Origin of the sequence: Mucilaginibacter sp. 22184, assembly GCF_052045695.1 — a bacterium.
In the GTDB taxonomy this organism is placed as follows: Bacteria; Bacteroidota; Bacteroidia; order Sphingobacteriales; family Sphingobacteriaceae; genus Mucilaginibacter.
In genome coordinates this window covers 346029-403699 of record NZ_JBQEPI010000002.1, presented here as the reverse complement: position 1 = coordinate 403699, position 57671 = coordinate 346029, and the positions used below count along the sequence as shown (strand labels likewise).

38 protein-coding genes and 1 pseudogene (2 of these 39 cut by a window edge) are annotated in these 57671 nt (G+C 43.1%); 28 read left to right on the top strand and 11 right to left on the bottom strand.

Annotated elements, in window-relative coordinates; all coding sequences use genetic code 11:
- Nucleotides 1-677, bottom strand: partial view of an EamA family transporter gene (locus ACTJKG_RS06705; protein ID WP_172333107.1) — the 5' portion only. 253 nt of this gene lie to the left of the window's left edge; only the first 677 of its 930 coding nucleotides appear in the window; it begins with the start codon at nt 675-677; its stop codon lies beyond the left edge, outside the window.
- 101 nt (nt 678-778) lie between these two features.
- On the opposite strand from ACTJKG_RS06705, the gene ACTJKG_RS06700 reads away from it, so the two are divergent.
- Entirely contained in the window at nt 779-1402 is a 624-nt protein-coding gene (locus tag ACTJKG_RS06700) for a CGNR zinc finger domain-containing protein (RefSeq protein ID WP_172333108.1), read from the top strand.
- 243 nt (nt 1403-1645) lie between these two features.
- On the opposite strand, the gene ACTJKG_RS06695 is transcribed toward ACTJKG_RS06700, so the two are convergent.
- The 3 genes from ACTJKG_RS06695 to ACTJKG_RS06685 all read right to left on the bottom strand — a co-directional run bounded on the left by ACTJKG_RS06695 (nt 1646) and on the right by ACTJKG_RS06685 (nt 3319).
- Nucleotides 1646-2116 carry a DoxX family protein gene (locus tag ACTJKG_RS06695; RefSeq protein ID WP_440738722.1) on the bottom strand — a complete coding sequence of 157 codons (471 nt, stop codon included), beginning with the start codon at nt 2114-2116 and terminating at the stop codon, nt 1646-1648.
- Between the two features lie 65 nt (nt 2117-2181).
- Nucleotides 2182-2754 carry a Crp/Fnr family transcriptional regulator gene (locus ACTJKG_RS06690; protein ID WP_216650435.1) on the bottom strand — a complete coding sequence of 191 codons (573 nt, stop codon included), beginning with the start codon at nt 2752-2754 and terminating at the stop codon, nt 2182-2184.
- A gap of 52 nt (nt 2755-2806) precedes the next feature.
- Entirely contained in the window at nt 2807-3319 is a 513-nt protein-coding gene (locus tag ACTJKG_RS06685; RefSeq protein WP_440738721.1) for a hypothetical protein, read from the bottom strand.
- A 362-nt stretch (nt 3320-3681) separates the two neighbouring features.
- Between ACTJKG_RS06685 and ACTJKG_RS06680 the strand changes: the two genes are divergently transcribed.
- From ACTJKG_RS06680 to ACTJKG_RS06585, 20 genes are all read left to right on the top strand, one after another.
- Nucleotides 3682-5523, top strand: coding sequence for an alkaline phosphatase (locus ACTJKG_RS06680; RefSeq protein ID WP_440738720.1), 1842 nt, complete (start codon nt 3682-3684; stop codon nt 5521-5523).
- Between the two features lie 314 nt (nt 5524-5837).
- Nucleotides 5838-6398 carry an RNA polymerase sigma factor gene (locus ACTJKG_RS06675; protein ID WP_440738719.1) on the top strand — a complete coding sequence of 187 codons (561 nt, stop codon included), beginning with the start codon at nt 5838-5840 and terminating at the stop codon, nt 6396-6398.
- A 286-nt stretch (nt 6399-6684) separates the two neighbouring features.
- Nucleotides 6685-7869 (top strand): FecR family protein, encoded by a 1185-nt coding sequence (locus ACTJKG_RS06670; protein ID WP_440738718.1) that lies wholly within the window; start codon nt 6685-6687, stop codon nt 7867-7869.
- A gap of 321 nt (nt 7870-8190) precedes the next feature.
- Nucleotides 8191-11541: a SusC/RagA family TonB-linked outer membrane protein gene (locus ACTJKG_RS06665; protein ID WP_440738717.1), complete on the top strand. Its 3351-nt coding sequence runs from the start codon at nt 8191-8193 to the stop codon at nt 11539-11541.
- Nucleotides 11542-11558: 17 nt separating this feature from the next.
- On the top strand, nt 11559-13091 hold the full coding sequence (locus ACTJKG_RS06660; RefSeq protein WP_440738716.1) for a RagB/SusD family nutrient uptake outer membrane protein: 1533 nt from the start codon (nt 11559-11561) through the stop codon (nt 13089-13091).
- Nucleotides 13092-13151: 60 nt separating this feature from the next.
- A complete protein-coding gene (locus tag ACTJKG_RS06655) occupies nt 13152-15020 on the top strand; it encodes a glycoside hydrolase family 97 catalytic domain-containing protein (protein ID WP_440738715.1) in 1869 nt (622 codons plus the stop codon).
- Nucleotides 15021-15040: 20 nt separating this feature from the next.
- Entirely contained in the window at nt 15041-15841 is an 801-nt protein-coding gene (locus tag ACTJKG_RS06650; protein WP_440738714.1) for a DUF4350 domain-containing protein, read from the top strand.
- Nucleotides 15842-15882: 41 nt separating this feature from the next.
- Entirely contained in the window at nt 15883-16419 is a 537-nt protein-coding gene (locus ACTJKG_RS06645) for an RNA polymerase sigma factor (protein WP_440738713.1), read from the top strand.
- Nucleotides 16420-16533: 114 nt separating this feature from the next.
- On the top strand, nt 16534-17412 hold the full coding sequence (locus tag ACTJKG_RS06640) for a FecR family protein (RefSeq protein ID WP_440738712.1): 879 nt from the start codon (nt 16534-16536) through the stop codon (nt 17410-17412).
- A 137-nt stretch (nt 17413-17549) separates the two neighbouring features.
- The gene (locus tag ACTJKG_RS06635; RefSeq protein ID WP_440738711.1) at nt 17550-20954 is read left to right on the top strand and encodes a SusC/RagA family TonB-linked outer membrane protein; all 3405 of its coding nucleotides are present in this window, start codon (nt 17550-17552) and stop codon (nt 20952-20954) included.
- Nucleotides 20955-20965: 11 nt separating this feature from the next.
- On the top strand, nt 20966-22675 hold the full coding sequence (locus ACTJKG_RS06630) for a RagB/SusD family nutrient uptake outer membrane protein (protein ID WP_440738710.1): 1710 nt from the start codon (nt 20966-20968) through the stop codon (nt 22673-22675).
- Between the two features lie 95 nt (nt 22676-22770).
- Nucleotides 22771-24054 (top strand): PQQ-dependent sugar dehydrogenase, encoded by a 1284-nt coding sequence (locus ACTJKG_RS06625; RefSeq protein ID WP_172333119.1) that lies wholly within the window; start codon nt 22771-22773, stop codon nt 24052-24054.
- A gap of 8 nt (nt 24055-24062) precedes the next feature.
- Nucleotides 24063-24500 carry a c-type cytochrome gene (locus ACTJKG_RS06620; RefSeq protein WP_440738709.1) on the top strand — a complete coding sequence of 146 codons (438 nt, stop codon included), beginning with the start codon at nt 24063-24065 and terminating at the stop codon, nt 24498-24500.
- A gap of 35 nt (nt 24501-24535) precedes the next feature.
- The gene (locus tag ACTJKG_RS06615) at nt 24536-25753 is read left to right on the top strand and encodes a glycoside hydrolase family 88/105 protein (protein ID WP_440738708.1); all 1218 of its coding nucleotides are present in this window, start codon (nt 24536-24538) and stop codon (nt 25751-25753) included.
- A 2-nt stretch (nt 25754-25755) separates the two neighbouring features.
- The gene (locus ACTJKG_RS06610) at nt 25756-27363 is read left to right on the top strand and encodes a glycoside hydrolase family 28 protein (protein WP_172333122.1); all 1608 of its coding nucleotides are present in this window, start codon (nt 25756-25758) and stop codon (nt 27361-27363) included.
- Nucleotides 27364-27384: 21 nt separating this feature from the next.
- Nucleotides 27385-29442: a hypothetical protein gene (locus ACTJKG_RS06605; RefSeq protein ID WP_440738707.1), complete on the top strand. Its 2058-nt coding sequence runs from the start codon at nt 27385-27387 to the stop codon at nt 29440-29442.
- A 20-nt stretch (nt 29443-29462) separates the two neighbouring features.
- On the top strand, nt 29463-30305 hold the full coding sequence (locus tag ACTJKG_RS06600; protein ID WP_253952128.1) for an ATP-binding protein: 843 nt from the start codon (nt 29463-29465) through the stop codon (nt 30303-30305).
- A 1-nt stretch (nt 30306) separates the two neighbouring features.
- Nucleotides 30307-32886, top strand: coding sequence for a glycoside hydrolase family 95 protein (locus ACTJKG_RS06595; RefSeq protein WP_440738706.1), 2580 nt, complete (start codon nt 30307-30309; stop codon nt 32884-32886).
- A 4-nt stretch (nt 32887-32890) separates the two neighbouring features.
- The gene (locus tag ACTJKG_RS06590; RefSeq protein WP_440738705.1) at nt 32891-35035 is read left to right on the top strand and encodes a glycoside hydrolase family 31 protein; all 2145 of its coding nucleotides are present in this window, start codon (nt 32891-32893) and stop codon (nt 35033-35035) included.
- Nucleotides 35036-35145: 110 nt separating this feature from the next.
- On the top strand, nt 35146-37626 hold the full coding sequence (locus tag ACTJKG_RS06585; RefSeq protein WP_440738704.1) for a mechanosensitive ion channel family protein: 2481 nt from the start codon (nt 35146-35148) through the stop codon (nt 37624-37626).
- A 254-nt stretch (nt 37627-37880) separates the two neighbouring features.
- On the opposite strand, the gene ACTJKG_RS06580 is transcribed toward ACTJKG_RS06585, so the two are convergent.
- From ACTJKG_RS06580 to ACTJKG_RS06550, 7 genes and pseudogenes are all read right to left on the bottom strand, one after another.
- Nucleotides 37881-39932, bottom strand: coding sequence for a hypothetical protein (locus ACTJKG_RS06580; RefSeq protein ID WP_440738703.1), 2052 nt, complete (start codon nt 39930-39932; stop codon nt 37881-37883).
- Nucleotides 39933-39965: 33 nt separating this feature from the next.
- A complete protein-coding gene (locus tag ACTJKG_RS06575; RefSeq protein ID WP_440738702.1) occupies nt 39966-41429 on the bottom strand; it encodes a hypothetical protein in 1464 nt (487 codons plus the stop codon).
- 70 nt (nt 41430-41499) lie between these two features.
- On the bottom strand, nt 41500-43098 hold the full coding sequence (locus tag ACTJKG_RS06570) for a solute:sodium symporter family transporter (RefSeq protein WP_440738701.1): 1599 nt from the start codon (nt 43096-43098) through the stop codon (nt 41500-41502).
- A gap of 11 nt (nt 43099-43109) precedes the next feature.
- Nucleotides 43110-44120, bottom strand: coding sequence for a winged helix-turn-helix domain-containing protein (locus ACTJKG_RS06565; RefSeq protein ID WP_172333130.1), 1011 nt, complete (start codon nt 44118-44120; stop codon nt 43110-43112).
- Between the two features lie 407 nt (nt 44121-44527).
- Nucleotides 44528-46150 carry a RagB/SusD family nutrient uptake outer membrane protein gene (locus ACTJKG_RS06560; RefSeq protein ID WP_440738700.1) on the bottom strand — a complete coding sequence of 541 codons (1623 nt, stop codon included), beginning with the start codon at nt 46148-46150 and terminating at the stop codon, nt 44528-44530.
- Nucleotides 46151-46169: 19 nt separating this feature from the next.
- Nucleotides 46170-49073 (bottom strand): annotated as a pseudogene (locus ACTJKG_RS06555) (SusC/RagA family TonB-linked outer membrane protein); the annotation flags it as partial.
- A gap of 725 nt (nt 49074-49798) precedes the next feature.
- The gene (locus tag ACTJKG_RS06550) at nt 49799-50461 is read right to left on the bottom strand and encodes an adenylate/guanylate cyclase domain-containing protein (protein ID WP_172333133.1); all 663 of its coding nucleotides are present in this window, start codon (nt 50459-50461) and stop codon (nt 49799-49801) included.
- A 417-nt stretch (nt 50462-50878) separates the two neighbouring features.
- Here ACTJKG_RS06550 and ACTJKG_RS06545 point away from each other — a divergent pair, with 417 nt between their 5' ends.
- The 7 genes from ACTJKG_RS06545 to ACTJKG_RS06515 all read left to right on the top strand — a co-directional run.
- The gene (locus ACTJKG_RS06545; protein ID WP_440738699.1) at nt 50879-53158 is read left to right on the top strand and encodes a hypothetical protein; all 2280 of its coding nucleotides are present in this window, start codon (nt 50879-50881) and stop codon (nt 53156-53158) included.
- Between the two features lie 67 nt (nt 53159-53225).
- Nucleotides 53226-54167 carry an SPFH domain-containing protein gene (locus ACTJKG_RS06540; protein ID WP_440738698.1) on the top strand — a complete coding sequence of 314 codons (942 nt, stop codon included), beginning with the start codon at nt 53226-53228 and terminating at the stop codon, nt 54165-54167.
- A 12-nt stretch (nt 54168-54179) separates the two neighbouring features.
- The gene (locus tag ACTJKG_RS06535; RefSeq protein WP_440738697.1) at nt 54180-54428 is read left to right on the top strand and encodes a hypothetical protein; all 249 of its coding nucleotides are present in this window, start codon (nt 54180-54182) and stop codon (nt 54426-54428) included.
- 3 nt (nt 54429-54431) lie between these two features.
- Complete coding sequence (locus tag ACTJKG_RS06530; RefSeq protein WP_440738696.1) at nt 54432-55265, top strand: hypothetical protein; 834 nt, start codon at nt 54432-54434, stop codon at nt 55263-55265.
- A gap of 11 nt (nt 55266-55276) precedes the next feature.
- Nucleotides 55277-55846: a DUF6620 family protein gene (locus tag ACTJKG_RS06525; protein WP_440738695.1), complete on the top strand. Its 570-nt coding sequence runs from the start codon at nt 55277-55279 to the stop codon at nt 55844-55846.
- A gap of 407 nt (nt 55847-56253) precedes the next feature.
- Nucleotides 56254-56823 carry an RNA polymerase sigma factor gene (locus ACTJKG_RS06520; RefSeq protein WP_172333139.1) on the top strand — a complete coding sequence of 190 codons (570 nt, stop codon included), beginning with the start codon at nt 56254-56256 and terminating at the stop codon, nt 56821-56823.
- A gap of 208 nt (nt 56824-57031) precedes the next feature.
- Nucleotides 57032-57671: the 5' portion of a FecR family protein gene (locus ACTJKG_RS06515; RefSeq protein ID WP_440738694.1), read on the top strand. It continues 326 nt past the right edge of the window; 640 of the gene's 966 nt are visible here — the first part of the coding sequence; its start codon is at nt 57032-57034; its stop codon lies beyond the right edge, outside the window.

Sequence of the window (57671 nt, the reverse complement as noted above, 5' to 3'; positions counted from 1 at the left end):
GCGCTTAACGGAATCGTAGTGGGGGACAATGTAAACCACTCGCCCTTACCAAAAGCAACTAAGCCCGAAAAAAGACCGGCTGCCAGGAGCTGTACAGTGCTGTTAACCAGGTTGTCGCTTTTTGCAGGTAATTTGCGGTTGGCATACAATGCGCCGGTTACCCATGATACCGCGCTTAACAACGTTATAATAGTGCCGATTACCGGATGCCCCTGAACAAGTGTTGACCCGGCCGGTGCAAAATGAGCGAACAAGGCGATGCCGGCAAACCCGAGCAGCAGGCCGGTAATGATCCATTTACTGGAGAAATAAGCAGACCAGCGCTGGCGATCGAGCAGCACGAAGAAAAGGGGTTCGGTACCAACAATTACCGCGGCAAAGCCCGAATTGATATATTGTTCACCAACTACAACCAGTCCCGAACCACCGCTAAGCATCAGAATGCCGCTAATAATCAGAACTTTCAGATCCCGTTTCTCTGGCCAACCTATTTTCTTGATCATAACCCAGATGGTCAGGATCAGCCCAGCCGTCAGGTAGCGCAAGGCAGAAATGGTGAAGGGTTTAAAACCCTTTAACGCATAAACTATGGCGAGGTAAGTAGTGCCCCATATAAAATACACAGCAATGAATGCAAGCAGCAGTAATAATGGCGACGTTTTTTTTAAATTATTCATTTTTTAATTATTACTGGTAAAATATATTTTAATGGTGTTAATATATAAAACAAAACCGTCAATAATTGTTTTAACAGTGTGAATTTTATTAACTTTAACAGATGTACAGGATATCGACAGTAAATACAATGACATTGGATGGCGGCGTAGCCTGTCTGGATTTTGTAAATTCGGGTTACGACCGGGAGTATGGTGTAGTAACAGAAAGGTTAAACTCCTATGAGGATTTGATGATACTGATTGAGCGTTTGCAACTTTTTGATACAAATTACCTGGATACGTTGAAAAGCAAAGCGCGCCAATCGCCGGAGTTGGCTACAGAAGCATTGATGTTTGCCCGGAATATACGGCAAAAGTTATACTGCTTATTTTCCGGAATAGCGCCGCAAAATATCGCAGAAGCTGATCAGGGAATAATTACTGATCTCAATAGATTATTTGCGGAAGCACACCGGTTTGATGTTTTATCTGTAAATGGCAAAGATGTTGAGTTTTCTTTTCGGGCAGCCCCCGGCGATTTGATGGCTCCGGTATGGAGGCTGCTGTTGTCGGCCTATGATCTCCTAAAGAGTGGCGATTTACATAACCTGAAGCAATGCCAGCGCTGTGCCTGGCTATTTATGGATCAAACCAAAAATCACCGAAAAAAATGGTGTTCTATGGAATCCTGTGGTAATGCACAAAAAACAAAGCGCTATTATGCGCGGCAGAAAGTTAAGATTTGATAAAAAGTTTCTTTTCCGCAGATATACATGTAATGTTAATCAGTTAAAAAAATTGCAAACCCCATCGGGGTTAAAGCTTTGTAGAAGAAGCCAACCCCCAATTCAGTGCCGTAGGTACTGCTACATGTGTGTTGTTTGTTTTCTACAAAGCTTTTACTCCTACGAAGCAACTCTCCGCCAGTTCGAGCGTAGATGTTTGAACTTTGAGTATTTAAGTGGCGACAATAAATAGGCGAGGTGTTGTTATAGCCCCTGCTGGGCATTCAAATACCGGTGATCCACAGAAAACCTACCTCCCCCGCTTATCACCAGCGATATGGCCAGCCCGATCATCAGCAGATCGAACTCAAAGCCTTCAAAGCCTTTTGGGTTTGCGCCAAACCAATCCATAAAAAAGCCAGCCTGCCAGTGATGGGTAATAATAATGCCGATAAACAGCGGAATGATCAGGGCAGCAATAACACGCGTAGCCCAGCCGAGTATCAATAATATGGAGCCCGCAAACTCAATCAGGATCACCAGGAAGCCGATAAGCCAGGGCAGGTGTACAACGTTAGTAAAATATTGCATGGTATGTGTAAAACCAAAGCCGCCGAAAAGCCCCAGTAGCTTTTGGGCGCCATGGGGTAATAATATAAATCCTAAGGTAAGCCTGCTGATAGTAGCAGGCCAGTTGCCCGCGGTACTAAAAATTTTATTTCTGATATTTTCCATGAAACAAATTTCGGCAGCTCCGGAATGCTGTCTATGAAACTACATTCATAAATTGGGCCCTGCTTTTATAGCTTATTGCGGCGGATCCTGCTTAAAAACTGCGGCGTTATGCCCAGGTACGATGCTATCAGGTACTGCGGTATCCGTTGTTGCAGGGTAGGATAGCGTTGCAGGAAGATGTCATAACGCTGCTCTGCCGTATAGCTTATCGCTTCCATCACCCGTGATTGCGATGCCACAAATGCGTTCTGGAAAAGGATCCGGAAATATCTTTCCATAGCCGGTACGGCAATGAGCAGCTTATCCAGCGCGTGCTTATCTATTTGTAACACTTCGGTATCTTCCAGGGCCGATATATAAAGCGTTGACGGCTGCCCGGTTAAAAAGCTGTACAGATCGCCAACATACCAGTTTTCTACAGCCAGGAAGGCGATATGCTCGTTTCCCTGCTCGTCCAGGGTGTAAGCCTTCAGGCAGCCTTTCACAATAAAACTCTCATACCGGCATATTTCGCCCGCCCTGATCAAATATTCGTGTTTTTTGATGTGGATGGATCTAAAATTAGAAAGTACCAACCGGGCATCATCGGCAGAAAGATCGGCATGCTGATGGATATGTTTTAACAGGAGTTCGCTCATCAGATCAAAAATAATGATCTAAGATAAAATAAGCTGTTTGATATCCCCGAAATTACGATACGGCCGGCGGAAGTGTGGCACTTTTTTGCTTCCGCAGTTTAACAATCTGGTAAATAACCCCTGTAACATACAACAGAAACCAGATACCAAGCCACATTTTTACCGTGGGTGAATCAGGACCGCTGGCGATTGGCTGACTGATAGGCAAGCGGGTGAGGGTTTCGACAGTAGCTGGGATCATCGAAAAAAAGAGCGTTAACGATAGCAGAATGATCTGTATATAATCGGCCGCTTTGCCAAAAAAACGGATGGACCTGGCATAAACCGCAATGGGCAATATCACCAGGATAATAACCCCAAGCGCGTGCCCCGCAGAGGGATGCCCCGTTTTCATGATCGGGAACCCGGTAAGGCAGGTAATGATGGTTAAAATAACATATAAGCGACCAGCGCCATAGCCAGGGTTTATTTTTCCATGACGAAGTAAAGCGACAACAGCGGCAATAATGGCCAGCACACTGATAATAGTGTGGATGATCCCAAGTACAGAAAGGTGATTAGGCATAATAGTGATTTTTAAGGTTAACAGTTTGTATACTAAATATAAGTAATTAGCAGCTAAACAAAGCATCACTGATGGTAAGTTATTTAATACTTTTTAAAGTTTTAAAAGGGCTCAAAAACAGGTTGTAATTTGTTAAAACGCATTGAAATCAATATTTTTTGAACATTTTGTGGCTCTTTTAGTTCGTTTTTGTATAGAAAAGTGTTAAAATTTAAGGTTTAAAAAGTTTTGGAGCGGATAGGCGCTGCGAAAAAGATCAGGTTAACATTCAGTTTAATTTATGTTAACAAGATAACAGTTTCTTTGGCGCAAATTAAAACAGGGGCTATATTGCACCGCCGTTTTATATCAACAATATCCGCATGAATAATTTTACCAAAGCAGTTACCATTTTAGGAGTCTTAACAATTACCGGTATCAGTGCCGGTGCGCAAATCAAAACCTATACCGTTGCCGATGCGCATTCGCATAATGATTATAAAAATAATATCCCTTTTCTGAGGGCATATGAAAAAGGTTTTGGATCTATCGAGGCTGATGTTTATGCCGTTAACGGTCAGTTGATGGTGGCTCACGATAAAAAGGAGATCAGTGCCAAACGGTCGTTAAAAATTCTATACATCGATCCGCTGATCGAGAAATTTAGCCGTGACCCGGAACGGAAACTGCGTTTACTCATCGAGATCAAAGAAGATCATAAGGCCGTTTTGCCCTTAGTGATCAAAGAGTTAAAGCCGCTTGAAAAATATTTTTCCTATGAGGGGCATCCCGGTCGTTTATCCATCGTGATGACCGGTGCCGTACCGCCTGCAGCAGAAATGAATAACTATCCGGACTGGATCTCCTTTGATGTTGACCATATGGATGGCTTTAACGCGCAGCAATGGAAAAAGATAGGACTGGTGAGCTTCCCATTTGGTAAATATCTGAAATGGAACGGTAAGGGTGTACTGAACAAAGAGGAGATCAGCAGGGTGAAAGCAGGCATAGATAGTGTGCACAGAGCGGGCAAAATGATCCGTTTTTGGGAAACACCCGATACCAAAAGCAGCTGGCTTGCGCTGATCAGGTTGGGCGTTGATGTAATAGGTACTGATAAAATAGAAGAACTTGGTGATTTTCTGAATAAAAAACCGCGCAGCGAATATGTAGCACCGGCACCTTACCCGGTATACCATCCAACCTATAAATCAGATGGTTCACAGAAAAAGGTCAAAAACATTATTTTATGTATTGGTGATGGCATGGGCTTGTCACAAATATATTCAACCTACACGGCCAATCGTGGTGAGTTGAATATATTCCAGATGCAAAATATAGGGTTCTCGATAACTTACTCGGCTGATGCTTATATCACCGATTCGGCTGCTGGTGGTACCGCCTTTGCAACCGGACAAAAGACAGACGACCGTGCGGTAGGGGTTGATCCATCGGGTAAACCATTGAAATCCCTGGCTGTTTACAGCGCAGAGGCCGGTAAGAAAACTGCCGATATTGTTGCCTGTGAATTAACCGATGCCACACCGGCTGTTTTTTATGCTCATCAGTCGGAGCGCTCAAGCGCTGCCGCCATTGCTAATGATATGGTATCTACACCAATTGACATCTTATTGGGTTCGGGCTATAAGGATTTTACAGAAAAGGTGAATGGCGAAACTCCGCTGGATAAAATGAAGCAAAAAGGCTATACCATTATCCGCAATTTTGATGAGTTTTTAAGCTCACAAGCACCTAAAATAGTGGCCCTGGTTGATGATAGCGTAACCCGTCCAAAAATGGAAGGCCGGGGAAATTATTTGCCACAGGCCTTTAACAAAGTAACCAGCACATTTAAAAATAATCCACAGGGTTTTTTTATGATGGTTGAAGGCTCACAGATTGATCATGGCGGCCATAGCAATAACCTGAAACAAGTAATAACCGAGAACAGCGATTTTGATCGCGTAGTGGGTGATGCGCTGCGCTTTGCCGATGAAGATGGTGAAACGCTGGTAATTGTTACCGCCGATCATGAGACAGGTGGCTTAACCCTGTTGGATGGCAATATTAAAAGCGGATATGTGTGGGGCGATTTCAGTACCAATGACCATACGGGTACTCCGGTTCCGGTGTTTGCCTACGGTCCGCATGCCGGCGATTTTAGAGGTGTGTACCAGAATACCGATATTTTTAACAAAATATTAGCCCTCATCAAGGCCAAGTAAGCGTAAAAAAGACACTTTCCTGAACCAAGAACAAAAAATGCCTTAATGAATTACTTAAGGCGTTTTTTGCTCGTTTAGTGCCATTTGTTATTTACCTGTTCTTAGCTTTCCGGAAACGTTTGCGCATTTTTAGCTAAACTTCCTGTTCTTCTGTTCGCATTTATCTCTAATTTAGTTAACCAATTATAACCGCGAATAGCGCTTGATCATGACCTTTCCTGACTGCAAAAATAAGGCAGTCTAAACAAACTGGTTAAGCCCGGTTTTAGAGTTACAGTCGGTACGGTTAACCTAAAAAACTAAGATTGATATTTATGCCCGAAAAAGTTTCGATAACAGCATTTCAAAGTGGTGATATGGGAGCGTTCAATCACGTTTTTAACTTTTTTTACAAACGTGTATGTTTCTTTGCCGCCGGGATCGTTAATGAAAATTTCGTTGAAGATATTGTTCAGGATGCTTTTGTAAAATTATGGGAACGCCGGGGGAATTTTACCGACTTGAATGCGATAAAGGCCTTTTTATATTTAACTACCAAAAATAGCTGCATTAATTCCTACAGGCACCAAAAGGTGGTTGATAAATTTGAAAACGCATTAGTAGAAACTATTGAACAACCCAATATCATCCATCAACTCATTGAAGCGGAGGTACTGGAAGAGGTGCAGCGGGCCGTCGAACAATTGCCACCAGGCTATCGTAAGGTAATCTATCTCAGTTATTTTGAAGGACTAAGCAACCAGGAAACAGCCGATTACCTGCAGGTTTCTATCAATACCGTAAAAACTCAAAAAGTACGCAGCCTGCGTATTCTGCGCGAAATACTAAAACACTCGCCAACTGCTATAGCATTGTTGATACATAAAGTACTGTGAGTCAGTATGAAATATGGCGAGGTTTGAATAGGTATTCTCCTTACTTAATGGTATCCCGAATGCTTTATTTGTGGGTTTACACTATTTGCCCAATTTAATGTGTTTTTCATATTTAACTATCTTATTTTCAATTAGTTAAATTTATGTAAGCCGTAAAAAGTGTAAACCATGTAAACCCACTTTTGTCAAAAAATGATCACATTTCTTAGCCTGGACTCACGTTTAAATAATTTTTTTTGAAAAGCTGTCACCCGTTGCGTAGCCATAGGTGTTTGTATAGTAACCAATGGAAAAAACCGAACGCGATATTTATGTTGCCGGGCTTATCGGCAAATTGCTAAATGGTGATATTTCACCAGATGAGCATCTGTGGCTGGAAAATTGGATGGATGAAAGCGAAGATAACCGTGAACTGTTTAATAAGCTGACCGATCCTGATCACCTGGAGAAGCAACTGAAATATTGGAATACGATAGATAACAACGCGGCATGGCAAAAGCTACAAGGAAAGCTGGATGTAATAGAAACACCTCGGCGTTTTAAATACCTGTCGCTACTGAAATATGCAGCTGTAGTGTTATTGCTGCTTAGTGTTTCCTTTTTATTATACCGGGGAAATGAGTGGTCAGAGAAAAAGCAGGTTAATAAAATAGCACAAACCCCAATTAATCCCGGAAGCAATCATGCTATATTGATACTGGATAATGGTCAAAAAGTAACCCTTAAAAAACACCAAAATATATCGCTGAGCGAAAAAGATGGTACAGCCGTATCTAATCAAAATGATGTGCTTACCTACAAACAAAATGGCCGTGATGCTGATGCTGCGCAAACGCCTGCATTCAATACCATTATGGTTCCGAGGGGCGGAGAGTACCAGCTGATATTGGCCGATGGTTCAAAGGTTTGGATGAACTCGGCATCTACCCTGAAATATCCCACTACTTTCATTGGAAAAGAACGCAAAGTTTACTTAACCGGCGAGGCTTATTTTGAAGTTGCAAAAAATACTGCCATGCCATTTATTGTAAAAACAAATAAGGCCGATGTACAGGTTTTAGGTACACACTTTAACGTAATGGCTTATGACGATGAGCTTAATTGTAAAACTACCTTGTTAGAGGGATCTGTAAGGGTTCAATCATCATCTGGTGTTAATGTGATCAAGCCGGGGCAACAGGCAATCATAAATAACCAGGGCCAGCAAAAAATAACAAGCGATATCAATATAGAAGAGGAAATGGCCTGGAAAAATGGCTTCTTTATATTTAAAGATGCCGGTATCAAAGGGATTATGCAACAGGCTGCCCGGTGGTATGATCTGGATGTGGTTTACGAGGGCGATATCCCGGAAATTCAGTTTAGCGGCAAAATGTCGCGTAAGGTTGATTTTTATGGGTTTGTGAACATACTAAAGTACGCAGGCCTGCACTTCAATATCAAAGGAAAAACCGTAACCATAACTAAATAACAGATCGGTGTGTGAGAAGACAGATCTGTTTACGAGAGCATTTAACCAATTATTCAACTTAAATTAAGAACGATGAACGAACAAATACCTGCTACACCTTAAGAAATACAGGGCACAGTTACGCGGCCCGTTTCACACATTTTTAACGATGATAAAAACCGGAGAGTGCTGGAACACTCACCCGGTTATATCTGGGCAAACCAATTATTGCTGACCGCATAATTGAAAATTCGAGTCTAACCCAAACTGTACAAAAGTATGAAATTCATTTCTAAGTCCACGCCGGGCAAGTGGCCGGCTATAACTAAAATTTTATTGGTTATGAAACTGATTGCCATTATAATGATTGCCTTTTTTACCAGTGTAAGCGCAAGAAGTTTGAGCCAAACTGTAACGCTGCACGAAAAAAATGTAAGTATCAAAACCGTCCTGGAATCTATTGAAAAGCAAAGCGGCTATCAACTGATCTATGTAAACGTAAAACAGGATATATCGCGCATCCACATAAAAAATATCGATCTGGAACATGTAAAGGTGGAGGACGCCTTAAATACATGCTTTAAGGATCAGCCCATCACTTATAAGATCATCCAGGGCACCATTGTAATCAAGCAAAAAGAAGCCGAGGCTAAAACAGATATAAAGGTCAGCATTGATGTTCAGGGTAAGGTTGTTGATGATAAAGGACAACCCTTAATTGGTGTCAACATAAAAGTAAAAGGATCAGTAACTGGTACTATAACCGATGTGCAGGGGCACTATGCTATAAAAGTACCAGATGAGCAGGCGGTGCTGGTATTTTCCTATGTTAGTTTTGAAACAAGGGAAATAACGGTTGGCAGCCAAACAACCATCAATATTACTTTGAAAGATGCTACTAATAACCTGAACGAGGTTGTAGTAGTTGGATACGGAACCCAAAAGAAAGCTGATTTGACCGGCGCGGTGGCCACCGTTACAGGTACGGAGCTAAACAAAAGGGTAGCTACCGATCCAACCCAGCTCTTACAAGGTAAATTACCAGGCTTATCTGTTGTGCAGGGGTCTGGTGAGGCTGGTAATGAGGGTACAACCCTGCGGATAAGGGGTAACGGAACTTTTAGCGGTGCGGGTAATGCGCCATTTGTTATCATTGACGGTTTACCGGGAAGCCTAACCGCCCTTGATCCGCAAAATATTGAATCGGTAACGGTGTTGAAAGACGCGGCATCTGCATCTATCTACGGTACCCGTGCGGCCAACGGTGTGATATTGGTTACTACCAAACAAGGTAAAGAAGGTAAAGTGCAGCTTTCCTATGATTATAACCTGGGGATAACCCGCGCAACGGCTTTGCCCGAAAACCTGATCTATAATTCGGTGCAGTACATGACCTTATGGAATCAGGCCGCTACCAATTCAAACTACCCCAACAAATTTACCGATGCGCAGATAGCATTGTATCAAAATCCTTCAGACCCTAAATTGTATCCTAACTATAACTGGCTGGATGCTATTTTTCGAACCGTAAACGTACAAACACATCACATTGGCATAACCGGCGGCAGCAACGGCACAACCTTTAACGTGGGCTTAGGTTTTGTTGACCAGCCCGATGTCATGCTGGGATACTATTATAAAAAATACAATTTACAGGCTAACCTGAATTCTAAACTTAATAAATGGGCAACATTTGGATCAAATATTACTTTAAACTATAGCGAACGGGGGTATACCTCAAGAGGAAGTCAGGATCAATTCCTGTCGGCACTATCACAAACACCATTATACGGCCCCATTTTGCCTGATGGCAGCGGACGTTACACCAATTCGGTATTCCCAAGCGTACAAACCCCCAATAAAAACCCGATAGCAATTGCGCAGAACGCTATTAATAAGCAAAATGATTATTATGTACAAAGCAGTTTCTACCTCAATATACGCTTATTAAAAGGCCTGGAATGGCGTACCAACGCGGGTTTTAACTTTGATTTTAACAAAACCACCGATTTTAAACCTGTAATTAATCAGTACAATTGGTTTGCCAAGCCCACTGATGCCCCCGAGCGCACACTTGACGTAAACGGACAGGGTATCGATGTAACCGATAATAATACCTTTTACCCAATCACTTACACCCAGCTTACCTATAGCAAATCGATCAATAATTCACACAATTTCAAATTGCTGGCTGGTACCCAGGTAGAGTATAACAAATCACAAAATTTAGAAGGTATCCGCAACCTGCCTTTTGCTACCAACACGCTGCAGGAAATTGATGCCGGACCGGTTGCTTCGCAGCTAAACAACGGAACCAGCAATATTTACGCCCTGCACTCATACTATGGCCGGTTTAACTATGATTACCAGGAGAAATACCTGTTAGAGGCCAATGCCCGCTATGACGCCTCATCGCGTTTTCCAGCGAATAACAGGTGGGCATTTTTTCCGTCGGTGTCTGTAGGATGGGTGGCTACCAAAGAGAAATTCCTGACCAATGTGACCTGGTTAAGCAACCTGAAACTCCGGGCTTCTTTGGGTAACCTCGGTAATCAGAATATCGGCAATTATCCTTACCAGGAAACCTATAACTTTAAAAGCTATTACAATAACAAAACCAGCTATGCTTATCCATTTTCGGGCAGCACGGTTACCAGCGGCGTAGTTAATAACTCATTGACCAACCCCGCTATCAAATGGGAAACAACCCGTGTATTTGATCTGGGTACCGATATAGCAGTGTTTAACAATAAGCTGAGCTTTTCCTTCGATTGGTATAACAAGTTAACCTCTGGTATTCTCGAAAATGCCGCACCCCTTACCCCTTTATACTTCGGGTTGAGCGCACCGACCATCAATTATGGTAAAATGAAAAATACCGGTATTGAGGCTTCATTTCAATATAATGATCGATTTGGTAAGGTCGGTTTCACCTTTGGCGGAACTATACAAGCTAATAAAAACACGTTGGTATCATATGGTGCTCCTGCTATCAACACCGGTACCAATACCATTAACCAGGAAGGCCAACCTTATGGGAGTTTTTATATGCTAAAGTATGTGGGAATATTTCAATCGGCAGAAGAGATCGCCAACTCACCTAAGCAACAATACAATCCTCAACCGGGGTATATCAAATATGCCGACACCAATAACGATGGCAAGGTTGATGATAATGACCGTGTAATTGTACCAGGCGCTTATCCCAAATTTGATTATTCTTTTAACACTGGTGCCACCTGGAATAATTTTGATCTGACCGTTTTCTTTTATGGTTCATATGGTCAAAAGCTATATGTAAATGGGTGGGGTATACAACCATTTAACCAGGGTTCGCCGCCGCCAAGCGAGTGGCTGAATGCCTGGACACCCACTAACCACAGTACCACTATGCCTATGGTTTATGTATTGGGTCAGGGTAATATCAGCAGTAATGCCAATACAGCATCTACCTATTATTTAAAAGATGCTTCTTTCCTGCGATTAAAGAATGTTCAGTTAGGGTATAATCTGCCAAAGAATTTTGCTAACCGCCTGTTCATGTCAGGTTTACGCATCTATTTTGCCGGGGATAACCTGTTTACGTTCACCAAGTTCCCTGGACTTGATCCGGAGAGGGTGGCTTCCAACACACGATTTGTTACGCACCCGCAAAACCAGGTTTATTCTTTTGGGATAAAGGCTACATTTTAAACTTATTTATCAAAATAATGATGAAAACAGCAGTAAAATATTTGATGATCTTTTTGATGGCAACCCTATTATTTGCCTGTAAAAAGAACCTTTTAGATCAGAACCCTCCTGCAGACATAGGCAGCGGGGTATACTGGAAAACACAGAACGACGCCGATCTTGCGCTATCGGGTATTTATAGTTTTTTTATACAGGGCTTTAATTACACCTCTTCAACCAATACGGGTCAGGGTTTTGGAGCAGGTACACCTTACTGGGAAAGCCTGAGCGACAATGCCTATAGCGGCGCATACTCTAATATTGCTCAGGGGGCTATTACGCCAACCGTAGGTGGTTTGCAATCCGATGCCTATACCACATCGTACCGGGCTATACAGGCTTGTAATACTTTTCTGGATAATGTGCGGAAAATCAATCTGCCATCGCAAACGCTGTATCAATACATAGCCGAAGTACGGTTTGTGCGGGCTTACTGGTATTTTTTGCTTAACCAGTTATATGGCGATGTGGTACTGTCTACCCACCAGATAAACATTAACCCGGCAAATTCACAAATGGGCAGAACGCCTAAAGCTGTAGTGATTGATACCATACTCAGCGATCTAAACTTTGCCGCCAATAACCTGCCCAATACGGCTTATAGCGGCCATGCGGTTAAAGGTTCGGCTTTGGGTTATATTGTAAAGGTATACCTGGCGAATCGCCAATACCAGCAGGCTGCTACTGTTGCCAATGCGATCATAGCTGACGGGAAATTCAGCATTTATACCGGTGGTTATAAGGGTTTGTTCTTAAAATCAGGGCAAAATAACAATCCCGAGATCATGTTTTCGGGCAGATACCAGGTTCCTACTGCATTTAGCCCAGCTGATTATTTGTACACCTACAGCTCCAGTTTTCAGCCTTTGGGCTATCTGGTTGATGATTATGAGTGCACAGACGGCCTGCCTATTAGCACATCACCATTATATAAACCGGCAACACCATATGCCAATCGCGATCCACGGTTACTCGCTACCATATTAACTCCGGGTGTTTTGTACAAGGGAGGGATACCCTTTGTTCCTGCTGCCATAGGCGCTACGGCCGGATTCCTGAACAAAAAAGGTGTTGACTCAACACGGGCAACCGTTATCGGTACACAAAGCGACCAGGATTGGGTGTATCTTCGATATGCCGATGTTTTGCTGATGTATGCCGAAGCCAAAAATGAGGTTTCAGGTCCTGATGCCAGTGTTTATGCGGCTATTAATGCTGTTCGTACACGACCAGGTGTAAATATGCCTGCCATACCCTCCGGACTTTCACAGGCCGACATGCGTACCCGCATACGGCATGAACGGCGGATTGAACTGGCTTTGGAAGGTCAGCGGTATTTCGATCTGAAAAGATGGGGGCTCGACAGGGTAATCATACCAACCATCAAAGACCCCAACGCAGCCCAGCGCACATTCCCGCTGCGTGATACCATATGGCCGGTGCCGCAAACCGAGATAGATATAGCCAAAGCGGTGGGTAATACGGCATTTAAACAAACACCAGGCTATTAACCCAGATACAATTATCATCAGAAAACATCAATGACAACTAAACATCAATTTAAAATAGTTATGAGCCTGATAATCATGCTTATAACTTGCCCCTCTGTATTGTTTGCCCTGGGTAATGTTATTGTTTATAGTCCCGATAAGCAGGTGCGTTTAGAAGTATTTAATAAAGCAGGGGCTTTATCTTATAATATTCAATACAAAAACAAAGCGGTTATCAATGCTTCAGCTTTACATATCAGTGTTGATAAAAGCGTGCTCACTAACCATGCCACCATTACCGGAAACTCCACATACAGCATAAATGAAAGCTATCCATGGTATGGCGCACACTCCTTAGCTGTTAATCATTTTAATGGTGCAAAAATAAAGCTCCAGCATGGTAAGATCAGCTATCAGCTTGATGTTCGGGTATTTAATGATGCGGCTGCTTTTAGCTTTATTATACCGGGGAATAAAAATGATAAGCGTATCCCTGATGAAACTACAGAGTTTAATGTGCCTGCCGGTAGTACCATCTGGTATCATGATCTGAACGGTCATTATGAAGGGCAGCATACTAAAAAATCTATAGATTCGATAAGTGCCGGGCAATGGATAGCGCCGCCTGCTACTTTTAAACTGCCAGGTAATGCAGGTTATGCTTCTATTACCGAAGCTGATCTGAAAAACTATGCAGGTATGGCTTTGCAATCGGCAGGGCAAGGAAAACTGGTTTTACAACTGGCAGATCATCACCCGATCTCCCATCCTTATGAATTGAGGTATAGTAAAGACGATATAGCGCGGGTGTCCAAACCGGCGGCAATCAACGGTACCATTACTACGCCATGGCGTGTGGTTATGATAGGCTCAGATCTGAATACGCTGGTTAATTGTGATGCCGTACATAATTTGTGCCCGCCGCCTGATAAAAAATACTTTCCCGACGGAATCCTTACCTCATGGATAAAACCGGGGCGAGCCGTATGGCAATACCTGGATGGTGCAGGCGATAAAACTGTGAATAACATGAAAGAATATTCACGCCTGGCAGCCGAACTGGGTTTTGAACATAATATACTCGAAGGTTTTTGGGAAAAATGGAGCGATGATGAAATCAAAGATCTGACAAGCTATTCCAAACAAAAAGGAGTGGGCATATGGGTATGGATGCACTCTAAAGATCTGCGCGATGCCTCGGTAAGACAGGCAAAATTCAAGCGCTGTCATGATTTAGGTATCAGCGGATTAAAGATCGATTTCTTTGATAACGAAGCTAAAGAAGTGGTTGATCTGTACCAGGATATTTTGGTGGAGACCGCCCAACTGCATTTACTGGTTGATTTTCATGGTTCCAATAAACCAACAGGTCAACTGCGTACCTGGCCGAATGAGCTCACCCGCGAAGCAGTTAAAGGGATGGAATCAAGCCGCCTGGCCGACAGAGCAACACATAGTACTACCTTACCATTCACACGGTTTTTGGCGGGCCCTGCTGAATATACTCCCGTACACTTCGGCGAACGCCGCAAAAATACCACCTGGACAAATCAAATTGCCAGCGCTATTATTTTAAGTGCACCGGTATTAACCTATGCTGCAAGTCCGCAGCATTTGCTGGATAATCCCGGCGTGGATATTATAAAAAGTATCCCATCTGTATGGGACGAAACTATTGTTTTAAAGCCATCTGCAATAGGAGAACTGGCCGTATTTGCCCGCAGAAAAGGCAATACCTGGTTTTTAGCGGTTATGAATGGCACCCAGCCTAAAACTATTCAAATACCACTCAGCTTTTTGAAAAATTCTGCTAAATGCGCAAGCCTGACAGATGTTCCGGATAATGCAGGGGCATTAAAAATGGGGGATTCAGTGGCCAAACCTACCGATATGGTTTCACTGAACTTGGGTGTTGGCGGTGGCTATGTGGCCAGGTTTAATTTAAAATAATGGATAGAAACTAAAGAAACATGAGAAAGATTACTGCTTACGGTATTTTATGGATCATCGGCTTAATAATATCGCCGGTTTTAAAGGCACAGCAAAAAACGGTTACGCTTGATTATTATTTTAATAATGAATACCGGAAAAACAAGGCCGGCGAGCAGGAGCGGTATCATTATACCTGGGAAGATACCAAAAGCAGTGGTTTTTCTATATGGGGCGATGTTTTTAAGAAAAACGGGGCCACTTTGCAAAGCCTCGAGAATGAGCCGACCTCCAATAACCTAAAAGGCGCCGGTATTTATATCATTGTTGATCCGGATACAAAAAAGGAAACTGTTAACCCTCATTATATCGAAGACCGGCACATTAAGGCGATTGCCAATTGGGTTAAGCAGGGCGGTGTATTGGTGCTGATGGCCAATGACAGTGCGAATGCCGAGTTACCACATCTAAATGCCCTGGCTGCAAAATTCGGAATACATTTTAACGATGATCTGTATAAGCACGTGATCGGTACCCAGTTTGAGATGGGTGCCATCAATGTTCCGGCGAATGACCCAGTGTTTAAGACCACCAGAAAGGTTTATCTGAAGGATATTGCAACACTACAGTTATCGTCACCCGCAAAACCCCTGCTTATGGATGATGGGCATGTAATTGTGGGCACGTCGCGATACGGAAAAGGTATAGTGGCGGCCGTTGGCGATCCATGGCTTTATAATGAATATACCAATGGCAGGCTACCCGCTGCTATGGGGTTTGACAATGATAAGGCAGCGGATGATCTGAGTAAGTGGCTGCTGGCGCAAGTGACTGCAAAGTGAACAAAAAGGCATAAAGTAATCAATCATATCAGTGCTAAGCAATGGTTTCAGAAATTGAATTGATCATATTAATTAAGGAGGGTGATATCCGCGCCTTTAATGAGTTTTATAAGAGAAACTGGCGTGTATTGTATCAAACAGCTTATCGTTCTACATCCTCGCAGGAGGATGCCAAGGATCTGGTGCAAACCGTTTTTATCAATTTATGGAATTGCAGGCAAAACCTTAATCCTGATGTTTATACCCCTTCCTATCTTTTTAAGATCCTGAAAAATAATATCATCAATTTTTATAAGCAGGATTCGGCCAGGAGAAAGCGCCTGGAAAAACTGCTATATCTTGAAGAAGTTGATCAGTACACCAATGAGGATAATCTGATGGCCAAAGAGCTTTCGATAGTTATTGATGGCGAGATCAGGGAGTTGCCCCGAAAAATGCAGGAAGTATTCATTTTATCCCGCAGAGAGCATCTTTCCGTTATGGAAATTTCTGAAACCCTTAACATTACGCCCCGCACGGTAAAAAATCAACTCTCCAACGCTTTAAAGATACTGCGTACAAAGCTGGGTATGTTTTAGTTTCTGCCAATAAAAGTAAAATAAATCTGGTACCAGGCTGCTTTAGCCTTGTATATAGTATCAAAACCAAAAACTGTTTAAATAACAGTTCATAAACCTAAAAACAGATTCATCATGATGCTATGGCGAAGGCCTGAACCCAATGATAAAATTGGGGAAGAACATCTTCGGGACGAGGAAGCTATGCGTGCTGTGGAAAAAGAAATGCTCCATAATATCCATAAAGAAATTTTGGGGAGATGGCATTTTCTGAAAACTACAACGGCTAAATATACCATGGCGGCCTTTTTACTGCTGATGTGCTGTTCGGGACTTTTGTACAAAAAATTATCTGCCAATGGAGAAGCCAGCTGGGTAACAGTAGCCGCACCCAAAGGCAGCATCAAAAACATTCAGCTTCCTGATGGGTCAACGGTTTGGTTAAATTCCGGTTCTGTACTGAAATTTCCCGATCACTTTGGCAAAACCAGGGAAATAGAACTGCTTGACGGCGAGGCCTATTTTGATATAAAGCATGATGATCAATCTCCATTTACGGTTCATTATGGCCGTTTACATGCACGCGTATTGGGAACTGCATTTAATGTGAAATTCTATAAAAGTATTAGCGATGTACGCTTGTCTGTTACCCGCGGCAGGGTAGAAGTAGGCAAGCAATCATCAAGCTTTGGCGTGATCACCTTAGGTAAAGAGGTTATTTACGATCAAAAAGCAGGCACTCATCGGGTTAGATTAATTGATGCTGAAAAAGTGGCTGCCTGGACATCAAACGAGATCAACCTGTACACTATCCCGTTTGATGAACTGATAATGCGTTTGGAAAACATTTATAACGTGCAGATCAATTATGATCACAGCCGGATACATCATCTTACAACTACCATCCATTTTTCAAGAACTAATACTTTACAATATGTACTGGATATCATTAAAACCATTCATCATTTGGATTATGATATAAAAGGAAAGGAGGTTTATCTGAAGAAAATGTGAATCAGTAAGCCAAATAAGCCGATATCACCCGCTGAATGCCGGTAATATCGGCCAGAGTTAACATAATGAGTTATTGGCAGGTTCCAAGCTAATCCAATAATTCATCGCTAGTTTTTTTACCAAAAAACCACGTAAAGATGATAAAAAATCATACTAAATTATTTACTTTTTTCAGGAAGGTATTCATGCTGGTTATGATCAGCTCATTGGTGTTTAGCCAGCTATTGCATGCGAATGGCCTGATTGATCAGATAGCGGATCAGCCCGTTAAAATTGCATTCGGTAACGAGTCATTACAAAACTCCCTGGATAAGCTTGAAAAACAATCAAACATAAAGTTTTCTTATAACCCTGCCGATTTGAAAGGCTACAGTGTAACGCCGCGTAAATTTCAGAACGAACCATTGGGCAGGGTTTTAAATTATTTGTTTGCTAAAACCCATTTATCCTTCAAAGAAATCAATTCGGGAATTGTTATCTACGACAAATCTGAATCGTCAAAAGCTAACTTATTGATCGGTAAACCGGTGACGCTGGATATGAATAACGCATCCGTCGCCGAAATTACGGTTACCGGAAAAGTATCGGATTCGAATGGCCCCCTGCCCGGTGTTTCTGTAGGTGTTGAAGGCACCACAAAAGGCATTATTACCAATGCAAGTGGTAGCTTCACGCTTAAAGTGGAATCTGATGCAGTGCTTACCTTTACATCAATTGGTTATAAAAAGCAGCGGATTCCGGTTAACAATCAAACGGTTATCAATGTAGTGATGGTGTCTGACCTGAAATCATTGAATGATGTGATCGTAGTAGGTTATGGTGTTCAGAAAAAATCTGATGTAACCGGCTCTATCGTTTCTGTAAATGAGCAAGCACTTCGTGATATTCCGGCTTCCAATATAGGGCAGGCATTACAAGGACAGGCAGCAGGTGTTGATATCCAGAAAAGCGGCGGTAACAGTCATCCCGGCGCAACACCATCTATCCTGATCAGGGGAACCCGTTCCATAAATGCTTCGAACTCGCCATTAATCGTAGTTGATGGTATCCCTTTTAACGGCAGCCTCAATGATATCAACCCGGATGACATTGTTTCTTTAGAAGTATTAAAAGATGCGTCATCAACGGCCATCTACGGTTCAAGAGGTGCTAACGGCGTTCTGCTGGTTTCAACCCGCCGTGGAAAAAAAGGTGGGACAACTGTCAGCTATAGCGGTTATGCCGGCTTTAATAAGCCTTTAGGGAACTACAATATCATGAATGGGCCACAATTTGAGGATCTGAAAAAATGGGGCCTTATCAACGGAAACCCGGGTAAATACACCGGTATTGATGATCCTGCCTTTTTAACCGATGGCTCATTTGCTCCACAGGAAGTAGCCTCCATTAAAAGTGGCCGCAGTACCGATTGGCAAAAACTCATCTACAAAACAGGTTTCGTGACCGATCATCAAATAGGTGTTTCTGGAGGAACTGATCTGACTCAATACGCTATATCAGGAGGGTACTATAACGAAACCGGTATTTACTTTGGTCAGTCATTTGTTCGTTACTCGCTTAAATTGAGCGTCGACCAGCAACTGGGCAAAAATGTAAAGATTGGTTTAAGTGCTTTAAACACCTTGAGCTATACCAATGGCGAAAATGCCAACCCGCTTGGTCAGGCACTCAGGGCAAGCCCGCTTTCAACGCCATATGATGATGCTACCGGTAAACTGGTAGGTTTTACAGCAGGCAGTGCCAACCAGGTATGGAACCCATTGGCCAATTTTGTTCCCGGAGCAGTGGTTGAAACCCGCAAACGATTCGGAACGTTTACAACAGCCTATGCAGAAGTAAATTTAGCACCCGGTTTAAAATACCGGTTTAACGGCGGTGCCGAAGTAAGGCCCGATATATATGGTAATTATTATGCCAGTGCCACTACCAATAACCTGGGAGGAGCATCTACAGCAAATAACCAAAGCACTTACAGCTACAATTATACCCTTGAAAATATTTTAACTTACGACAGAACATTTGCGCAAAAACATCATATAAACTTTACCGGTTTATACAGTTTGCAGGAAAGCCAGTCGCAATCCAACTCGTTTAGTTATAACAATATCCTGTCTGATGGTATCCAATACTTTAACCCACAGTACGGTTCAAATTTAAACGGATCGGGTTCATATTCTAAGTGGGATATTATATCCTATATGGCCAGGGTAAACTATGGTTATGCCAATAAATACTTGCTTACCTTAACCATGCGTTCAGACGGATCGTCACGCCTGGCACCGGGTAATAAATATCATGTTTTTCCATCTGCCGCCGCGGCATGGAATGTTACCCAGGAATCCTTTCTGAAGGATTCAAAGGTATTAACAAATCTGAAACTGAGAGCAAGCTACGGTACCGTGGGTAATACGGCTATTAACCCTTACCAAACTTTGGGAGCCTTATCGTCGGTAAACTATAACTTTGGTTCAACCAATTTAACGGGTGCTTATCCCACCAGTGTACCTAATCCAAACCTTACATGGGAATATACATCTACTTTAAACCTGGGACTTGATTTCGGCTTCTTAGACGGACGGATCACAGGCGCGGTTGACGCTTATCATCAATACACCCGGTCATTACTATTACCACTATCATTACCACCAACATCAGGCATACCCAACAGCATTTTAACCAATGTTGGGCAAACACAAAATAAGGGTTTAGAGATCAGTCTAAGCTCTATTAATATAGCCGGTAACGGTCGCAATACTTTTAGCTGGACAACCAATTTCAATATCACTTTTAACCGCGGCAAAGTTACCAAGCTGGCAAGCGGCGTTACACAGGATATCACCAATGGGTTATTTGTCGGCCAACCCATCAATGCGATATTTGATTATAAAAAGATCGGTATATGGCAAAACACCAAAGCTGATTCGGCCTTGGCTAAAAGCCTGGGTTTAACTACTACAGGCACAGGCTCTGTTATCGGAACCATTAGGGTTGAGGATGTGAACAAGGACGGTAAGATCAACGCCAATGATAGGATCATATTAGGATCCGATCAGCCCAAATATACAGGTGGTTTTACCAACCGTATTGCTTACAAAGGTTTTGATTTTACTGTGGTTGGCGTTTACCGGGTGGGAGGGACAATAACTTCCAAAGTATTCCAAAGCGGCAGTTTTATCAATACTTTTCAGGGTAATTACAATAACATCAATGAAGATTACTGGACGCCCACCAACCATCAGAATTACTATCCTAAACCAAACTCAGCATCAACAAATACACCGTATTCTTCTTTGCTGAGTTATTTTGATGGTACGTTCTTAAAGATCCGGAGTCTTACTTTGGGATACTATATGCCAGAGTCGATAACCAAGCGAATTAAGGCCAGGTCATTAAGGATATATGCAACGGCACAAAATCCATTTATACTTTTCTCGCCTTACCGGAACGAATTCCATGGTCTTGACCCGGAAACAGCCGGGGCTTTAAATGTGGATACGCCGCCTACCAAGTCGTTTACATTCGGTCTTAACATGACACTTTAAATTGAAATAAGATGAAAAGGATATCTATATATTTATACACCTGTTTAGTTTTAGGTCTTTTAACCACAGCATGTAAAAAAGCACTGGTAGAAGACCCAAAATCAACACTTACTCCTGCCTTTTTTACCACCACACAAGGTTTTCAGGCAGGCCTTACGGCGGCCTATGCCGGTTTCAGGACTATTTTTGGGCCTGACAGTTATTTTGAAATGGTTGTACCCGGCACCGATGAATTTATTGCGGGTAACGACGGTAATAACGGCCTGGTAAAATACAACAGTAACTTTAACACGTCTGACGGTATTGTTGCCGGTATATGGAAAAATTGCTATACGTATATTAATACCTGTAACGGACTAATTGGTAATCCGCCATCGGGTCTTGATGCCACAACTACCGCAAGCCTCATTGGTGAAGCCAAATTTTTGCGGGCCAATTATTATTTTATATTGGTACAATCCTGGGGCGATGTAACCTTAAATAAAACATTTCAGGCTACACCAACAACCTCGGCCACAAGGTCGCCAATGGCTGATGTTTACACTTTTATTATCCAGGATCTTAAAGACGCTATTGCGGTTCTTCCGGCCAGTCCACTAGCCAATGGTGTGCTCCCGGGCAAGGCCACAAAAGCAGCGGCTATGCACGCATTGGCAAAAGTGTACCTGACCAGAGCAGGTTCATCAGCCAAACAAGCCGACGATTATAAAAATGCCTACACCACAGCGCTTGATCTGATCAATAATGTTGCTCCTGCAGGCGGCTTAAAGTTGCAGCAGGATTTTGCAAGTGTATATGCAGAAGGCAACGAGGCAAACAGCGAAGTATTGTGGTCGGTTCAACATACTCCAACATTGGCTTACAATGGCTCGCCTACCCAAAATAATAGCGGTCCGGATAATTTGCTTTGCCATTTATTTGCTCCAAAATATGAAGTGCAGCCAGGTATGCAGCGCAGCACACTTTATGGTCGCCCTTACATACGTGTAGTACCTACCCATTGGCTTACCGATACTGTGTTTAAAGAAAGGGTGAACGACAAGCGCTATAACAAAACGTTTCAAACAACCTGGTTATGCAATAACGCTGCTTCGGTGCCTAATTGGCCAAACCCACTGCCTGCAGGTGCACCGGCAGGAGCTCAGCCCGGTGCACCTAAGTTTACTGTAGGGGATACCGCTATATGGATGCCCGGTTATGAAATGACCGCAGCCCAGATTGCCAAATACCGTTACCAGGTTATTCCGCCAAGTAAATACAGTATAGCTTTATCACCGGCCATGTTCAAGTATTTTGATACCAAACGGCCAGATCAAAACTCGCCATCAAGCAGGCCTATCATTATATATCGCCTGGCAGAAACTTATTTGATAGCAGCGGAGGCTTTGGTAATGGATGGCAGGGCGACCGATGCCGTACAATATGTAAACGCCATACGGGAAAGGGCGGCTTACCCGTCGGCCAATCCCTCAGTAATGGATGTCACCGCCAGTCAGCTTACATTGGATTTTATCCTGGATGAGCGTTCGCGGGAGCTATGCGGCGAAATGATGCGCTGGACAGATTTAGTGCGAACCGGCAAACTTTTGGAGCGGGTAAAGCTGCATAATACTGATGGAAAGAATAATATCAAACCTTTTCAGGTATTACGCCCGATTCCACAAGCTCAGATCGATGCAACTATCACTGGTACGCCGTATACACAAAATCCAGGGTGGTAAAAGTGGCGATAATATAAAACAATCCGGCCATTAATAATCAGTTGGTTACAGATGTTAAGCTATCGAGCGTAAACAAAAAAGAACTATAATTATATATGAAAAACAAATTTAACAAATACCTGGTGTTGATGGCCGGGTTTGCGGTAAGTGTATCGTTATACGCGTTAAAGCCAGGCTCAGAAGTGGTACCCGATGCAGATAATGCGGGATTGAAACTGCCGGATGGTTTTGGTGCCTTAAAAGTAGCCGAAACAGGTGCCAAAGCAAGGCACCTGGTAGTTACGCCACAGGGCGATATTTATGTAAAGCTGGCCAGACCCAACAAAGAAGGTAAAGGCATTTTAGTATTACATGAAGCCTCAAATGGCAAGGCTGAACTTAAATCGAGCTTTGGAACTTATGGTGGTACGGAGGTGGCGTTAAAAGGAGGCTATCTGTATGCCTCATCAAACACCGAAGTTTTTAAGTATAAAGTGAATGACAAAAATGAGGTGATCAACCCCGATCAGCCCGAGAAAATAGTTACCGGTTTAAAGGCTGGCCGTCAGCATGAAACCAAATCATTTGCACTGGATAATGATGGCAATATCTATGTGAATATAGGCGCCTGGTTTAACTCCTGTCAGGAGAAAGACAGGGGCCTGCATTCGCCGGGCATACCGGGTTGTCCTATACTGGATTCCATGGGTGGTGTTTGGCAGTTCAGGACTGATAAATTAAACCAAAGCTATGGTGAAGGTGTACGCTATGCTACCGGGCTAAGAAATATGGTGGGTATGGAATGGAACCAGCAGGATAACCAGCTTTTCGTAATGCAACACGGTCGCGATAATCTGAACAGCTCATGGCCTGAACTGTATACCACTAAACAATCGGCAGAATTACCAGCAGAGTGTTTATATGCACTAAAAAAGGGCGACAACGCTGGGTGGCCTTTTATGTATTACGACCAGATTCAGCATAAAAAGATAGAAGCTCCTGAGTACGGCGGCGATGGTAAAAAAGAAGCTGATGCTAAATATATAGACCCGGCAGTTGCTTATCCAGGCCACATGGCGCCAAATGGTTTGCTTTTTTATACCGGTAACCAGTTTCCTACAAAATATAAAAACGGGGCTTTTATAGCATTCCATGGTTCATGGAACCGTGCTCCGGAGCCGCAAGCTGGCTACTTTGTAGTTTTTCAGCCATTTAAAGACGGCAAACCTGCGGGCGATTGGGAGGTATTTGCTGATGGTTTTTCCGGTTCACCTGAAAAGACTGCTGCCGGTCGTGCCGATCATCGCCCATGCGGCCTGGCCCAGGGTGCCGATGGTTCCCTGTATGTTACCGACGATTCAAAAGGAACCATTTATCGTATCATCTACACTAAAAAATAATGGTTACAATGAAAAAACCTATTCTGGTCATCGCTTGCCTTTTTTGTTGCGCTCCGTTATTGGCCCAGATTAAAACCAAAGCAAAACCAAAACCTGCCGCGAGGCTAGCTGCGGTTGATGGTAAAGGCATATACGAAAAATATTGTTTAACCTGCCATCAGGGGGATGGCGGTGGCGTGCCGAATATGAATCCCCCGCTGATTAAAACATCCTATGTCCTGGGCTATAAAACCCGGCTGATCAAGGTAGTGCTCAATGGTTTTTCAGAAAATGTGAATATCGATGGTGAATCGTACTCCAACGTGATGCCCTCGCATGATTTTTTGAAAGACCAAGAAATCGCCGCTGTGTTAACCTACGTCAGGAAAAATTTTACCAATAAGGCGGGGCCAATTACTATGGCACAGGTAAAAGCGGTAAGGGCAACCAATAAAAAGAAAATATAGTTTAAAACAGATACCTAACAGTTAAATAATAAAATATGAAACGATTTTTATATCTGTTGCTGATACTTTGCTCTACCAATGTATTTGGACAAAGCGGCAATACCGAAGAAATAATCAGAAAAGTTGCAGATAATGTGATCCAGAATACCTCTTTTAAATTTATCAATACCAATACCAAAGAAAAATACGACTCTACCAAAGGGCTGGCTTCGTCACCGGATGTTAAAGCTGACAGCAAGTATAACAAATGGATGTACGTAAATGGCGTGTTGACCATTGGTATGGTACAAATGTCAGATGTGTTGGGTGATAAAAAATATGTTGATTACTCCCAACGCAACTTTGCCTTCATTTTTGATAATTTGGGTTATTTTGAAACTTTACGTAAAGCCAAGGCACCCAAGGTGGAGTATGGTGCAGTTTTTAGTATTAATAATTTGGACGCTTGCGGAGCCATGTCGGCTGGGTTATTTGATGTGGATGCCTTGGCAAACAGAAAAGATTACAAAGCTTATTTAAGCAGATCAGCAGATTATATTCTCAACAAACAAATGCGTCTGCCCGACGGCACGCTTTCGCGCCCCAATCCACGGAATATGACCCTTTGGGCCGATGATATGTTTATGAGCATCCCTTTTCTGGCACGCATGGGCAAACAAACCGGCGACACTAAATATTTCGATGACGCGATAAAACAGGTGGAAAATTTCAACAAATACCTGTACGATGCTAATACAGGTCTTTTCTTCCATAACTACTACTCAGATGATCAAACAAACGGCGTTGGCCATTGGGGCCGCAGCAATGGCTGGATAGCTATGGCGACTACCGAGTTAATTAATAATCTGCCCGCTAATCATCCAAAACGCGCCGAATTAATCAAATTACTGTTGAGACAAATAGTAGGTTACGCCCGCTACCAGGATCAAACCGGTTTGTGGCACCAGTTGCTGGATAAACCCGACTCTTACCTGGAAACTTCAGTTACAGCCATGTTTACCTATGCCGTGGCCCGAGCTGTGAATCAGGGTTGGATCAATGATCAATATATTTCTATAGCACGTGAGGGCTGGAAGGGCTTGTTAACCAAAGTTACAGCTGACGGTCAATTACAGGATGTCTGCATAGGTACCAATATGGATACGGCTATTAAGTTTTATTATACCCGTCCAACCGAGCTCAATGACACACATGGAATTGGCGCATTTTTACTGGCAGGTACTGAGATGCTTAAAGTGGAAAGGAAAAAATAAATATGTACAGATCGATCAGGCTCCTGCTGGTTATGCTCACTATCGTAATCAGTAGTTTAAATTCATTTGCTGCCGATGTGGATATTACGGCCTATGGTGCGGTGGGCAATGGTACCACGCTTAATACCGATGCTATTCAAAAAGCTATTGATGCCTGTTATAAAAGCGGTGGTGGTAAAGTTATTGTTCCGGCCGGTACATTTTTAACCGGTACCATCGCGCTGAATGATAATATCACACTCCAACTAAAAAAAGGGGCCATTATACTCGGCAGTACGGATGTTAACGATTATAAAAACCTTGACCCTTTTGTGGATGGCCTGGGCATAAGCGTGGGCTGGGCATTGGTGGTTGCTGTTGATAAAAAGAACATAGCTATAGAGGGCGAAGGTATTATTGACGGACAGGGATCAAAGTTAAAAGCACAGCAGATACAAACCGATACCCGCCCGGAATCACAACGCTGGGGCCGACGCCCGTTTTTGTTACGGGTGGTGCGGTGTCAGCATGTTTCGGTAACAGGTGTTACGCTCAATTATTCAGCTGCCTGGACATCGCACTACTTTCAATGTAAACAGGTGAATATCAAAAACGTAAAGATTGTGAGCAGGGGAGTAGCACATAACGATGGTATGGATATAGATGGCTGTCAGGATGTAACCATTAAGGGTTGTGACGTAAATAGTGGTGATGATGCCCTTTGTTTTAAAACCACATCAAGCAAAATGGCTTGCAGGAATATTGTGATATCCGGCCTGCGCTTAAAAAGTGGCCAGGGAGCTATCAAGATCGGCACCGAATCCATGGCAGCGTTTGAAAATATCAAAATATCGCAATGCTATATTTATGATACTACCAATGGTGGTATTAAACTGCTTTCGGTTGATGGAGCCCGGATCAATCATATCGATATCAGTGATATTACTATGGTAGAGGTAAAAACGCCTATGCTCATTCGCTTAGGTGCTAGGCTTAGCGTGTTCCGGAAGGATCAGGACATACAGCAACCGATCGGGGCATTGGAAAACGTAACCATCAGAAATGTAAAGGCCAAAGCGGCCGATAACGCGCAACTCATGCCACCGTCCGGTATCCTGATAACAGGCATCCCTGATCATCCCATCAAAAATCTGACTTTGGAAAACATCGAGATCAACCTGGCCGGCGACGGTACTGCCGAAAATGCCCGGCAGGTGGTACCTGAGGCAATTGATACATATCCGGAAGTAAAAACCTTTGGCCCGCTGGTACCGGCTTATGGCATTTGGGCCAGGCATGTGGATGGCTTAAAGCTTAGAAATGTAAAGCTTACGCTGAGTCATAATGACCTTCGCCCGGCTTTCATTGGCGATGATGGTAAAAACATTGAGATAATTAACTGGACGATTCCTGAAACTACCGGTGCGCAAGCTATTATCAGATTGGAGAATGTAGCCGGAGCTCGTATAAACAATAATACTGGAAGCGGTTCAGCTAATGTATTTGTACGAGTGGAAGGCAATGCAAGCCGCGATATACATGTTCTGGAAAACAAACTATCCGGGATATCAAAAAAAGTGGAACTGTCTGCTGATGTGAAAGCTAATGCAGCTATTTCGGATCACGATTAATAAATAATTAATGTGCCTAATATGAAGGTAAATACATACAAAATACTTTTAGGTTTCTTGAGCTTGCTGCTCCCTGCTTTAGTTTCTGCCCAGCAAACTGTTTTACCCATGCAAACAGATCGCTGGGCTATCCAGGCAGACGGCAGTATTAAATGGACGGTCAATAATCGTCTTCCGCATACAGATCATATCGAAATGTCGGGCGAAAAAGTGTCCGTTTGGGTGTTGTATGGTATTGACAGCGCAGGTAGATCATCTATTTCCCGCACGGTAGTATTTCCTACATTCAGGATGTTGCCCGATGGTACACGTACTCATATTGATTACACCTTTGGTGATAATGAGTTACCCCGTTTTCTGATCAATAACCGGCAACTGAAAACTGATCTGGCTACAGGCAAAAAATCGGGCGATCTGACCTATAATATCAAAAGCATCAGTCATAAAGGCATTATGCGTATAGCCGCCACTTCGGGCAATCCGGCATTGGTAAAAATTGACCGCAGTATTTTTCCTTCTGTAGATAAACCTATGGTGGTGGAAAAATTTGTGTTCACCAACATCACCGATAAGCCGGTGAATATTATTATGGAGTACATGCGACGTGAGGAAAGAACCGACAGCGCCAAGAGCAAGGTACGGCCGCACACAGTGATCATGGGGACGGTCGATCATGGCAGCAGGATGGTACAGCCCGGTGCAAATACTAGCTTCTCGGTTTATTACCTGGCCACAGATTTTCCCGCTCAGCCAATTACAATTAATCCTGATGCAGAAGAGAAGGCTCGTGAAAAACGAATAAATACCATTTTAACGCCCTTGCAGTTACAAACACCGGATACTTTATTGAATACCGCATTCGCATTTGCCAAGATCCGTGGAACAGAGAGTATTTACAAAACCAAGGTAGGTTATTTGCACGGTCCGGGTGGGCTGGCTTATTATGCCGCTATCTGGGCCAATGATCAGGCCGAATATATTAGTCCTTTCTTCGCGTTTTCGGGTGATAGCATCGGTAACCTTTCGGCCATGAACTGTTATCGTTTATTTGCTAAATATATGAATCCTGAGTACAAACCCATTCCCAGCTCTATAGTAGCTGAGGGCGACGCGGTATGGAAAGGCGCTGGTGACCGTGGCGATCAGGCCATGATCGCTTATGGAGCTTCGCGCTATGCTTTAGCTTGCGGTCAGCCTGATTCTGCCAAAAAACTATGGCCGTTGATTACCTGGTGCCTGGAATACAGCCACAGGAAACTGAATGATCAGGGGGTGGTTAACTCCGATCATGATGAGCTGGAAGGTCGCTTCCCGGCGGGTAAAGCCAATCTGTCGACAAACAGTTTGTATTATGACGCGCTGATATCCGCGGTCTATCTGGGCAAGCAATTGCATCAACCCAAATCACAAACCGACGAGTACCTGAAACAAGCCGCCGAGCTTAAAGGCAATATCGAAAAATATTTTGGGGCGAACATAGACGGTTTCGATACTTATAAATATTACGAAACCAATGATGTGCTGCGCGCCTGGATCTGTCTGCCGCTTACCATGGGCATTTTTGACAGGAGCGAAGGAACCATCAATGCCCTGTTCTCGCCCAAATTATGGACAGCCGATGGTTTATCCACTCAAGCCGGTAAAGAAACCTTCTGGGATCGGTCGACCTTATATGCGCTTCGTGGTGTATTACAGGCCGGCAAAACCGAAAAGGCTATGGATTATCTCCGTTATTACTCACGCAGGCGGCTCTTGGGCGAACATGTGCCTTACCCGGTAGAAGCATATCCCGAGGGTAATCAAAGACACCTATCGGCCGAGAGTGGTCTCTATTGCCGTATTTACACTGAGGGTTTGTTTGGCATGCGGCCAACGGGCTTTACTACCTTTAATTGCACTCCAAGATTGCCAATTGGATGGAATAAAATGACAATAAATAATATACATTCTTTCGGCCATATATTCGATCTTACCATATCCAGACAAAGCAAGGATAAACTGCTAATTACTGTTACAGAAGGGAGTAAAGTAATAAAATATAAAATAAATGATGGCGGTACACAAGCTGTTCAATTATAACTACCAATAATTTAAAACCTATGAATCCATTTTTTAAATATATGATGGTTGTTGTAGCTACCATCACTATACACCATACGTTTGCTCAAACTCACCAGCTGGAAAAGCTTTGGGAAACCGATACGGTGGTAAGGGTGCCCGAATCTGTTTTGCCCGATCTGAAAAAAGGTATTCTGTACGTATCCGAGATCGACGGAAACCCCAATGCAGTGGATGGTAAGGGCGGTGTGGCTAAAATTGGTTTGGATGGCAAGATCATCGATCTGGATTTCACTATGGGTTTAAACGCGCCGAAAGGATTGGGAAGGTTTGGCAATGTACTGTATGTGGCCGATCTGTCGGAAGTAGTAGTTATCGACATCAACACAGGTAAGGTAAAAAACAAGATCGCTATCGACAGCGCTAAAGCCTTAAATGACATTACAGTTAATGATAAAGGAATAGTTTATGTATCCGACAGTAAAACCAAAAAGATCCACCGGATTGAAAAAGGAAAAGTAAGCACCTTTTTAACAAACATAGGGGGCGTAAATGGTCTTAAAGCTGTAGGCCCTGATCTTTATATCCTCGGGGGGCAAAAATTTATAAAATCGGACAATAAAGGGAATTTAACATCTATTACTACACTTAGTTGTGGTGGCGATGGACTGGAGGCTGTTGGTAATGGTGATTTCTTGATCACGTGCTGGTCGGGCCATATATTTTATGTAACTGCCGATGGTAAAATTGAAGCCTTGTTGGATATGCAGGATAAAAAGATAAATACTGCCGATCTGGCTTATGATCAGGTAAAACACATTCTGTATGTGCCTACATTCTGGGGCAAAAAAGTGATCGCTTACAAATTAATAACTACCAAATAATATGGGGTTTACTAAAATTCAGTTTCTTAAAAGCTGCCTGATCCTGGCGGGCATAGCGGGGGCAAGCCTGGTTTCTGCCCAAACACGCAGTAATGATGCGTATTTAAAATTATGGTATAACAAACCTGCAGCCGCCTGGGAAGAGGCGCTGCCTTTGGGCAATGCCACAACGGGGGCCATGGTTTTTGGCGGTGTAACTCATGAACGTTACCAATTGAACGATCATAACTTATGGTCGGGTTTTCCGGAACCAGGAAATAATCATCAGGGACCTGAATACTTGCCTCAGGTACGCAAAGCTGTATTTGATGGTGACTTTGAAAAGGCCGCCGACCTGTGGAAAAAGCATTTGCAGGGCCCGTATACAGCCCGTTACCTGCCACTGGGCGATCTGCTGCTGGATTTTAACTTGAAGGATAGCACGCATTACTATCGAGATCTGGATTTGAATAATGCCGTTGCAAGCGTGAAATATGAAGCAAATGGAGTTCATTATACCCGCGAAACGTTTATTAGTTACCCGGATAAGGTAATGATGATCTATATCACTGCCGATAAAAAAGGTGCGATCAATTTTACAGCCGGTCTGCAAAGCAAGCTGCATTTTACGGTAGCGAATGAGGGCAACAGTAAGCTGATATTAAATGGCAAGGCCCCGAGCTATGTGGCTAATCGCGATTACGAATCCCGGCAGGTGATCTATGATGAACCCAAAGGCGAAGGCATGAATTTTCAAATCGGCCTGAAAATCAGGAATACCGGAGGGAGCATAACGGCTTTGAATAATACTTTACAAGTTAGCGCAGCTGATGAAGTGTTGATTTATCTAACCGAAGCCACCAGTTTTAATGGCTTTAATAAATCGTCCGGACTGCAGGGTAAGGATCCTGCTGTTGAAGCCAACGCTGGTTTGCTTGCTGCATCTCAAAAAACGTATGAACAATTGAAACAACGGCATGTAAGCGATTATCAGCGTTTGTTTAAACGGGTTGAATTTAATTTAGGCGTCGACGCTGTAATGATAAAACAGCCAACAGATGAGCGGTTGAAAAATTTCAAGGTAGCCAATCCTGATAAGCAACTACAAACATTGTATTATCAATTTGGCCGATATTTGCTGATTTCCAGCTCAAGACCGGGTAGCGCCCCAGCCAATCTACAGGGCATCTGGAACGATCAGGTATCACCACCATGGGGTAGTAATTATACCACCAACATTAATACCGAGATGAATTACTGGCTGGCCGAAAATACCAATCTATCAGAATGTCATCAGCCATTGTTTGATTTTCTGAAAGAACTTACCGTAAATGGGGCCATTACCGCTAAGGAAAGTTATGACATCAACGAAGGCTGGGTTGAACATCACAACAGCGATATATGGGCCAAAACATCCACTGTGGGTGGTTATGATCATGACCCCAAGAGTTCGGTGAAATGGTCGGCCTGGCCAATGGGTGGAGCCTGGATGAGCCTGCACCTTTATGATCACTATCTTTTTACCGGTGATAAGGCCTTTCTAAGTAAAACCGCTTATCCCATTATGAAAGGTGCCGCGCAATTTATGTTGCATTGGCTCGTAAGTGATCCCAAAACAGGCTATCTGGTAACCAATCCTTCCACATCTCCCGAAAATACCATCAAAATTAATGGTAAGGAGTATTTGGTAAGCATGGCCTCTACTATGGATATGTCTATCATTCGTGAATTATTCCAGGATTGTATCAGCAGTGCACAAATATTGGGTACTGATAAGGCTTTCGCAGCTCAGGTAAAAGCCGCTTATGATAAGTTATATCCTTTTCATATAGGAAAACACGGGCAATTACAGGAATGGTTCCAAGACTGGGATGACCCCGCGGATACACACAGACATATATCGCACCTGTTTAGCTTGTTCCCCGGCCGGCAAATCTCGGTATTTAATACGCCACAACTGGCCGCTGCCGCCAAACAATCTATGATATACCGCGGAGATGTAAGCACAGGCTGGTCAATGGCCTGGAAAGTGAACTGGTGGTCGCGTATGCACGATGGAAATCACGCCTACAAGATATTAGGCGCAGCATTTAACTATATGGATCCGGTGCAGAAGAAAGAACAGATGAGCGGAGGAGGTACTTATCCTAATTTGTTCGATGCACATCCACCTTTTCAGATCGATGGGAACTTTGGCGGCACGGCCGGTATGACCGAAATGCTGCTACAAAGCCAGAACGGCGAAATAGAACTCTTGCCGGCACTGCCGGATGCCTGGGCCGATGGCAGCATTAAAGGCATCAAAGCCCGTGGCAATTTTGAAATAGCTATCAACTGGAAAAAAGGTAAACTGACTAAAGCATTACTCAAATCAAACCTTGGCGGAAATTGCCGGTTACGCACACCTGTTCCCGTAAAGGTGATTGAAGTAAGCAGCAAGCGTGCTGTTGGTACTAATAAAAATATATTGAACATTCCACCTACTAAACCAATATACCAAAAAGTTGACGACGCTAAGCTGGCGGATATCAGCTTTAATAAAGGTTATGTAATTGATTTTGCCACCGAAAAAGGCAAAAGCTACACCATTATACCTCAATAATAAGATGAAGATTTTGAAGCGTTTTTTACTGTTTTGCCTGGTTTTCATATCCACAGAGATACTTAAGGCACAATCCATCACCTGGACAGAAGTTGAGCCAGGAATATGGAAAGGCGTCATCGGCAAGCCCGAAGAGTTTAACCTGTTGAAAGTGGCAGGAGCGCAGCCATATCATGCAGGTTTGCAGCAAATGCCTAAGGCAATATTTCCGTTGGCACAGAGCGAAATCACTGGCCGTGTTCAGGATGGTAAAACCTATCTTCGCTTCCCTTTGGAAAAAAAGGAGCAGATATTTGGCTTTGGCTTAAACTTTCAAACCGTATTTCAACGTGGTAAAGTGCTTACGCTGCATGTAGATAATTATGCAGGTAAGGATAATGGTCGTACGCATGGGCCTACGCCCTTTTATGTATCATCTAACGGGTATGGCATATTTATCAATTCGGCCAGGTATATCAATGTGTATGCCGGTACAGCTGTAAGAAGAGATAGTAAAATAGATCCTGAAGTAAAAGACAGGAATCTGGATAAAACATGGAGCTCACACCCTTACTCAGACGGCGTGGAAATGCTGATACCAGCGGCAGGGGTAGAGATATATGTATTTGCTGGCCCGACAACTTTAGATGCTATACGGCGCTATAATTTATTGAATGGCGGCGGTTGCCTGCCACCGCGCTGGGGGCTTGGCTTTACCCAGCGAATGCAGCGTTTAACCGATGCCCATGGTATTGCAGCCGAAGCACAGGCTTTCGAAGAAAAAGGTTATCCATTAGATTTTATTGGTCTTGAACCCGGCTGGCAAAGTAAATCGTACCCTTGCACTTTTGAGTGGGACAAAACCCGCTTCCCCGATCCTAAAACCCTGGTGCAGGATATGCTGAAAAAGAATATCAGGCTCAATTTATGGACAAACCCCTACGTATCGCCCGCGGCTCCCGTTTATAAAGATATTTTACCTTACAGCGGTTCGCACACTGTTTGGAACGGTATCGTACCCGATATCAGCATGCCCGAAGCACGGAAGATATTTTTTGGCGAATTGGAAAAAGGTAAGATAGATATCGGCATCAGTGGCTATAAAATGGATGAGGTTGATGGGGGAGATAATTATTTATGGCCCGATGTGGCTGTTTTCCCCTCGGGACATGATGCCGAGCAAATGCGCCAAACCTATGGCTTAATGATGCAGCGCTACACCGCCGAAATTTATCACCAGCGTAACCAGCGCACATTTGGATTGGTTCGTGCCTCAAATGGCGGCGGTTCATCATTCCCTTACGTGATCTATAACGATTACTATGATCACCGCGACTTTATAACTGCTTTAGTGAATAGCGGCTTTGCCGGGGTTTTATGGACACCGGAAGTACGCTCATCTAAAACAGGCGAAGAGTGGTTGCGCAGGTTCCAATCCAATGTATTTTCGCCCATGGCCATGATCAATGCCTGGGCCAGTGGCACCAAACCATGGTCGTTTCCTGAAGTTGCCGAGCAGGTAAAGATAATGGCTAACCTGCGTATGCAAATGATGCCTTACTGGTACAGTGCGTTTGCCAAATATCATTTTGAGGGCATTCCGCCTTTCAGGGCCATGTACCTGGAAGAAGGTTTTACCACTGATGTTAAAGCAGAGAATAAAAAACAAAGCCTGGAAGAAAATCCATACGAAGAGGCCGTGACCAAGGAGGTTAAAGACCAGTATATGGCTGGCGAGTATTTACTGGTAGCCCCAATGTTTGCCGGGCAAATCAGCAGAAAAGTAATATTACCCAAAGGCAAATGGTACGATTTCTATACCGGGAAATATGCCGGGGATGGAGAAGTGATCAATGTTGAACCTGGCTTGGATAAGATCCCGGTTTATGTTAAAGATGGTGGTGTAATACCCATGATGCCGGTAATGCTGCACGCCCCCAAATCGGGGCAGAAGGTTGATATTGAAGTAAGATACTATGGTGATAAACCCGGTAATTATTCTTTATACGATGATGACGGCGAAACCTTTGATTATGAAAAAGGCAACTATAGCTTCAGGAAAATCGCAGTGCAAAAAGTAAACGGGAAAATAAAAGGCTCCATTACACCTGCAGCAAAAGGCAAACCGGATAATGTTGGTAAAGTAATTTTCAAAGCGATGACGATGTAATATTTATATAACAACGGGTAACTTATTTCTTCGGGTAAAAAAAGAAGTTTTTACATTTACTGTATGGTATATTAATGCCATTAAGCGGATACTAACGTAAAAACATCTTTATGAAGAACTTGCAGCACCGGGTACTTTTATCCTATTTGCTATTATTATCCTGCATGGTGGCAGCTGCGCAGGATAATACGCACCTTAAATCAAAAAAAGTACAGCCCGATTCGGTGAAAAAATCACAGGATGCGCCCGGTAAAAATAAAGGGGGCCGTGTGTCAAGTTTGTTTGCCGACTCTGCCAAGCTTACCAGCAGCGATTACCAGGAGCACATCGAAAATACGTATATGGTTCTCAATAATATAGAGAACAAGGGTGAATTGGGCCTGCAGATCAATACCATCACGATGAAATTGAAAGATGCCGACTCTATACTATTTGTACTGAAAGATAATGTGCTTAATAACAGCGGGGCACTAAATCTGCGAAACCTACAGGTATTCCGCACCCTGATTCAGAACATCCAAACAGATCTTAAGGAACACCGAACAATACTGGATAGCACCGATAATAAACTAACTGCTCTTAAGGGTAGCTTGAAAGTTTTGAGGAATGATACGGTATTGAGGCAGTTGATCCGTGATTCGGTAATTCGTAAGCAATTCGCGGCGCAGTTAAAAGATCTGCGTGGCGTATGGCTGAGCAGTACCGGAACGCTGAAAAAAAGCCTGGGGATCATAAATCGCTTGCAAACGCATACCTCGTCAAGTATGATCACTACGGTGCAGTTGCTGGATAAGGTAAATAATCTGCTTACGACATCTTCGATCCGCATTTTTGGTAAAGAATATAATTATCTGTGGGAAAAGGATACCATCAGCTTAACTGCAAATGCCCGTTCATCATTTGGTAAAGCCTATCAGGGCGAAAAGAAAGCGCTGAATTATTATTTCAAAGACACCGGCAATAAGCGGTTATTCCTATTGCTCATCGGCACATTATTCTTTGTGTGGATCTATCGTAACATCCGCATACTGAAAAAAAGGAATGCTGTAGAAAGTGTTAGTCAGATGAATTTTATCTATCTCCCTTCCGGGTATATTGTTTCGGCATTTGTGGTCATGTTCACCATTGCGCCCTTGTTCGATCTCCATGCACCTTCAACCTACATCGAGTCTATGCAGTTTTTCCTGATGATCATCCTTACGGTGATCTGCTGGAAAAAATGGCCCCGCGAATTATTCAGGTACTGGATAGTGATGGTGGTACTTTATCTCTGTTTCTCGTTTACCCACCACCTGTCCGATCCCGGATTCTGGCAACGGTTCCTGTTGATATTACTCAACGTGTTTTCCTTCATTTTTGGTTTGCTCTTTCTTTCAAAAATGCGGCAACATCTGCATTTGAAAGGTTTTTTACGTTTTGTGATCATCCTGCATAATGTGATGAATGTGCTGGCCGTCATCTTCAATATATGGGGAAGGGTTTCGCTGGCACAAATATTAGGCAATACGGCTATATTTTCCTTTATGCAGGCCATAGGACTGGCTGTGTTTAGTCAGATCTGTGTAGAGGCTATATTGCTGCAGATTGTAGCCAGTCGGGTTAAAAGAGGCCATACAGGTGCTTTTGAATATGAGCATGTGCTAAAAAGCTTCCGCCGGCTTATTCTTTTCCTGGTGGTTGTTTTGTGGCTCATAGTATTTACCACTAATTTGAATATCTATACTTCGTTATTAGGTGGCCTGACCGATTTTCTGAAAGCAAGCCGTAGTATAGGCAATGCTTCCTTTACTATCGGTGGAATACTGCTCTTTTTCTTCATCATTTGGGTTGCGCACTTGCTGCAGCGTTATGTGGGCTATTTTTTAGGCGATACGGATACAGAGGAGGATATCAATGACAAAGGGCAACGTTCCAGGTTGTTGGTTACCAAGCTTATTTTACTTTGCCTGGGATATTTACTGGCCGTGGCTGCTTCGGGTGTACCGGTTGATAAGATAACCATTGTTATTGGCGCATTGGGTGTAGGTATAGGCTTGGGCTTACAGAATATCGTCAATAATTTTGTATCCGGTATTGTGCTGATCTTTGACCGACCGCTTCAAATAGGGGATGTGGTGGAAATAGGCGACCGTGCCGGAAAAGTGAGAGAAATAGGGCTACGTTCCAGTACGCTATTAACATCAGAAGGGGCAGAAGTGATCATTCCCAATGGTGATATACTTTCGCAAAAGATTGTAAACTGGACACTCTCCAATAGCCAGCGACGCATTGAAATGGATATCGCTGTTGGCGGCAGTACCGATATGGAAGTAGTTTCATCAGCTATCAAAAAAGCGATATTGGTTTCAAAATACGTTTATCAAAGTCGTGAGCCACAGATCTTATTTATCAAAGTAAATGATGATGGATTTGATGTAAAGGCATTCTTTTGGATCAGCGACATGTCCAAATCAGGTGAAGCAAAAAGTGAGATACTGCTTTTTCTGCATGAAAAACTGAATGCAGAAAATATGGTCATTAAACCGGAGAAGAAAGAAATATACGTCTTTCTAAATGAAAAACCAGATTCCAAAGACACCGATACGAAATAGGAATAACAGGACTTGAAATCAAAAGAGGCTGTATCATTAATCATGATCAGCCTCTTTTTTATTTATACAGCCTTAGATTGGACAGGTTGGCTCAATTAACAAAAAGTGGGTTTACATGGGTTTACACTTTTTGGGGTTGATATTGAGTTATTTTATTGATAATCAATTAATTATAAATTTTTACGTCAAAAAAGTGTAAACCCACTTTTTGTATAAAAATCGTCGGCTAAAGATCAATTCATATGTGCACGAAATTAGTCCAGCTTAAATGTTAACGGAGTTTTTCCTGTCCATGTTTTTTGGATGGTTTTGCCTCCGGTTGGTGTAACTGTTACTCTTTCACCGGCGCCCTGCCGTGTTACTGCAATATCAAATGAACGGCCAAAGGCTTTAACATTTTTTAAGTTCATAAAATTCCAACCATTTGGCAATCGGGTACTTAGCGTAAAGGAACGGAACCCCGTGGGCCTGATGCCAAACAATCCTTCAGTAAATATGCGGCAATATAAACCACTCTCTGCCGAAAGATGCCTTTGGTTGCCTTCAGGGTAAGCTTCAACAGGGTAGGGCACATGTTCGCCTAAAAGTCGGCGACGTGAATAGTAGCGCAAAAAAGTCATGGCTTGCTCTGTTGCCCCGGCCTGTAGTACGCCACGAAGCGCGTATAAGGTAGAGCGATCCCAAAAGGTAGTTTGCCCGGCTTGCGTAGCCAAACCATCGGCCCTCCATAATTGGGGCGAAAACAGCGCGTCGATAGTGCTTTTACTCCGGTCATATATACCCATGGTGAGCGGTATGCAGATCCAGGCGCGCAGCACATCGTTGGTTTCGTAATATTTGTAAGTATGAAATCCGGCTATATCGGCACCAAAATATTTTTCGATATTAACTTTAAGCTGAGCTGCTTGCCGCGTATACTGTTCGGTTTGTTGTTGAGGCAATTGTAATTGACGGCTAAGCAATGCTGCCGATACCAGTGCGTCATAATACAAGCAATTGGTAGACAGGTTGGCTTTACCCGATGGGAACCTGCCCTCCAACTCATCACTTTTTGATTCCACAACACCCTGATCATTGATATGCCTGCGACTATACTCCAGGCACCAGGAGATGAGCGGCCATAGCACTTTCGCCGAATCGGCACTGCCATAGGTAAGCGCATATCTTGATGCGCCGTAGGCTATCATGGCCTGATCTCCGCGATCACCGGCGCCTTTCCAAACCGTATCACCCTCGGCTACGATGGAACTTGGAAGGGCATTATAATCCGGATTCATATATTTAGCGAACATCCGGTAAGCATTCATGGCAGAAAGGTTCCCTAGCCTGTCGCCAGATATAGCAAAATAGGGATTGATATATTCGGCCTGGTCATTGGCCCAGATGGCAGCATAATAGGATAAGCCCCCCGGCCCATGCATGTACCCGCCCTTTGTTTTAAAAATGCTTTCCGTAGCCCTGATCTTGGCAAAAGCAAACATGGCATTCAGGATACTGTCTGGTGTTTGTAACTGTAATGGCGCCTCAATTTCAGCTATCCGGTTTTGACGTGCCTTTTCTTCCAATTGAGGGTCAACAGATGGGAGAGATGAGGGATGATCAGTAGCACGGTAACAAACGGAAAACGTGTATGCTTGCCCGGGTTGCAATACCCTGCTACCGTCATTTACCGACTGCATGATCACCGTATGAGGCGATCCTTTGCTTCTCAGGGTATCGGTAGTTACCTCTCGTTTTAAATGCTCTACAGATATCGTTACCGCTTTATTACTGATGTTGGTGAATGTATACTTTTCTATAGCGAGCGGTTTATCTACGGATGGAAAAAGTGCACGTTCTATTTTAACCGAATTGGGATTGCCAAACAGCTCCTCCATACGCATAATGCCCTGTTGAGTAATGCTTTTGGTAAACACACTAACATCCCCCTCCGATGTAGCAGGTCGCAATAGTTTGCCGTCTATATACATCCTCGGTAAGGCATTATCGTCAAATGTATAAGCGATATGGCTGCGGGTATCATCAGGCAGCATACGAAAAGTAGGGAAAACCACTGTACGGGTAAGATGGCTGATTTTGGATGCATCTACCTTATAGGCAACCCATAAGGATACCTTCTCGCCAGACATTTCTATATGATCGGCATGGGGCAGGCGGTCTTTGATGTTCCAGGTGATGCTGCCATCTGTTTGTAAACGCCATCTGTCATCTTGTTGAGGTAAAGCTAATTTTTGGGCATAGGATAAGGAGCATTGCACAAGAAATGCTGATGCGGTGAGCAGGAGTTTATGAAAGTAAGATTTCATTAAATGTTTTGTATGGTACGATGGATGCTTTTATTATTTCACGCTGACTTTTACCTGATTCCCAGGTTTAACCATCACTTCTGCAAAGGATATGACCTTCCCCTGCGAATCCTTTTCTTGTTTGATGGTTAACGGTTTACCGCCAGCATAAGCCTGATGATACCTGCCGTAAAACATAGCTTTCCATTTCAGCGGCTGTTTCCCGCGGTTGATTAATGAGGATTGACGAGTATCAAGATGAGTCACATCTACTAAAGTATTCAGTAATGGCAGGTTACGGATTGCCGCGTTACCGTTATCGGTTGTTTTAAAAATAGTACTGATGCTATGCTGGCGTACATCGGGCGCAATACCCATTAAGCCCTGAACAATGCCTTCTATCACACCAAAAGAAACCTCCGGATACTCCCTTCTTGCCGTACTTTCGTCAGATAGGTACAGGATATAATCCCTTGCTTTGTTCCATGAACCTTTGTTATAAAATATCAGCGGTAAGTACGAAGTATTCTCTACGTTCCATGTTTTGGAACTAAGGTGGGCTAATGTTTGAGTTACACGGCTGTGATCTTTCAGTGCATCAAACCAAAGCAAAAAGGTTTCGCCTTCATCTTTTCCAAAACGGTTGTCATTACTGTAATAAGTATAGTATAATTTATCTTTTTCGTCCCACCAATGGGCCTCCAGTTGTTGGCGGTATTTCTCGGCTTTCAGGCTGTATAAGGCTGCTTCTTTTGGTTTGCCTTTTTCTGCTAATATGGCCGAGTAGGTGAGTAACCCCCTATACAAGGCAGCGATCAGATCGGCACCGGTTTTTAAGTTGGCAATTCCTTCTGAGTAAGAAGGTAAGCCTCGGCAGCGATGAAATGAGTCGCTTTCATTAAAAGGCACCGGGGCATTGGGATGGGCCGGTCGGTTTAACATAGAGTCGGCCGACAGCACCCAGGCATTTATATAATCGTTTACCGTCTTTTCCTGGAAATGTACAAACGCGGGGTTGTTGATATAATATTTGTCGCCCGTCCATAAATAAAGTCGCCAGCTGGCACATAACACGTCAAAATTGGCGGGCAGGTTATACCAAAATTCGCGGTCATTCCTGTAATCCTCCGGAGCAGGTTTCCCCGCTTTATTGATCTCCCAGTAGGAACACCAGTTTTTTGACGCCGATATATTGCTTGCGAACAAGGTGAACATATTTCGGTTTTGCTCTTTTAAACCCAATATCTCGGCGCCGATACTTTGGTGCGATACATCGCGCATACAAAACGCGTCGCGGGGAGGTAGTGCCGATTCGTACCATGGCCCTACAGGATCATTCACATGACCTTTATAGTGCAAAGCCATGTTTTTGGCCCATACAAAGGCCTGCTCTACTTTTTTATCCGAGGAGGAAAAAGTTACACCATTATCCTGGGCCGTAGCAGCTGAAAAAGAAATGGTGCCAAGTATCACTGCAGGAGCAAATGTCCGGCGTGCTAAAGAAATAATTATACGCATATTTAATCAAATATTCTGGTCTATTCTGGTCTATTTTATAAAAATAATTATTTTTATTTATTGTCCAAACTTATTTTGCAAGTATCAGCGGAGAAAACAAAATAAACATCAGGATCATGAGAAGTAACAGGATGCCATTATAAACGTGCCGGTTCTTCCATGGAGTCATATTTACCACAGTATTAAGCTTTTGCTGATAGGGTACAGGCATCGGATAGATCTTGCCGATAAGCAGCATGAGTCCGCAGGTTATCAGAAATAAAATGGCTAAAATGTGCAGGAAATGAAGGTGCGTATCGAATACCAACTGGGTAAGGCCATAAGTTACTATAAAAAACACCAAACCCACTTTAGCCGCAATAGCTGGTACTCGCTTAGTCACAAAACCCATAAACATAATGGTGAAAATGGGCACGTTAAAAAATCCGTTCACAATTTGTACATAGGTATAAAAGCCATTTTTAACAAAAATGATAAATGGCGCGATGAGCATAGCGGTTAAGCAAATGATGATCTCAAACCTTTTTGCTGTTATGATCAGGTCTTTCTCGGCAGTTTGCCCGGAACGTTTTTCCTTCCAGGGCTTATAAATGTTGAGTACAAACAACGTGCTCGAACTGTTGAGCCCCGCGTTAAATGTAGTAAGCGCTGCGCCAAAGATGATAGCGGCGATATAACCGGCTATAAAAGGCGGCGATACTAAACTATCCAGCTTTGGAAATACTTCGGCTGTGTTATCTAAATGGGTAAAAATATGTACGGCGATTAAGCCTGGAATATTTAAGAGCAATGGCGATATCAGCTTACCCAGGCAGGCTACCGCTATTCCTTTTTGGCAATTTTTAAGGTCTTTTGAAGCCAAAACCTGCTGAACAATATATTGCTCGGTGCCCCAATAATATAAGTTCACCAATAACATACCGGTAAACAGGGTACCAAAGGGGATAGGATCTGAGGCCGAACCTATACTATTCAGATGCTCCCGATGCGTGTTCAACAGGATATGCAAACCCTGCATAATACTGCCTTGCCCAAGGTACCTGAGCCCGAAAAATGGCAGTAAAAGTCCCCCTGCAAAAATACCGAGGCCAAGCAGGGTATCCGAAATCGAGATAGCTTTTAACCCTCCCAGCAGTGCGTAAAGGCAGCCAACAGTACCCATTACCCAGATGAGTACCCAGATGGTTGTCCAGTAATCGGTATGCCAGATCTCTGAAAAATGAAACAGCCCGTTAAAGGCAACCGCCCCGCTGTACAGTACTGACGGTAACAGGTTAATAATGTAGCTGATCAAAAAAATAAAGGAAACCAGTTTTCCCATACCCTGGCCATATCTGGCTGTGAGATAATCGGGTGTGGTGGATATTCCCAGTTTAAGATACATAGGCATCAAAAACTCCGAAACCAGCAGCATGGCCAGTACGGAGGTTATGCCCCAGGCCATTACCGACATGTTGTGGGTGTAGGTCAATTCGTTTTCGCCTATAATGGTGGCCGTGTTGATATTGGTAAATAGCAAGCCGCCGCCTACCAGTAAAAAGCTCAAACTGCGGTCGGCCAGGAATAAACCATTCAGGGTGTTGAGTTTGCTTTTTCTTGATTTATACCAGGATACCAAACCCACGATGCCGGTAAAAAAAAGAAAGCTGATAAAAATAACCCAATTCACCTTTGTATGATTTAAAGCGTATTCCGTTCAAACAGGAGCATCGGTACCGTTAAACTGATTTTTTCTTTATTCAGTATAGCTTGCCCGGCCAGTTTACCCATGTTCGAAAAATCGGCAGAGAAAGTAGTGATCCCGATGATCTCTTTAGCCGGCTCATCGTTGTGCGAAAGTATGCCCAGGTCTTTGCCCGGGATCAGTTTCTGACTGTTACAATCGCGCATGATCTGCCATAGCGCAAAGTTGTCGAGGGTAAAATAAACTTTTCCCTTTTCAACGGTGCCTGGCGTGTATTCGTTGATGATGCGGCCCTTGATATTAAAATCTTTCAGGAATTTTTTGAACGATTTAACGATCTCTTTAGGGTCTAACGAACCGGGCGAGTGATAAAATATCATTTCATCAAACCGGCTTATTTTAGGCGCTAATTGGGAGAATATTTTATAAGAAGATTGGCCGAATTCCTGGGTTATATGGTTAAAATCGCCTTCCAGTGGTTCATACCGGTCAAACATCAGGAGTTTATTACGCGGGATAGCCTCCAGTAGTTCTTTGGTTTTGGAATGGGGGATAGGCGCAATCACGTACATGCCATACTTTCCTTTGATCTGGGTAAGGATGGTTTCAAATATCTCGATATCACCGTGATGGAAATATGGATTTAAACGGATGTTTTGCCCCAATTCATGACGGAAATTGCGATAGAATTGCTCTTCAAAAGTATCCAGGTTATACATGAGGAGGGCCACATTTAAGGTTTGCTCCGTATTGCCGTTGCCTACAAAATACCCCAGCCTGTTTTTTGATTCAACTATACCCCTGCTGATCAGATCTTTATAACCTTTGATGATCGTTTCCCTCGAAAACCCCAATTCTTTGATCAACCTGTTTACCGATGGGAGCATTTCATCTTGCCCGATCACTTTTTCGTTAATGGCGTTGATGATTCCCTGCACAAAACGATCATGTTTGGAATAAGATGGTATATCTGTCAGTTTTTTTATCTCTTGAAAAATTCTATCCATTTTCACTTGTAGATTTTAGACAAAGTAAGAAAAAAGGCAGCAAGCAGTTGCCCGTTTTCTTTATTAATTTGATTGCTTAGGTTTAAGTTTAGCTCATCTGAAAACTTTTTAAACCTTTAATTTTAACACTTTTTTAGTCAAAAACTCGATAAAGACGCTTCTATTTTGGTAATTTAAGTAAGTTTCAATGCCACTTTAACACTTTTTAATACGTTTTTGAGGGGTTTTGAAAACTTTAAAAAGTATGAAGTACTTGACATTTAAAACGCTGGTTTTAGTCCTGTTTTGGACTTAACTAAACAGCCCGCTTCTCTTGTTAAAGGAGAACCGGGCTGCCTGATTCATAAAACATACGAGATATTTGCCCGTGTTACAACTGAAGTCGTATGATAGATTATTACATTAAATCAATAGCCGGGGTTTTGCTTCAGGCTTTTATTCAGGTCAATCTCCGTTTGCGGAATTGGCCACAGATAATTTTTGGCAGCGTCAAACACGCGGGGCGTCCCCACTTTTATGGTTGTTCCCGGGGTTAAGGTAACCGTGCCGGTTGTTTGGTTAACCGTACCCAGTAAACTTCCGGTCACCTGTCCATTCATCACCTGCTGACCGATCTGCCAGCGTTGTATATCAAACCAGCGAAGACCTTCTACAGCCAGTTCTACTCTTCTTTCCCTGCGCAACAGGGTGCGAAGGCTTGCCTGATCGTTGTACTTTGACTGATCAACCACTGGCATATTTACGCCTGTTCTTGTCCGTACCGCGTTGATGTCATCATAAACCGAGGCATCTATTTTATTACTCTCGATTTTAGCTTCTGCATCCATGAGTTTTATTTCCGCGTAACGTATCAGGATCACGTCCATACCTACCTGGTCCATATTTGGGAAATCGGCAATTACCGGCGTGTATTTGCGCAGGCCATAAGCCGAAGGGCTGCAGTTGTTATCGCCCCAATGATCTAAAGTTTTCGGACTGCTCGAAATAGGATCATAGTAAAAGCCATAAGGCAATTTGCTACTGTATTGCGCGCCCGGATAAAAAACAGTTGCGCTAAGCCGTGGATCCCGGTTTTGATAAGGCTGTGCCGGGTTGTAACCCGATGCCGGATCGTCAATAGTTTTACCATTGCTTGTTTCATAGGCATCAACCAAACTTTGGGTAGGGGCAATGGAATTATAACCACCCAATGAGTTGATGGTCATGTTTCGGGCCCATCCAAAATTATTGTCGCTGGCTTTAAACTGCACATCCAGTATTACCTCCTGGTTATCTGCAAAAGGCTGACGGAACAGATTGACATAGCTTGGGTATATGCTATAGGTAAAAGGAGCGGTCATCAGTTGCTGGCAGTCGGCTATACATTGTGTGTACATTTGGTTAAACAGCTCAATCCTTGCTTTTAAAGCGATGGCGGCACCACGGGTAACGCGCCCAACATCCGAACCAGAGTAGCTAACAGGCAGGTCGGGAGCTATCGCGGTAAGCTCTTTTAATATAAATGTCACCACATCAGCTTTTGGTGTTTGTGTTACTTTATTGGCTTCATCAGTTGTCAGGTTATGCTCAACCAGTGGTACAGCTCCATACAATTGACTTAACGTAAAATACTCATAGGCTCTCAAAAAACGGGCTTCGGCTATTGTTCTGGCTTTGAGTGTGGCATCCATACTGGCACCGCCTACATTATCTAAAAACCAGTTGCAGGTTTGTATACAGCTGTAATTCCATTTGGTATACCCGGGATTGGTTGGTGTGGCAATACCGGCTGATAGGGCCAGCCAATTTTCCCATGGAAACTGGTCAAAGGTATTATCGGAATTGTTATCGGCAAAAACTCCGTAATAGCCATTATTACCGCCACCCCATTTTGAATAGCAGCCGTTGAGGGCTGCCAGTACGTCGCCAGATGATTTCCAGAGCACGGTATTGGTATACGAATCTAAAGGAGCCCTGTCGAGGAAATCTTTTTTACAGCCCGATGATGCCAGCGTGGCTAAAATAATTAAGGTTATGAATAGATTTTTCATTGAAGTATTTTTTTAATCATTAAAATGTTACCTCGAGACCAAGGGTATTTGTTTTTAGCTGCGGGTATGATCCGTAAGCGTTGTTCCCTGTAGTGGTTTCGGGGTCAACCCATTTGTAAAAGCTGGTGAACGTGAGGATATTTTGCCCGCTGTAATAGATCTTAACACCTTTTACACCCAGTTTGGCGAGAGTGTTAGCAGGCAGGGTATAGCTCACCAGTAAATTCTTTAATCGTAAATAAGAGGCATTGCGTACCCAAAAAGATGATACAAAGCTTTGCGGATTGTTTTGTGTATAGGTTGACCACAAGCGCGGGAATGTAGCCGAGGTATTGGTTGGTGTCCAGGCATCAAGCAGGGCAGTGGTAGGGTTACCAATGTTGGCTTGTTGTAATGAACCCAGTTCAAAACCCTGAACATAGTTCTTCACACCCAATGCTCCCTGGAAAAAGCCGCTCACGTTAAATCCTTTCCAGCCTGCACCCAGTGTAAAACCAAAGGTAGTTTTAGGGAAAGGCGAGCCCAGGTACACGCGGTCATTACCGTCAATAACACCATCGGGTTTGCCATTTGGGCCGCTGATGTCTTTGTACATCAAATCGCCGGGGCCAATAACACCGCCGCTTTGTTTGGCGTGGTCAGTTACCTGTTGTTGTGTCTGGAAAATACCTTCTACCTGGTATCCGTAAAATGCCTGGAGCGGATAACCCACCACTCTTCCGCTGGAAATGGAGCCGGTACCTGCCAGATCAGTAATTTTATTAGTGATGAATGAAGCGTTAACAGCGATATTATAAGATACATTACCGATCTTGTTTCTGTACGCGGCGCTGAATTCCCAGCCCGAATTACGCACGGCACCGGCGTTTTGATAAGGTGTTGAAAAACCATAAACATTACTGGCCGGTAATTGCAATAATATATCGTTGGTGTTTTTTACAAAATAGTCGGCTGTAAAAGTCAAATTGCTATTCAATAGCTCCATATCCAAACCTACATCGGTAGTAGTTGTTTTTTCCCAGGTAATGTTTGGATTGGCGCCGTTGTTTAGCGCTATACCAGGCGCAAGAGTTTGATTAAAGGAATAATTTTGCCCGCTCGATATAACCAAAATTCCGGGATATGCAGCCGGGATATTGAGGCCGCCCGGAGAGCCCAGCGTTTGATTACCTAACTTACCCCAGGAACCCCGCAGTTTAAGCATAGGAATGGCATTTGATAAAGAGCTGAAAAAGGCCTCTTTCGAAATGTTCCAGCCGGCAGAAAAGGATGGATAAAGCCCCCATCGCTGGCCTTGTATGAACCTTGATGAACCATCATCACGCAGGTTGGCCTCAAACAGATATTTGTCATCATAGGCGTACCGGGCACGGCCAAAATAGGATAACAGCGCCAACTGACTGGAAGTACCGCCGTTTTGCTGCCCCAATGACGGTGCCGCGTTTATTTCTGACAGGGAACTGTTGAGGAAATTTTGCCTGTAAGCATACAGATACCGGTACGTAGTTAACTCCTGCGAGCTACCGGCCAATATGTTGATGCTATGTTTGCCAAAATGCCTGTCGTACTCCAGTAATGCCTGCAGATTATAGTAATTATTGGTAGAATTGGCATTGGCTATTGAACTTTGACTTATAGTTGTTAAAACTGTAGTTGGGTGCTTGGGATCATAATAAGTATCGGCGGGTTTAAACTCCTGCGAAGGATTTGCATTGTACCTGTAAGCGAATGACGGTTTAAAATGCAGCCCTTTGATTGGTTCCCAATCAGCTCCCGCATTGCCTGTGAAAAGAGAGTTCTGGTTGTTATTATAGCCTGGTGAATTAAGCCAGGAGATGGGGTTGCCAAAAGAAAGATAATTGTAAACACCATTTTTATATTGATTTACCACCGTGCTGCTCATAGCTGCTGTTGTACCAATAATACCACCTATATCTCCGCCTCCTAAGCCATCTGGTGCTTCGGTAGGGGCATATAAAAACGATAGGTTAGCATTTACACTAAGGTTTTTGGTGATGGCCGAATTGATATTCATACGGGTTGAATACCTTTTATAGTTTGATTTTTGTATGATACCGTCCTGTTGAAAATAGCCCAGGGAAAAAGCGTATTGGGTTTTATCATCGCCTCCGCTGGCATTTACAGCATGATTTTGCTGAAGACCGCTTCCCTTATATAAAAAGCTCTGCCAATCAGTATTGGGATGCGTATCCGGGTCGGTTTGATTTTTGAACAAAGTGATGTCATTGTCTGTCCAGTATGGAGCCTGACCTTCGTTTGCTAATGCCTGATTATATAAAGTAGCAGCCTGCCATGAAGGTAAAAAATCGGGCAGATGGGTTGGCTTTTGCTTGCCCGCATAGCCGGTATAGTTTATCTGCATTTTGCCGCTTTTACCACGTTTGGTAGTTATCAGTATCACTCCGTTGGCAGCCCGTGATCCATATATCGCCGCCGAAGCCGCATCTTTCAACACAGAAACCGATTGTACATCATTTGGGTTTACGTCTGACAGATTGCCGATGATACCATCAATCACCACCATGGGATTGCTGTTGTTCAATGTACCAATGCCACGCACATTAATGGCACCTGTTGAGCCGGGCTGGCCACCTGTGGTGGTAACAGTAACTCCGGCCATGGTGCCCTGTAAGGCATCATTCAGGTTGGTAACCGGCCGGTCCTGAAGTTCTTTTGCTCCAATTGCCGATACCGAGCCTGTAAGGTTGGCCTTTCTTTGCGTTCCATAAGCTACCACCACTACCTCGCTAAGGTTCCTGGTTTTTTTGTCTTCGGTCATGGATACATTTCCATCCCAATTGCCGGTAACCTTTACTGTTTTTTTCTCATAACCCAAAAAGGAGAACACCAGGGTGGCATTTTCCGGCGCGTTGATTTTGTAAGATCCATTGACATCGGTGGTGGTGCCTTGCTGGTACCGACAAGACTAACACTGACAGAGGGCATGGGTAAACCCTGTTCATCTTTAACGTGGCCCGAAATGGTTTTAACTTGTTGGGAAAAAGATTGTTGAACGCTTAGCAGCCAAACACAGCAAAGCATAACAAGTCCCAGGGTTTTAGGTACTTTTCTTTTCATAATCGATTTAAATTAATTGGTCTATTCTGGTCTATTCTAAAAATAAAAATAGTAACTTTTTGAATACAAACAAATTTATTTTTGCATGACCGGGAATTTCATTGGATTTTATGGCCGGAATGGCTCCTCCAAATGAGTATTGGGTATATAAAAAAGAAGGGAGAGGGGCAAATAGTAAATTCTCCCTATAGATAGAAAGGAGGGTTATGAGGATTGCAAACAAGGAATAGGGGTAACCTATCTCCGGCAGGTAATGCTATTATTTAAGGGATTTTGTAAACCCCATCCGGGTTGAAGCTTTGTAGAAAAAAGCCGATTCCTATTCAGTGCCGTAGGTACTGTACTCAAGTTGCACACCTACGGCATGCACAATGCTTATTATTTGTTTGCTACAAAGCTTTTGCTCCTACGGAGTATGCTTAATTTAATGACATTGTCTCGTGCACGGGGAAAATTACTATACCTTTTTAATGAGTGTCGCTGAATTGGCACCAAATTATGCTAATGAAGATTATTTTACTAAATGACAGCCGCTTAAACTATTTGTATTTAACCCGAAATGGCTAGTAAATAATCCAGATCCGGGTGAGCAGTACGGTAGGGTTTGCCTGCCAAACGGATCTGCTGCCCTTCACTAATGCCCTGTAACTTTACCGTTTGGTGCAGGGCAATGGCTCCGTCATCGATCAGCAATTGGTACGCATCCTCAGAAATGATCATATCGTTGTTCAGCTCTTTAGTTTTAGCCTGAAGCCTTGACGCGATGTTAACTGGTAAACCCATAACAGATAATTGTGGTGCATTATCCAGGCCATACTCGCCTATAAATACTTTTCCGGCATGTAGTCCCACTCCAATTTGTAATGGCCCACCATAATAGGGTTCAGCGTAAGCATCGTTAAACAGGGTAACCGTTTGAAACATTACTTTAGAGGCCTGGTAGGCATTATTTACCGATTCTTTTAACCCTGTTTGTAAGCCAAACACGGCGTATAAGCTATCACCGGCAATTTCAACCACTTTACCCTCGAATTTTTTGACAATCTGATTAAAAGCCGTGAATAAACGACGAACCACCTGTATAACGGTTTGGCCTGGCTGTGCTTCCAATAAACCGGTAAAGTTCCGGATATCCAGAAATAAGATAGCCAGTTCCCGCTCCTGGTCTGGCGGGCCAAGGGTTGGGTTTAGTATAAGGTGATTATTTTCCATAATAGTACGACGATTAAGCGTTTAAAACATTTTAAGCAATTATAAAATATGACCAGTTTGATAATGTAGCAAAACTATTACCTCGACATTGTTGTAACCAGTTAAAAACGGGGAAGCGGGTTGGTTACTCGGTAAACGCCCTGTTATGAGCGGTAAACTTTATAGGAACACCAAGAGTGTTGATGGTTTATTATATAAGAGGGGCTATATTTTATTGATTCAGGTTATGGTATGAAAATAGGGGTTTACAAACTTGTAGATGTATTGTAGACGCTTGCCTGTAGACGAGTAGACGCTTTGTAGCATGTTATAATTAGATATTCTGCTGTAGCTGTTTGCAATTTTGTAGAAGTAGTAATTGCCGAATTAGCAATAACAAATCGGTATATTTTCCATTTTATACTCAATTAAAATCATATGCAGCAAGAACAAAGCATAGCAGACGTTGAACACTTACAATCAATTTATAACGCAGGCGATTATCCGGCATGCCTCGAAGCTGTAAATCTTTTTCTGCTTTTTAACCCTCAAAACCCAGAAGGTCTGTTACTAAAAGCCAAGTGCGAGTATCAGCTATCTTATAATAGTCCAAATGCCGATGAACTGTTAGTATCGGCGGTTAGAGGTTTTGAAGAATTGCTGCGGTTAACGGCAGATCATGAAGAGGCTATGTTGTATTTGGCCTATATCAACATTTTTATAACGGGCGCCAACCTATCTGAGGCCATAACATACTGTGACCGGCTGACGGAGTCCATCCTTTTAGATACCAGGACTAAAGCGATTACTTACCGGCAGGAAGCCTATTATCAAAAGGGCGATGTAGACAATGCTTTGAAGGACCTGGATATATTGATCAAATTAAACCAGGCTCACACAGTGGAGAGCCGTAGTTTGGCCGACCATGAGCAGGGCTTATTGTATGCTAAAAAAGCAAACCTTTACCTATACCATAAAAATGATCCTGCTAAAGCACTTGAAACCTTTAAAGAAGGGTTGATACACCGGTATAAAGATGTACACATCTATACCTTGATCGCTAATCTGGCGCTTGATCATCAGGATTATGAATTTGGAGGAGAAGCAGCGCAGGTAGCCATGTTTTCGGGCAGCGCGGATGCGGATACCGATGAGGATCTGATAACCTTGTACCATAGGTTGGATGAACTTACCCGGCAGGATATCATCAACACATCTATCATATACGCCATGTTGATCGCCCGAAAAATATACCCCGAGCGGTTGGAATGTGATACGGTTGAACTGTTAAATTTTGCGCGGCACTATATCAAAATATATCCTGACTGGTTTATCCCGTATCATTATGCCGGTGCTACATTGTATGAGGTGGAAAGCTATACTGAAGCGTTACCATATTTACAAAAGAGCATAGAATTAGGCGGACTTGCCCTCGGCTTACAACGCTTTATTGAGGTATCGTACCGGGTAAATGGCCAACTACCTACCATAGAAAGATGGCCCCATGATTCTGCTGTGATGTATTACAATGCCGGCGTGAGTTTTTTCTATGAATCGGAAAGTAACATCAGCAATGCGGATATTGCCCGGGAACTGCTGCAGGTAAGGACAAATTTTTATAAAATTTCATACGATAGCTTTTACGATTACTTCTATAATGATAAAAGGGATGGCGCGGATAATGAGCCGCATATTTTCGCGATGTGCTGCAATAACTATGGCATAGCTTTGAGTGAACTGGGGGAATATGAAACCGCGGTTGAAGTACATAAACTGGGTTACGCTTTATCACCTTTTTGGGAGCAATTATCCAGTTTGGCAACCGCGCTGTTCGCCCTTCATCGATATGAAGAGGTTATAGAGGTAGTGGAACAGGCAACCGCTTACAGCAGCGATTATTTAAGGTTCGAAGATTATATCGATCTGAAGGGAAAACAATTGACAGCCATCTATGACCTGGGCCGAAAGGATGAGGCCAGGGAACTTTTAACTGCGATAGAAGAGGAGTATAACAGCTTTATTGAAAGCTACGGGAATGAGCTGAATGAGGAGGAATTGTTTGTATTAAGCCAAAGATACATTGTGGTTCAAAACATACGCCAGGACTTGTTAGGAGAAGTGAGCCTGGAAGAGGCTACTGAAGCCTGGAAAAATCAGTTGTATAAAAATCCTGACGACAACTCATCATGGTACATGCTGATGCAAAACTATTATCAGCTTGAAGATTATAACCAGTGTATTGCCTGCGCCAATAACTATCAGTCGGTAAAGGGCGAGGCGATCACAATTGAGTCTGTTCAAAAGGTGTATTATATGCGGGGTATGTCATACCTATACCTGGGAGATTATGTCCTTGCGAAAGAAAATCTGCTCATCCTGCTTGATAACTGCCAGCCGGGAAATGAAAATGACGAAAGCATCATTTGTGATACCAATATAAGCCTGGCGCAGTGCAGTTATGCTTTGCAGCAATGGGACGACTGTATGGATTTTTCATTGGCGGCGACAGCCTGTTACGACAGAAATGGATGGAAATGGGATGAAACATGGATAAAAGCCGCGCTGCAATACGCGGATGCCTGTAAAGTTGCCGGTGAAACCGATGCCGCGATGGATACCGTGAATAATATTTTGAAAGTGGCACCCGAAAATGAGGAAGCCTTACAAAGAAAACGGGAATGGAAATCGGGTGGTTTGTTCTCTTTTTTTAAAAGATGATAAAAATTAAACCAATAAATATTTAATGAGTTATCGTTTTTATTACAACTATTTAAACCGCTGAAACATGACATTACCTTTTATTGAGATCATTGAATCTGTAACCCCCGATCCTAATTTGCTGATGTGGAAATTTGCAGATGCAGATAAGGAAATAAAGAATGGGGCAGCGTTAATAGTGCGGGAAAGCCAATCTGTGCTATTACTGAATGAAGGCAAGTTGGCAGATACATTCACAGCCGGAAAATATGCACTAAAGACAGAGAATATCCCGGTATTAACCCGGCTTAAAGGGTGGAAATATGGTTTTGAAAGCCCATTTAAAGCGGATGTTTATTTTTTCAATACCCATCAGTTCGTTAATCTTAAATGGGGTACACCAGCCCCTGTTTTGATGCGGGATCCAGTGTTTGGACAGGTGCGTATACGCGCTTTCGGTACTTACAATATCCGTATCTCCGATATCCAGCGGTTTTTCAGCGAGTACGCAGGTACCTATCCCCGGTTAAACATTGTTGAACTGGAAATGCAGCTGCGCGATTTTATTGCCCCCAAATTTGCCGAAGTGCTGGCACAGGCAAACATAGCTGTAATGGATGCCGCGGGCAATATTTCTGAATTGAATAAAAAAATACAACCACTTATTCAGCAATACTTTACTGGTCTGGGTTTGGAAGTAACCCAATTTACCATTACCAGCGTTACCCTGCCCGACGAGGTGCTTAAACATTACGATCAGGTAACCGGCATGAATATGGTAACCGACATCAATAAGTTCTCCCAGTTTAGCGTAGCCAGCGCCATGGATAAAGAAAACGCTGCCATGGGCGATGCTGCCCGGCAAGCCGTAGCTATAGGCATGATCATGAACCAGGCGAAACCAGCAGCACCTGCCCCGGAAGAAGATATACCTACACGACTCAAAAAATTAAAAGAGCTTTTTGAAACACAGCTGATCACAGAGGCCGAATATGCCGCTAAAAAAGAGGAATTGTTAAAGCTATTGTAATCATAATTATCAATGGGGGAGGATAAAGAAAAAAGAACGCTAACCTACCTGGAACGGCTGAAACAAAAAGCCATCAGCCAGGAAAATTACGGAGGCGAAGTAAAAGCAGAAGAGGCGAAAATGGAAGTACGGGATTGCCCGGAATGTGGGGCGGGCAGGGCCTTTCGCCGGGGACTTACCGCCTGCGCGTATTGTGGTTTTAAGTTCATGAATACCCGGCTTACCGATGGGGTTCATATTAAGAAAGAAAATAATTCATAACTGATGTTTGGCTTGTTTGATAAAAAATATCATAACCCTGAGCTACTTGAAATGATAGGGCAGGCACAGGAACGCTGGTTTGCTTTTCTGGATAAGCTGGAAAACAGGATGCATGAAATGTGCACAGCCGCGGTGCCCGAGATAAGGGAGGTTTTTAACCAGGATACCGACCCCTATAAACGTGCCCATGGGCATATGTTAATGGGCCTGCACGGACAGATTAACCAGATGCGGCAAAAAGCAAACAAAACAAAAGAAGAGAGCATTTTTTACTTTATTGATAGGGCAACAACCCAGCTCCCTGATTTTATTTCCTCAGCGGGCCGCGAGTATCATGACAAGCTCCGCATTTTCAGACTTGATTGTATAAACAGGCACAATATTTTTGAAGAAAAAATTGCCTGGTACACCCTGATGTTGAACAATGCCGCTGGTGAGCAGGACCTGGAAACTTTTTACCGGGAGCAACTGGCGGCGTTTGAAGATATCAGGAATAAATTCACGTGCAAGCAGTGTGGTGGAAACATAGCCATTGCTAAAATATTCTTTATTGCTACTTACATTACCTGTCCGTTTTGTCAAACCCAAAACACCTTCACGCCCTCTACAGGTGCGCAAATGGTACTGCACCAGGCCCGCAGTCTGGCAGAGCAGCGTACAGCCCATTTGCTTAAGGCTTATGAAGCAAGCAAGCCTAAGAACTCGCAGCTATATCAGCAATATTTACGTTCCATGTTTGATGAATGGAATAAAATAGTGCCGGATATGGCCACCGAAAATGAGAAATTTTACCAGCGTATGCTGCATGATCATACTAATTCAATTAATCATTATTAAATAATAATCACATGTCTGAAAATTCATTATTAGAACCCATTCACGGTATTACTTTAGAAGATTACAGTGCCGCGTGCGCAAAAATAGGAAGCGGATTAAGCGAAGCAGATGTCGCGAAAGCATTAGGAGTGGAGGTGCCTGTATGGCAGGAAGCAAACCTGCTTTGGCCCGAGCGTATGAAACAGGATTCTACATTCCATATTGTAACGCTTTTTGGTCAGTATTTTGGTGCCGCTGATAAGCATCCCAAGTTTAGTAACTTAAAACCTGCTGCTTCAACGGAAGGATCAGGTAATGTCGAAAAAATTAAAGCTGATAAGGACTTTTATCAGGAGCTGGAGGTTGCAAGGCAGGTTGCCTATGAATACGGGCTCGACGGTGCGCAATGGATATTGGATAAATATGGTATCCCGCTCGGTGATTTCCAGATCGCTGCTTCTTTATGGAGTGACCAGATCCACCAGGATATTCAGGCTAATTATCAAGGATATAATCAACGCCAGGATGCATACAGAGCAAAATATCAACAATTATTTGCCGATGCTCAGGGCGGTAATGTGGCCGATGATATTGAGTTTTAAGCTCTTGCACGAGTATAGGGAATAATTAAATACCATCTTACTGGCGGTAGCCAGGAAGTATTAGTAAACACCGGCTTTCGATATGATCCCTATTGAAAGCCGGTGTTTTTTTTTCAAATGAAATCAATTTCAATCTCTATGTTTATACAACACGCGATGGGGCTCAGTCGAATCCTCCGTTAAAACCACTTCACTCATAAGTAATAGCTATAGCGCAGTATGCATCGAATTTTGCATCTATCAAATCATAATTAGCCGGGATAAAAAGATACTCTGTTTTAATTATTAATATAACATCATCAAAAGGTTAGGAAATTTGTGATGATTTGTTGTAATGAATAAAACCTTCATTATATTAGATCAAATTTTTATCACTATTAACCTCATAAAACGCTGTTGCTGATTGAATGAAAAGCGATATCCCGAAAATATATTCAGAGTTTGAATTCAGACGGGTATTTGAGCAATACAACCGCCAGGTATATGCCCAGGTTTATACTTTAGCGAAATCGCACTACGCAGCAGAGGAAATTACCCAGGAAATATTTATCAAGATCTGGCAGAACCGCGAAGCATTACGTGAAGTAAAAAATCTGGACGGGTATATATATACTATTGTTCGTAATTACTCCTTAAACTATTTACGGAAGGCGGCAAGCGATATGCGCCTTACTAACCATTTGATGCAAATAGCTGTTACCGGCTATAATGATACAGAATCGGCCGTGCAATTATCTGAGTATAAAACACTCATCCATGCGGCGGTATGCAAACTATCGCCACAGCGCCGTCTGGTGTACGAGCTGAGCAAAAATAACGATCTGAGTTATGATGATATCGCTTCGCAGTTAAACTTATCAAAGCATACGGTTAAAAATCATTTGCTCTCTGCCCTGGCATCTATTAAAGGGTACCTTACCCAGCATGGTATCGATCCAACACTCATCCTTATTTTCATAATTATTAAGAACCATTAAGCTATAGCTATCAAAAGGAGTATGTTTTTTGATAGTGTTGTGGTTTTTTAATTTTATAAAAGGATAGTTATTGATAGGTTATATTCTGTGTTTTAATTGGGTGTGGAATAACATTTTTAGAATGCTGTAATAAAAAAAATAAAATTTTCATTTTGTATTAGTCTGTTTGTGGGTTTGCTGTGTCTTTAATGTAATCACACAGTTAAGGATGGATCACACCGAAAGAAAAACATATTTATTAAATCAATATATCAATAATGCCTGCACTCCCGAGGAGTTTGAAGAGCTGATGTCGGCTATCAAAGCTTCGCCCAATAATGAGGATTTTGATGAAGTATTAAAACGCAGTTGGGAAAGGTCGGCGCATTCGACGATTGAAAATAATTTAAGCTGGGCCGATATCTCTGCCCGTATCAAAGAAAATAAACCTAAACGTTACAATACCCGTGTATTATTGAAATATGCCGCCTGTTTTGCCCTGGCATTGCTGATAGGTACCATAAGTTTTTATAAAAAGAGGGATATCGGTACACAGTATTTAACTACTCAATCTTTACCTGCCAAAACCAAGATGATCACCCTGGCCGATGGCACCCATGTTACCCTGAATGCCAACAGCTCTTTACGTTATCCGGAAAAGTTCACTAACGGACAAAGAATTGTTTATTTAAAAGGTGAGGCTTACTTTGAAGTAGTACATGATAGCAAGAAACCTTTTATTATTTATTCAGGCGCTTTAAGAACACAAGTTTTAGGTACAACATTCAGCGTTAGCGCTTATAATGAGCAAAAACCTCAAAAAGTAACTGTTTTAACCGGTAAAGTTGGGGTTGTTGATCAAACTAATA

Bases quoted from the DNA above. Each gene is read 5' to 3' on its own strand.
- ACTJKG_RS06560 (WP_440738700.1), bottom strand. From the start codon at position 46,150: ATGAAAAATCTATTCATAACCTTAATTATTTTAGCCACGCTGGCATCA.
- ACTJKG_RS06700 (WP_172333108.1), top strand. From the start codon at position 779: ATGTACAGGATATCGACAGTAAATACAATGACATTGGATGGCGGCGTA.
- ACTJKG_RS06525 (WP_440738695.1), top strand. From the start codon at position 55,277: ATGTCTGAAAATTCATTATTAGAACCCATTCACGGTATTACTTTAGAA.
- ACTJKG_RS06565 (WP_172333130.1), bottom strand. From the start codon at position 44,120: ATGGATAGAATTTTTCAAGAGATAAAAAAACTGACAGATATACCATCT.
- ACTJKG_RS06675 (WP_440738719.1), top strand. From the start codon at position 5,838: ATGCCCGAAAAAGTTTCGATAACAGCATTTCAAAGTGGTGATATGGGA.
- ACTJKG_RS06645 (WP_440738713.1), top strand. From the start codon at position 15,883: ATGGTTTCAGAAATTGAATTGATCATATTAATTAAGGAGGGTGATATC.
- ACTJKG_RS06680 (WP_440738720.1), top strand. From the start codon at position 3,682: ATGAATAATTTTACCAAAGCAGTTACCATTTTAGGAGTCTTAACAATT.
- ACTJKG_RS06655 (WP_440738715.1), top strand. From the start codon at position 13,152: ATGAGCCTGATAATCATGCTTATAACTTGCCCCTCTGTATTGTTTGCC.
- ACTJKG_RS06585 (WP_440738704.1), top strand. From the start codon at position 35,146: ATGAAGAACTTGCAGCACCGGGTACTTTTATCCTATTTGCTATTATTA.
- ACTJKG_RS06590 (WP_440738705.1), top strand. From the start codon at position 32,891: ATGAAGATTTTGAAGCGTTTTTTACTGTTTTGCCTGGTTTTCATATCC.
- ACTJKG_RS06615 (WP_440738708.1), top strand. From the start codon at position 24,536: ATGAAACGATTTTTATATCTGTTGCTGATACTTTGCTCTACCAATGTA.
- ACTJKG_RS06540 (WP_440738698.1), top strand. From the start codon at position 53,226: ATGACATTACCTTTTATTGAGATCATTGAATCTGTAACCCCCGATCCT.
- ACTJKG_RS06620 (WP_440738709.1), top strand. From the start codon at position 24,063: ATGAAAAAACCTATTCTGGTCATCGCTTGCCTTTTTTGTTGCGCTCCG.
- ACTJKG_RS06545 (WP_440738699.1), top strand. From the start codon at position 50,879: ATGCAGCAAGAACAAAGCATAGCAGACGTTGAACACTTACAATCAATT.
- ACTJKG_RS06665 (WP_440738717.1), top strand. From the start codon at position 8,191: ATGAAACTGATTGCCATTATAATGATTGCCTTTTTTACCAGTGTAAGC.
- ACTJKG_RS06660 (WP_440738716.1), top strand. From the start codon at position 11,559: ATGATGAAAACAGCAGTAAAATATTTGATGATCTTTTTGATGGCAACC.
- ACTJKG_RS06685 (WP_440738721.1), bottom strand. From the start codon at position 3,319: ATGCCTAATCACCTTTCTGTACTTGGGATCATCCACACTATTATCAGT.
- ACTJKG_RS06630 (WP_440738710.1), top strand. From the start codon at position 20,966: ATGAAAAGGATATCTATATATTTATACACCTGTTTAGTTTTAGGTCTT.
- ACTJKG_RS06595 (WP_440738706.1), top strand. From the start codon at position 30,307: ATGGGGTTTACTAAAATTCAGTTTCTTAAAAGCTGCCTGATCCTGGCG.
- ACTJKG_RS06580 (WP_440738703.1), bottom strand. From the start codon at position 39,932: ATGAAATCTTACTTTCATAAACTCCTGCTCACCGCATCAGCATTTCTT.
- ACTJKG_RS06695 (WP_440738722.1), bottom strand. From the start codon at position 2,116: ATGGAAAATATCAGAAATAAAATTTTTAGTACCGCGGGCAACTGGCCT.
- ACTJKG_RS06650 (WP_440738714.1), top strand. From the start codon at position 15,041: ATGAGAAAGATTACTGCTTACGGTATTTTATGGATCATCGGCTTAATA.
- ACTJKG_RS06670 (WP_440738718.1), top strand. From the start codon at position 6,685: ATGGAAAAAACCGAACGCGATATTTATGTTGCCGGGCTTATCGGCAAA.
- ACTJKG_RS06550 (WP_172333133.1), bottom strand. From the start codon at position 50,461: ATGGAAAATAATCACCTTATACTAAACCCAACCCTTGGCCCGCCAGAC.
- ACTJKG_RS06625 (WP_172333119.1), top strand. From the start codon at position 22,771: ATGAAAAACAAATTTAACAAATACCTGGTGTTGATGGCCGGGTTTGCG.
- ACTJKG_RS06575 (WP_440738702.1), bottom strand. From the start codon at position 41,429: ATGCGTATAATTATTTCTTTAGCACGCCGGACATTTGCTCCTGCAGTG.
- ACTJKG_RS06535 (WP_440738697.1), top strand. From the start codon at position 54,180: ATGGGGGAGGATAAAGAAAAAAGAACGCTAACCTACCTGGAACGGCTG.
- ACTJKG_RS06605 (WP_440738707.1), top strand. From the start codon at position 27,385: ATGAAGGTAAATACATACAAAATACTTTTAGGTTTCTTGAGCTTGCTG.
- ACTJKG_RS06520 (WP_172333139.1), top strand. From the start codon at position 56,254: ATGAAAAGCGATATCCCGAAAATATATTCAGAGTTTGAATTCAGACGG.
- ACTJKG_RS06635 (WP_440738711.1), top strand. From the start codon at position 17,550: ATGATAAAAAATCATACTAAATTATTTACTTTTTTCAGGAAGGTATTC.
- ACTJKG_RS06640 (WP_440738712.1), top strand. From the start codon at position 16,534: ATGATGCTATGGCGAAGGCCTGAACCCAATGATAAAATTGGGGAAGAA.
- ACTJKG_RS06690 (WP_216650435.1), bottom strand. From the start codon at position 2,754: ATGAGCGAACTCCTGTTAAAACATATCCATCAGCATGCCGATCTTTCT.
- ACTJKG_RS06600 (WP_253952128.1), top strand. From the start codon at position 29,463: ATGAATCCATTTTTTAAATATATGATGGTTGTTGTAGCTACCATCACT.
- ACTJKG_RS06530 (WP_440738696.1), top strand. From the start codon at position 54,432: ATGTTTGGCTTGTTTGATAAAAAATATCATAACCCTGAGCTACTTGAA.
- ACTJKG_RS06610 (WP_172333122.1), top strand. From the start codon at position 25,756: ATGTACAGATCGATCAGGCTCCTGCTGGTTATGCTCACTATCGTAATC.